54 protein-coding genes and 1 pseudogene (1 of these 55 only partly in view) are annotated in these 57671 nt (G+C 48.5%); 8 read left to right on the top strand and 47 right to left on the bottom strand.

What is annotated here, in order from left to right:
- Positions 1-136: 136 nt before the first annotated feature.
- The 6 genes from AC3RCL_RS13620 to AC3RCL_RS13595 form a co-directional block, all read right to left on the bottom strand.
- Complete coding sequence (locus AC3RCL_RS13620) at positions 137-1012, bottom strand: NAD-dependent epimerase/dehydratase family protein (protein WP_492535767.1); 876 nt, start codon at positions 1010-1012, stop codon at positions 137-139.
- 24 nt (positions 1013-1036) lie between these two features.
- Positions 1037-2251, bottom strand: coding sequence for an enolase C-terminal domain-like protein (locus AC3RCL_RS13615; protein ID WP_492535765.1), 1215 nt, complete (start codon positions 2249-2251; stop codon positions 1037-1039).
- A gap of 38 nt (positions 2252-2289) precedes the next feature.
- Entirely contained in the window at positions 2290-5049 is a 2760-nt protein-coding gene (locus AC3RCL_RS13610; RefSeq protein ID WP_492535763.1) for an alpha-mannosidase, read from the bottom strand.
- A 71-nt stretch (positions 5050-5120) separates the two neighbouring features.
- The gene (locus AC3RCL_RS13605) at positions 5121-5939 is read right to left on the bottom strand and encodes a carbohydrate ABC transporter permease (protein WP_492535761.1); all 819 of its coding nucleotides are present in this window, start codon (positions 5937-5939) and stop codon (positions 5121-5123) included.
- An 11-nt stretch (positions 5940-5950) separates the two neighbouring features.
- On the bottom strand, positions 5951-6844 hold the full coding sequence (locus AC3RCL_RS13600; protein WP_492535759.1) for a carbohydrate ABC transporter permease: 894 nt from the start codon (positions 6842-6844) through the stop codon (positions 5951-5953).
- Between the two features lie 77 nt (positions 6845-6921).
- A complete protein-coding gene (locus tag AC3RCL_RS13595; protein ID WP_096775453.1) occupies positions 6922-8301 on the bottom strand; it encodes an ABC transporter substrate-binding protein in 1380 nt (459 codons plus the stop codon).
- A 415-nt stretch (positions 8302-8716) separates the two neighbouring features.
- Between AC3RCL_RS13595 and AC3RCL_RS13590 the strand changes: the two genes are divergently transcribed.
- Together AC3RCL_RS13590 and AC3RCL_RS13585 are read left to right on the top strand one after the other, a co-directional pair.
- Positions 8717-9847: a GntR family transcriptional regulator gene (locus AC3RCL_RS13590; RefSeq protein WP_492535757.1), complete on the top strand. Its 1131-nt coding sequence runs from the start codon at positions 8717-8719 to the stop codon at positions 9845-9847.
- Positions 9848-10332: 485 nt separating this feature from the next.
- The gene (locus AC3RCL_RS13585; RefSeq protein ID WP_096775451.1) at positions 10333-11202 is read left to right on the top strand and encodes a cation diffusion facilitator family transporter; all 870 of its coding nucleotides are present in this window, start codon (positions 10333-10335) and stop codon (positions 11200-11202) included.
- Between the two features lie 178 nt (positions 11203-11380).
- Here the strand turns inward: AC3RCL_RS13585 and AC3RCL_RS13580 are convergent, their stop codons facing one another.
- The 10 genes and pseudogenes from AC3RCL_RS13580 to AC3RCL_RS13535 form a co-directional block, all read right to left on the bottom strand.
- Complete coding sequence (locus AC3RCL_RS13580) at positions 11381-11929, bottom strand: hypothetical protein (protein WP_492535756.1); 549 nt, start codon at positions 11927-11929, stop codon at positions 11381-11383.
- A gap of 165 nt (positions 11930-12094) precedes the next feature.
- Positions 12095-13132 carry a phosphotransferase gene (locus AC3RCL_RS13575; protein ID WP_249732794.1) on the bottom strand — a complete coding sequence of 346 codons (1038 nt, stop codon included), beginning with the start codon at positions 13130-13132 and terminating at the stop codon, positions 12095-12097.
- A 241-nt stretch (positions 13133-13373) separates the two neighbouring features.
- Entirely contained in the window at positions 13374-13799 is a 426-nt protein-coding gene (locus AC3RCL_RS13570; protein WP_492535754.1) for an NUDIX hydrolase, read from the bottom strand.
- A 50-nt stretch (positions 13800-13849) separates the two neighbouring features.
- A pseudogene (locus AC3RCL_RS13565) lies at positions 13850-14167 on the bottom strand (VOC family protein); the annotation flags it as partial.
- Positions 14168-14436: 269 nt separating this feature from the next.
- Positions 14437-15003 carry a histidine phosphatase family protein gene (locus AC3RCL_RS13560; RefSeq protein ID WP_277748688.1) on the bottom strand — a complete coding sequence of 189 codons (567 nt, stop codon included), beginning with the start codon at positions 15001-15003 and terminating at the stop codon, positions 14437-14439.
- A gap of 193 nt (positions 15004-15196) precedes the next feature.
- A complete protein-coding gene (locus AC3RCL_RS13555) occupies positions 15197-15916 on the bottom strand; it encodes a metallophosphoesterase family protein (protein WP_492535751.1) in 720 nt (239 codons plus the stop codon).
- 160 nt (positions 15917-16076) lie between these two features.
- Complete coding sequence (locus AC3RCL_RS13550) at positions 16077-17189, bottom strand: protein kinase domain-containing protein (protein ID WP_492535749.1); 1113 nt, start codon at positions 17187-17189, stop codon at positions 16077-16079.
- Positions 17190-17492: 303 nt separating this feature from the next.
- Entirely contained in the window at positions 17493-17939 is a 447-nt protein-coding gene (locus AC3RCL_RS13545; protein WP_486045295.1) for a GNAT family N-acetyltransferase, read from the bottom strand.
- A 203-nt stretch (positions 17940-18142) separates the two neighbouring features.
- The gene (locus AC3RCL_RS13540; RefSeq protein ID WP_096775444.1) at positions 18143-18736 is read right to left on the bottom strand and encodes a GNAT family N-acetyltransferase; all 594 of its coding nucleotides are present in this window, start codon (positions 18734-18736) and stop codon (positions 18143-18145) included.
- A gap of 257 nt (positions 18737-18993) precedes the next feature.
- Positions 18994-19425 (bottom strand): GNAT family N-acetyltransferase, encoded by a 432-nt coding sequence (locus AC3RCL_RS13535; protein ID WP_096775443.1) that lies wholly within the window; start codon positions 19423-19425, stop codon positions 18994-18996.
- Between the two features lie 363 nt (positions 19426-19788).
- Between AC3RCL_RS13535 and AC3RCL_RS13530 the strand changes: the two genes are divergently transcribed.
- Positions 19789-19872, top strand: a complete 84-nt coding sequence (locus AC3RCL_RS13530; RefSeq protein WP_220687457.1) for a putative holin-like toxin — start codon at positions 19789-19791, stop codon at positions 19870-19872.
- A 293-nt stretch (positions 19873-20165) separates the two neighbouring features.
- Here the strand turns inward: AC3RCL_RS13530 and AC3RCL_RS13525 are convergent, their stop codons facing one another.
- On the bottom strand, positions 20166-21308 hold the full coding sequence (locus AC3RCL_RS13525) for a transposase (RefSeq protein WP_492535746.1): 1143 nt from the start codon (positions 21306-21308) through the stop codon (positions 20166-20168).
- On the opposite strand from AC3RCL_RS13525, the gene AC3RCL_RS13520 reads away from it, so the two are divergent.
- A complete protein-coding gene (locus tag AC3RCL_RS13520) occupies positions 21230-22003 on the top strand; it encodes an aminoglycoside phosphotransferase family protein (RefSeq protein ID WP_492535744.1) in 774 nt (257 codons plus the stop codon). The two genes, AC3RCL_RS13525 and AC3RCL_RS13520, sit on opposite strands and share 79 nt — an antisense overlap.
- On the opposite strand, the gene AC3RCL_RS13515 is transcribed toward AC3RCL_RS13520, so the two are convergent.
- From AC3RCL_RS13515 to AC3RCL_RS13475, 9 genes are all read right to left on the bottom strand, one after another.
- Positions 21998-22879, bottom strand: a complete 882-nt coding sequence (locus AC3RCL_RS13515; RefSeq protein ID WP_492535742.1) for an ADP-ribosylglycohydrolase family protein — start codon at positions 22877-22879, stop codon at positions 21998-22000. The genes AC3RCL_RS13520 and AC3RCL_RS13515 overlap by 6 nt on opposite strands.
- A 170-nt stretch (positions 22880-23049) precedes the next feature.
- Entirely contained in the window at positions 23050-23466 is a 417-nt protein-coding gene (locus AC3RCL_RS13510; protein ID WP_492535740.1) for a VOC family protein, read from the bottom strand.
- 165 nt (positions 23467-23631) lie between these two features.
- Positions 23632-24141 carry a GNAT family N-acetyltransferase gene (locus tag AC3RCL_RS13505; RefSeq protein ID WP_492535738.1) on the bottom strand — a complete coding sequence of 170 codons (510 nt, stop codon included), beginning with the start codon at positions 24139-24141 and terminating at the stop codon, positions 23632-23634.
- A 129-nt stretch (positions 24142-24270) separates the two neighbouring features.
- A complete protein-coding gene (locus AC3RCL_RS13500) occupies positions 24271-25164 on the bottom strand; it encodes a class I SAM-dependent methyltransferase (RefSeq protein ID WP_375120039.1) in 894 nt (297 codons plus the stop codon).
- Between the two features lie 436 nt (positions 25165-25600).
- Positions 25601-27322 (bottom strand): thiol reductant ABC exporter subunit CydC, encoded by a 1722-nt coding sequence (cydC, locus tag AC3RCL_RS13495; protein ID WP_492535736.1) that lies wholly within the window; start codon positions 27320-27322, stop codon positions 25601-25603.
- The gene (gene cydD / locus AC3RCL_RS13490) at positions 27319-29139 is read right to left on the bottom strand and encodes a thiol reductant ABC exporter subunit CydD (RefSeq protein ID WP_492535734.1); all 1821 of its coding nucleotides are present in this window, start codon (positions 29137-29139) and stop codon (positions 27319-27321) included. The genes cydC and cydD overlap by 4 nt, the downstream gene beginning before the upstream one ends.
- Before the next feature lie 54 nt (positions 29140-29193).
- Positions 29194-30210, bottom strand: a complete 1017-nt coding sequence (locus AC3RCL_RS13485; protein WP_492535733.1) for a cytochrome d ubiquinol oxidase subunit II — start codon at positions 30208-30210, stop codon at positions 29194-29196.
- Positions 30211-30216: 6 nt separating this feature from the next.
- On the bottom strand, positions 30217-31572 hold the full coding sequence (locus tag AC3RCL_RS13480; protein ID WP_492535731.1) for a cytochrome ubiquinol oxidase subunit I: 1356 nt from the start codon (positions 31570-31572) through the stop codon (positions 30217-30219).
- Positions 31573-31915: 343 nt separating this feature from the next.
- Positions 31916-32344 carry a disulfide oxidoreductase gene (locus AC3RCL_RS13475; protein WP_213578879.1) on the bottom strand — a complete coding sequence of 143 codons (429 nt, stop codon included), beginning with the start codon at positions 32342-32344 and terminating at the stop codon, positions 31916-31918.
- Positions 32345-32708: 364 nt separating this feature from the next.
- Between AC3RCL_RS13475 and AC3RCL_RS13470 the strand changes: the two genes are divergently transcribed.
- Positions 32709-33116: a FixH family protein gene (locus AC3RCL_RS13470; RefSeq protein ID WP_213578880.1), complete on the top strand. Its 408-nt coding sequence runs from the start codon at positions 32709-32711 to the stop codon at positions 33114-33116.
- Between the two features lie 7 nt (positions 33117-33123).
- Here AC3RCL_RS13470 and AC3RCL_RS13465 read toward each other — a convergent pair whose 3' ends face one another.
- From AC3RCL_RS13465 to AC3RCL_RS13410, 12 genes are all read right to left on the bottom strand, one after another.
- Complete coding sequence (locus AC3RCL_RS13465) at positions 33124-33810, bottom strand: sulfite exporter TauE/SafE family protein (RefSeq protein WP_096774041.1); 687 nt, start codon at positions 33808-33810, stop codon at positions 33124-33126.
- Entirely contained in the window at positions 33801-36011 is a 2211-nt protein-coding gene (locus tag AC3RCL_RS13460) for a heavy metal translocating P-type ATPase (RefSeq protein WP_492535729.1), read from the bottom strand. Before AC3RCL_RS13460 ends, AC3RCL_RS13465 begins: the two co-directional genes overlap by 10 nt.
- Positions 36012-36282: 271 nt before the next feature.
- On the bottom strand, positions 36283-37185 hold the full coding sequence (locus AC3RCL_RS13455) for an AraC family transcriptional regulator (protein WP_492535727.1): 903 nt from the start codon (positions 37183-37185) through the stop codon (positions 36283-36285).
- Positions 37186-37293: 108 nt separating this feature from the next.
- Positions 37294-37662, bottom strand: a complete 369-nt coding sequence (locus tag AC3RCL_RS13450; RefSeq protein ID WP_096774043.1) for an iron chaperone — start codon at positions 37660-37662, stop codon at positions 37294-37296.
- A gap of 116 nt (positions 37663-37778) precedes the next feature.
- Positions 37779-38483, bottom strand: coding sequence for an FAD-dependent oxidoreductase (locus tag AC3RCL_RS13445; protein WP_492535725.1), 705 nt, complete (start codon positions 38481-38483; stop codon positions 37779-37781).
- A gap of 14 nt (positions 38484-38497) precedes the next feature.
- Positions 38498-40753: an ATP-binding cassette domain-containing protein gene (locus AC3RCL_RS13440; protein WP_492535723.1), complete on the bottom strand. Its 2256-nt coding sequence runs from the start codon at positions 40751-40753 to the stop codon at positions 38498-38500.
- Between the two features lie 171 nt (positions 40754-40924).
- Positions 40925-41323 carry an SRPBCC family protein gene (locus AC3RCL_RS13435; protein WP_096774046.1) on the bottom strand — a complete coding sequence of 133 codons (399 nt, stop codon included), beginning with the start codon at positions 41321-41323 and terminating at the stop codon, positions 40925-40927.
- Complete coding sequence (locus AC3RCL_RS13430) at positions 41320-41649, bottom strand: ArsR/SmtB family transcription factor (protein ID WP_009592507.1); 330 nt, start codon at positions 41647-41649, stop codon at positions 41320-41322. The genes AC3RCL_RS13435 and AC3RCL_RS13430 overlap by 4 nt, the downstream gene beginning before the upstream one ends.
- Positions 41650-42044: 395 nt before the next feature.
- On the bottom strand, positions 42045-42821 hold the full coding sequence (locus AC3RCL_RS13425) for a TerC family protein (RefSeq protein ID WP_096774047.1): 777 nt from the start codon (positions 42819-42821) through the stop codon (positions 42045-42047).
- A gap of 452 nt (positions 42822-43273) precedes the next feature.
- The gene (locus AC3RCL_RS13420) at positions 43274-43705 is read right to left on the bottom strand and encodes a hypothetical protein (protein WP_492535720.1); all 432 of its coding nucleotides are present in this window, start codon (positions 43703-43705) and stop codon (positions 43274-43276) included.
- Entirely contained in the window at positions 43695-44168 is a 474-nt protein-coding gene (locus tag AC3RCL_RS13415; protein WP_492535719.1) for a MerR family transcriptional regulator, read from the bottom strand. The genes AC3RCL_RS13420 and AC3RCL_RS13415 overlap by 11 nt, the downstream gene beginning before the upstream one ends.
- Positions 44169-44379: 211 nt before the next feature.
- Positions 44380-44484: a DUF6254 family protein gene (locus AC3RCL_RS13410; RefSeq protein WP_015735743.1), complete on the bottom strand. Its 105-nt coding sequence runs from the start codon at positions 44482-44484 to the stop codon at positions 44380-44382.
- A 291-nt stretch (positions 44485-44775) separates the two neighbouring features.
- Between AC3RCL_RS13410 and AC3RCL_RS13405 the strand changes: the two genes are divergently transcribed.
- Positions 44776-45648, top strand: coding sequence for a hypothetical protein (locus AC3RCL_RS13405; protein WP_192571626.1), 873 nt, complete (start codon positions 44776-44778; stop codon positions 45646-45648).
- A gap of 106 nt (positions 45649-45754) precedes the next feature.
- On the opposite strand, the gene AC3RCL_RS13400 is transcribed toward AC3RCL_RS13405, so the two are convergent.
- Positions 45755-46675 (bottom strand): arginase family protein, encoded by a 921-nt coding sequence (locus tag AC3RCL_RS13400; RefSeq protein ID WP_492535716.1) that lies wholly within the window; start codon positions 46673-46675, stop codon positions 45755-45757.
- 105 nt (positions 46676-46780) lie between these two features.
- Between AC3RCL_RS13400 and AC3RCL_RS13395 the strand changes: the two genes are divergently transcribed.
- Entirely contained in the window at positions 46781-47122 is a 342-nt protein-coding gene (locus AC3RCL_RS13395; protein WP_096774052.1) for a winged helix-turn-helix transcriptional regulator, read from the top strand.
- A gap of 23 nt (positions 47123-47145) precedes the next feature.
- Here the strand turns inward: AC3RCL_RS13395 and AC3RCL_RS13390 are convergent, their stop codons facing one another.
- The 3 genes from AC3RCL_RS13390 to AC3RCL_RS13380 all read right to left on the bottom strand — a co-directional run bounded on the left by AC3RCL_RS13390 (position 47146) and on the right by AC3RCL_RS13380 (position 49803).
- A complete protein-coding gene (locus AC3RCL_RS13390) occupies positions 47146-47985 on the bottom strand; it encodes a formylglycine-generating enzyme family protein (RefSeq protein ID WP_492535715.1) in 840 nt (279 codons plus the stop codon).
- Between the two features lie 166 nt (positions 47986-48151).
- Positions 48152-48787: a glycoside hydrolase family 11 protein gene (locus AC3RCL_RS13385; protein WP_492535713.1), complete on the bottom strand. Its 636-nt coding sequence runs from the start codon at positions 48785-48787 to the stop codon at positions 48152-48154.
- Positions 48788-49095: 308 nt separating this feature from the next.
- Positions 49096-49803 carry a DNA alkylation repair protein gene (locus AC3RCL_RS13380; protein WP_492535711.1) on the bottom strand — a complete coding sequence of 236 codons (708 nt, stop codon included), beginning with the start codon at positions 49801-49803 and terminating at the stop codon, positions 49096-49098.
- A gap of 703 nt (positions 49804-50506) precedes the next feature.
- Between AC3RCL_RS13380 and AC3RCL_RS13375 the strand changes: the two genes are divergently transcribed.
- A complete protein-coding gene (locus tag AC3RCL_RS13375) occupies positions 50507-51970 on the top strand; it encodes an Msr family ABC-F type ribosomal protection protein (RefSeq protein WP_492535710.1) in 1464 nt (487 codons plus the stop codon).
- Positions 51971-52092: 122 nt separating this feature from the next.
- Here the strand turns inward: AC3RCL_RS13375 and AC3RCL_RS13370 are convergent, their stop codons facing one another.
- The 5 genes from AC3RCL_RS13370 to AC3RCL_RS13350 all read right to left on the bottom strand — a co-directional run.
- Positions 52093-52314 carry a helix-turn-helix domain-containing protein gene (locus AC3RCL_RS13370; RefSeq protein WP_015735752.1) on the bottom strand — a complete coding sequence of 74 codons (222 nt, stop codon included), beginning with the start codon at positions 52312-52314 and terminating at the stop codon, positions 52093-52095.
- A gap of 11 nt (positions 52315-52325) precedes the next feature.
- The gene (locus AC3RCL_RS13365; protein WP_096774057.1) at positions 52326-52808 is read right to left on the bottom strand and encodes a DUF2975 domain-containing protein; all 483 of its coding nucleotides are present in this window, start codon (positions 52806-52808) and stop codon (positions 52326-52328) included.
- A gap of 174 nt (positions 52809-52982) precedes the next feature.
- Positions 52983-53435: a hypothetical protein gene (locus AC3RCL_RS13360; RefSeq protein WP_213578889.1), complete on the bottom strand. Its 453-nt coding sequence runs from the start codon at positions 53433-53435 to the stop codon at positions 52983-52985.
- A gap of 342 nt (positions 53436-53777) precedes the next feature.
- Positions 53778-56396 (bottom strand): family 16 glycosylhydrolase, encoded by a 2619-nt coding sequence (locus AC3RCL_RS13355; RefSeq protein WP_492535707.1) that lies wholly within the window; start codon positions 56394-56396, stop codon positions 53778-53780.
- A 431-nt stretch (positions 56397-56827) separates the two neighbouring features.
- Positions 56828-57671: the 3' portion of an MFS transporter gene (locus AC3RCL_RS13350; protein ID WP_249732731.1), read on the bottom strand. It continues 368 nt past the right edge of the window; only the last 844 of its 1212 coding nucleotides appear in the window; its start codon lies off the right edge, out of view; it ends in the stop codon at positions 56828-56830.

Below are 57671 nucleotides of genomic sequence, written 5' to 3'. Positions count from 1 at the left end.
TTCCGGTAGAAAATAACCGTCCGTCCCCTGCAGCATCCGTACATGCACCAAGATACTGCAGGTCTGCTACAATAACGGACCAGACGACACGATTCCAAGAGTTTCAATAATCAATGGATCGGGTTTGGGTTATTCCTTATTGCATGTCTTGCTGTCCTAGAATTTCCCTCCATGAATGCACCGGCTTCCAGTTCAGCCGCTCTCGTGCGCGCCGATTGGATACGAAAGCGGTCAACTCCTGTATAGACGCCCCTGGCAAAGGCACCTGCGGATAATATCGACGTGCCAGCTCTTCCAGACCAACATCGCTGAGAATATCGCTGGACGTCACATCCAGTCGGCAGGCCTCCTGCGATTCGTTAGGCCTTGTTTCTAGCGCTAGGCGGCAAGCGGTGGCTGCATCTCTCGCATCGACGTAGCTCCATAAAATACGATGGTGCCTGGCGGTGTCGGAGAAAGCAGCGATCTCGCGGCTATACTCTTCCGGCGTCAGAACTAATGAAAACCTCATCGCGAAGACTTGCATGTTCACCCGTCTGGCAAACATGTCGCCGATATGCTCGTTGGTCTGTTTGGATAGTCCATAGCTCTCCTGCGGCAGCAGCGGATGGTCTTCGTCCACGGGCAGATAGTGAGGCGTAAACGGATGCTTCGCCCAGCAAAAGCCGTAAGCCGACTCGCTGGATCCGAATACGACACGCTGGATACCCAGCTTCGATGCGGCCTCCATAACGTTATAGGTGGACATGACATTGTTAGCGAATATCCGCTCAGGCGAATAACTGACCGGATTCGGTATAGCCGCCAAATGAATCACGGCATCCGCCTCGGCTAATAATCCATATACCTCTCCAAGTTGATTCAAATCCCCTTGCACATAGCGGGCATACCGGTTCCTTCCGCTGGACGGGCGAGTATCTGTCCCAATGACCTTGTAACCCGCCCGGTTCAGCTCTTCCACCACGTAATGTCCGAGTTTGCCTTCCGAGCCTGTGACGATGATTCTGTTCATGATGATGCCTCCTTGTCATTAGCTTTACGGCCGAAGTAGCGTTCCGTCCGGCTTGCGGTCCAGCTTGTATGGGTGGTGATAGGATGTCAGGTGCTTCGGATCGCGCAGCAAGGCGGCCGCTTTAGCTTCATCGATATCGATCCCGAGCCCCGGCTTGTCGTTAAGCTGCAGATGCCCGCCTTCCAGCACGGCATGGCCGGGAAAGGCTTCCTGTTCCTCTGCGCGGAAATGGTTGCTCTCCTGCACGCCGAAACTCATGATGGCCATGTCCAAATGGGCGGCGGCCGCTTGATTCACCGGATCATTCTCCCCGCCTTCCTGCCATGCGGTACGGACGCCGAATGCTTCGCAGACGACGGCGATTTTGCGGCATGGCGTAATCCCTCCGGCCTTGGAGACACGCATCCTTACGAAGTCAATCAAGCGCTCTTTGACCAATGGCAGCCATTCCCGAGGATGCACGAACAGCTCGCCCACGGCTTGCGGGGTCGTGCTGTTCAGCCTCACGCTGCGATACCAGTCCGTATGCTCCGCCGGAAGCAGATCCTCCAAGAAGAACAAGCGGTATGGATCAAGCTCCTTGGATAGGGCAACCGCTCCCGAGGGCGTCAAATGCTCGTGCACGTCATGCGTGAAAGACAGATTCATGCCGAATCGAACGCGAAGCTTTTCAAACATAGCCGGAATGGCCGTAATGTAACTGGCTTCATCAAATCGATTCGCAGGCGGAAAAATCGTTGACGGCAGCCGAGAGGATACAAAACCGCCGCCGCCGTATCCGCCAAGCTGGCAGCGGATGACGCCATAGCCTTGCTCTTGATAAGCCATCACCTCTTCTTCCAGCTGCTCATAGGTGGAACCGTTGGCATGCGCATAACAAGGCACGGCAGAACGGACGGCGCCGCCGAGCAGCTGATACACCGGAAGCCCCGCCTCCTTGCCCTTAATGTCCCATAATGCCATATCTATGCCGCCCATCGCCGTATGAAGCGTCGAACCGTTGCGCCAATACCCGCTGGTATACATCGTTTGCCAGATGTCCTCGATCTGGCTCGCGTCCCGTCCGATCAGAAGCGGCTTCAGCAATTCTTCGATGACGCTGACAATCGCTCCGGGCTGGTATATATCGCTGGCAGAGCCGATCCCGTACAGGCCGTCCTGGTCCGTCAGCACTTTGACAATGACCCAGCTTCCGTCATGCCGGGTACGAATACATTGAATGCCTGAAATGTTAGCCATGTCCTTCCCCTCCTTCTATTCAAAGAGATCTGCGTGGATCATCGAGCCGGCGTTTGCATGCCAAGGGTCTGAATTGTTGCCGGGCCGACCTTCAACGCATAACGTTCATCCTCGTCCGGACTCAAGGTTTCTCCCACTTCTTCAATAATCGTGCTTTCATAAACTTGTTCAACCTGAAACGAAGGTTTCACCTTCATCGTTGCAGCTTCCGAAGACACATTGAAAACCCGGAACATCAGATCATGCTTCTCTTCGCCCTGTTTCAGCGCACTGAAGGCAAGACCTTCGCCCTCCCATTGCAAAAACTCCTGAGAAGCAGGCAGCGTTCCTCCATGCACGCCGGTCTGCTGCACCGTCCATGGAACCGGGAATTGATACGCCTGCATATAAGCACGGGAACGGATAACGTCCAGATCATGCGCGATCAGTTCCATCTCCAGGGTGTGCTGCCCCAGGCACTGCGCTTCAGGCGTCGCGAATACGCCCCAATCCCCCAGCTCCCGAACTCCGCGCAGCAAGGTAACCGCAAGTGTATTCCCTTCGGCAAGCACTTCATACTCGTTCAGGCCTTTATTTGCTATCGTAAGTCCCTCACGGCCATTGCTAATGCTAACAAAGGCATTCTGATGCTGGGCATTGCTCGGATTGCTCCATTCCGCCTCCGGTTGAATCGGACGCTGCGCCAGCTCATAGATGGAGTCAACCGTAACATGGTCCGCCTCAAGACCGGTTCTGAACAGCATTCGGATGCGATGATCCCGCACCGTATTGTCGATGTAACTCTTGATGCCGACCCTACGGCTGTCCTTCTCAAGGGTCAGCTCGGTTACAATCCGAACCTCCGCCATCTCGCTCACCCGCCGGGATTGACGGTACCGGAACGGCACCATGGACCGAATCTCTTCATCCAGCAGGTCATCCGCACGGGTCGGAAGCTTCCAGGCGTGCTCGATTCGGTATACCGCTCTCAGCCTTGTATGATGCACAAGCTTAATGTCCGCAGGGAGCCCTTGAGTAGTCAGTGCTACTTCATCATCCGGCTGTCTGTACATGTATTCATTCCCGATATCGCCGGTATCCTCGTAAAGACCCAAGCCATCATATAAGCGGCCGTTTACTTTATCCAATAACGCAAACGATCCGTCTCTGGCAATCTCGACGCGAAGGAACCGGTTTTCCATGACATGATCGCCTGCAACCAACTCGGAGGATACGGATGCTTCCCACGACTTCACACTTAGGATTTCCTTGGGGACCAAGGCGAACGTGCGGTAGCCGATCCCTGGAATGTCTTGAACGTAAAGCTCCACTTCCACTTGATAAGCCCAGTAGGGCTGACGGAACCGGTCATCCGGGAGATCATAACCAAAGACCGGTCCGATCGGCGTAATCACGGCTTCCACCTGATGGCCATCACTGTCGGTTACAACCCATTCTTTCGGATTAAATGCCTCCCATTGTTGTTTGAACTCCTGATACTTCAAATGCGGCGCCTGGTGATCAAAATATCGACGCTCCACATCCACTGTCGCCCTAGCAATTCCTGATCGGCCGTGCCCCGAGCTGTTGAACACGACGAATGGGCGGGCGGCTTCCGGATCGAAGCCGGAGGTATTTACCGATTCCGCTACCCAGGCGGCACTCTGCGTCGCAACCGATTCGGCAACCTGCTGCGATTTGGCAAACCGCGTCAACATCTCCCGGTGCACTTCGTCGATGCTGCAGCCGCAGATGCTGTCATGCGGATGATTCTGAAGCAGCGTCTTCCAGGCATACAGCAGCTCATGCCGCGGATACGCCGCACCGGCCAGCGATGCCATAACCCCCAGCGGTTCGGCCACTTTCTCCAGCAGCGTTTGGGTTTTCGCATTTTGCTGCTTGATATATACACGGCTGGACGCCGTATTCACCAGCGTCATCCAACCGTCGGTCCATTGGCTTCGAAGCTCGCCGCGGATGACGTCCAGCGACTCCGGGCTTGCACTGCGCAAAGCCGCGACATATTCCGGAAAGCTGGAGTGGCGGAACGTCACGTCGGGCACTATGCTGCCGGCCGTTTGCAAAGCCACCGTCAGATCCTTCTGCAGCGGCTGATGGTCGCAGCCGTTCATGAATAGCAGCTCCGGGCTTGAAGCGAATTCTTCGGCTTCGGCAAGCTTCCGAGACCAGTATGCTTTTGCCTCATCAGGCTCCACTGGAATCTCCATCCCGTTGTTGTACCAATTGGCGAACAGGATCGCCAGCACCCTGGAACCGTCGGGCGATTCCCATAACATCTCCGAGTATTGGGAGGTATGCCCGTGTCCGCTGCCTGACTGTATTTCGTTATTAAATCCAACGGGCTTCACGCCGCGCCCATACACGGCTGCTTCGATGCCCGCCTGACGGATCAGCTGCGGCGCCTGCCCCATGTTGCCGAAGGAATCCGGGAAATAACCGATCTTCGGGTAACCGCCAATTTTCCTTGACGCGTTGATGCCGATCAACAGGTTGCGCGCGTTGGCTTCGCTGCTGACCAGGAATTCATCCTGAAGGATGTACCAAGGGCCCACGATCAGCTTGCCCTGTTCGACCAACGATCGGACCTGGTCCGCCCTGTGCGGCATGATTTCCAAGTAATCCTCCAGCACGATATATTGGCCATCCAGGTGAAAGCTTGTGAATGCCGGGTCCTTTTCAAACGTCTCGATGACATCCTCCATCAGCCGAACCAGTCTCAGCCGGTGCTTCTCATATGGCAGATACCACTCTCTATCCCAATGCGAATGCGCGATAACGTGCGCTGTTTTTGTAGTCATCCAGTTCATCCCAATCTTGTAAGGTTTAGTTCAGGTTGATTCGTTATCGATGATAACGAGTTCAAGCGGGATTACATTTTGACCGAGCCGACCGTCATCCCCTTGACGTACATCTTCTGCATGAACGGGAACGCGACCAGAATCGGAATGACCGTAATCAACGCGCCTGCCATCAATTCATTCCATTTCTTGAAGGAGGAAGAATCCAGGTACATCAGTCCCATAGGCAAGGTGAACATATCCCGGCTGTCCACGATGATCATCGGCCACAGGATATTGTTCCAGCTTCCGATGAAATTCAGGATGGCAATCGTCCCGATCGCAGGCAGTGCAAGCTGTAGGTAGATCCTGTAGTAGATTTTGAAATTGTCGCAGCCGTCCAGCACGGCACTTTCGTAGAGCTCATGCGAAATCGTGCGGAAATAGCTGGTGAACAAGAAAATGGCGAACGGCGCGGCGCCGTTGATCATGGGCAGGATCATGCCAACGTACGTATTTTGCAGCCCCAGATTTGTCATGTTGATATAGAGCGGAATAAGCGTTGTAACGCCCGGAACAAGCAAGAGTGCGATAAACATGTAATAGATGAATTTTTTGCCTCTATAAATAAACTTCGCAAATGAAAATGCCATCATGGTGTAGATAAGGATGACGCCCACAATGACGACTGCACTTACGATCACGCTGTTGACAAAAAATTGATAGAAATTCAGCTTGTTCCATACCTCTCCGAACGTGGACCAAGCCGGTGCGGCCTGTGGAAACGGGCTTTGCGGATTGGCTAGCGCATCCTGCGATGTTTTCAGCGATGTGCCGATCATCCATACAAAAGGATACAGGCAGGTCAATCCGTACAGGACGAGAACGACGTGTTTAATAAGTTTGACCATGTGATCCTCCTTTAGATGTCCGCCTGGAATGAACGGATGCTGAAAATGGCGATAACGCCGGTAATCAGAAAAGATATCCATCCAATCGCGCTGGCCAGACCGTAGTCATTGTTCAGGAAGGCTGTTCGATATACCAGGGTGCCGATAACCTCCGAGCTGCCCGCCGGTCCGCCGCCCGTCATGATGAACACATTCTCGAAGGCCTGGAAGGCACCGTTCACCATCTGGATGACGGCGATGAGCGTGATGGGCTTCAGCAGCGGCCATGTGATTTTCATGATCATCGTGGATTTTTTGGCGCCGTCTACGCTTGCGGCTTCGTAAAGAGTGGGATCGATGGACGTCAGGCCCGCGTAATACAGAATGAGCGTTCCCGGCAGGCCGCCCCATATGGATGTTAGAATAATGCCAAGCAAGGAGGTCGATGAACTTCCGAGCATCCCCCCGGGCACCGCCAGGAAATCCAGCCCCAGCCACAGGAACAGCGAATTAAATGCTCCGGTTGGCTCAAATAATCCTTTCCATACATAAAAAATCGCTACGCCGGATGCTATCATCGGCAGGAAGTAGATTGTACGGTACCAGGACGCCGCCTTTGTGTTCTGCAGCACAAAGGCCAGTACAAGCGCGATCGGTACGACGACCACGACCTGGGAAACGGCAATCACCAGATTATGGAGTACCGCGTTATAGAAATTTCGGGTTACGATCGGATCATCGCCAAGCAGGAACTGACGGAAATTCGCGAGCCCTTCGAACCGCGCCGTTGAAAAATCAATTCCTGACCAGTTATAAAAACTGAGCATGATCGAGAATCCGACCGAGTATATGCCGATGGAAAGAAACAGAAGTACGCCAGGCAGTAAAAAAAGATAAGGCACCCACTTATTTCGACTCTTTATCATGATCCATCACCTTTGGCTTCTCAATTTAGCGATCGGCTGAACCCGGGGCGGGTCCGGCCGATCGCTCGGTATGCGGCTTAGTTGCCGCTGGCTTTCAGACTTTCCATCGTGTCGTCGAATGTTTTGGCCACTTCTTCGGCCGTCATTTTCTTCTCGATCATGGATTGCATCGATTGGGCGTACACTTCCCACTCTTTATGCTTGCCGCGATACGTATTGATCGCTGGGGACGCTTGGCTGTACGGGCCAGGCTCCGCTGCGAACGCTTCCGATATCGACTTCAGGTTCGGGTCCAGGTCCTGCGCACGGTCACCCAGGTTCAGTGCCGGTACGGTATACGCCGCATTAGCAAACGCAACGGCCGCATCCGGATCGGCGGTCAAGAATTTAATGAAGTCGAGCGCTTGATCCTTGTTCTTGGAATCCTTGTTCACGGACAGCATCGTCAAAGTAAACGGATCCGTCGTCCAGCTCGTAATCTTCGATCCTTCCAGCGGCGGCACCGGGAACGTAATGATATCCTCCGGATTCATTCCCATGGCCAGCAGCGTCGACATCGTGAAGGAACCCCCCAGATCAAAAGCAGCTTTGCCTGCAGCAAATGCCTGATCGGCACCATCGATATCCGTCGAAAGAATGCCCGGCATTAACAGATCTTTATTGGCTAACGTTTCCATCGCTTTCACCACCGGCAGATTCGCCGGATCGCTCAATTTGGACTTCCGTTCGAGCAGGTCGATATAACCTTGCGGTTCATTCAGCATGATGGACAAAGCCGATCCGGCCCAGTTCTCCCACAAATCAGGAAGCTTGGCTCCAAACACCAATCCGGGCGTTCCCGTCTTCTCTTTGATCGTCTCCATCATCGAGACGAATTCCTCCCAGGTTTTTGGCGCTTCCGCGGTCAGACCCGCTTCTTCGATCAGCTTTTTGTTCCCGTAGAAGGTAAAGAATCCGCCGATATCCAAGGGGAGCCCGTAGAACTGGCCGGCCTTCAGCGACTTTTGAATCGTTGTGGCGTTCTTGTCTGCCTGCCAGGAATCAACCTGACTCTGCGTGACGATAATCGGATCCATGGCTGCACTGTAGTAAGTGCTCAAGATATCGTCGCCAACCTCTCCCGAGAGCTCCATCACGGAGTTCTCGATTGAATCGCCGGCAGTTGCCCACCAATTCACGATATCCGGCAGATTCTTGGAGTTAGCGGCAGCCTGAAATTTCTGGCGGTACGTATCGTCCGGCGTGAAGGTCTCCACTTTGACTTTGACGCCCGTTTTCTCCTCGTACAGCTTCGCGGCTGCCTCGATTCCCGGCGTATAAGCCACCTTCCAGGTCCACATCGTCAGTTCCTTATTGGCGTCAGATTCAGTTCCGCCAGATTGCCCTCCTCCGCAAGCGCTTACAATTAGTGAAAAAACAGTCAACAGCGTCATCATCATTCCTGCTCTGGTTTTCATTTTCCGCAACCACCCTTATCTTCGATTTTGAATGTTCTTCCGTTACGATTCCATTATGACTTGCCATATGGGGATAAAAGCTGCTGCACCTCCTTTTGATCTCAAGGAACTTACACCATCCTGCGGTTCATATGAGATGAATACGTCGTATTGGAAACGCTTCATCCAATAACTTTAATAACAATATAAACAACATATTTTTTGATGTAAATGTTTATTTTTTGATACAACTAAAGATCGAAACGAACCCGACATTTTCTTTTAAAATAAGACAATATGGGTTTATCAGCCATAAATAAGAATTGATCATTTTTCTTGTACTCATAATAACTTGATATAAATAAACAACACTTGTATATGTTGTATTTATATAATATATTTAAAACGGATCTATTAGCGATTGGAGATAAATGCCATGGTAAAAAAATTCACGCCCATGTACAAGAAAATCGAAACGTTTATCATTGAACAAATTCGGAACGAAAATTGGAAGCCGCGGAGCCGCATACCTTCCGAGAATGAGTTGGCGGAACAATTCGGCGTCAGTCGAATTACGGTGAAGAATGCGCTGACGACACTGGTGGATAAAGGAGTAGTCTACAGACTGCAGGGTAAGGGCACCTTTGTGTCCGACCACCGTCCGGAGGATATATCCAATATCTCAACAGAGGAAAAAGCAGCTCACACGGTGCCCGCTATCGGTTTTCTCCTGCCCCGTCTGGACAACCGGTTCACCGCTAATCTGCTGAGCGGAATTGAAGATAGCCTGTCCGGGAACGGATATCAGCTCTTATTCGCGAAAACCAACGACTCCCAGGAACATGAAATTCTGAGGATCCAGGAAATGAAGCAGGCCGGAGTCAAAGGACTCATCATTTATCCCGTGGAAGGTGAGCACTACAACAACGAAATCCTGTCGCTTACGCTGAACCGCTTCCCCCTTGTCCTGCTTGACCGCGAGCTAAAGGGAGTGGACACCAATTCGATCAGCTCGGATAACTATGCGGCGGCCATGCAAGCCGTCAACCATCTGCATGAGCTCGGTCATAGCCAAATCGGGTTTATCTCCACGCTTGCCGAAGGAACATCAAGCATTGAGGACCGATTGCACGGCTACGAAAAAGCACTTGAGGACCGCCACATTCTCATTGATCGCGGCATGCAGATGACCAAGCTGACGATGACCAGCAGTGACGATGAGGTGATCGCCATGATCCAGCAGTTTTTGAAGGCAAATCCGCAGATGACGGCTCTCTTGTCCTCTAATTTCAGCCCGCATGTCATTCAAGCGGCTCTGCAGCTCGGCATCTCCGTGCCGGAGGATCTGTCGGTCGTCTTCTTCGACGATGTGGAGTATCCGGATTTCTGCATCGTTCCTCCTACGGCCGTCGTCCAGCAGGAGCTCGAGCTCGGCCGTGAAGCCGGCAGGCTGATTATGGAGCAAATAGAGAATCGAAGCAGCGAATACCAGCAGATCAAGCTGCCCACGGTTCTGGTTCCCCGTCAATCAACGGCAAAAGCGAGGAAAACGAACCGAACGCCGTAGCATATGGATTATGTTCGCCATAGCGGAATGCGTAACTCTTTCTCTCGATTCTGCGGCCTGCCCTGCATAACAACCCAAGCACGAAGCTTTCATCGTGAATAATATGGATGCATAACCGATGTTCCATCATGAACCTTCAGGAGGCAAGAGGCCTATGCATGCCATAATCGGGATTCTTTCCATCATGCTCACAATAAGCATCCTCCGCCGCAAATCTCGGAGAAACAATCGATAGCCTACGATAGGCGGATATTCGATTGTGGCTGCCTATCTACGGTTGATATATACAACAAATAACGGCCGGCGCATCGCCGGCATTTTTTGCGTTTTACCGGAATCTATCTTTCTTAGTCCGGCGCAACATTTTTAGCCCCTTGTCACATATTAAGCGACAGGAAAAAACGTTGCTCTAGACCCACCCATGCGTGGATTGGTATTATAGTCAGGTACTATTTTTAAGGGTGTGCGGAAGGAGTCGGCCAGACGTGGAAGAACAACGTTACAAGGATTTAAAATTGGGTGAAAAAGGTGCGATCATCAGCATCATTGCTTATATTTGTCTATCTGCAATCAAGCTATTGATAGGTTACTCGGCGAACTCCGAAGCTCTGCGTGCCGACGGATTAAATAATGCTACCGACATCGTGGCATCCATTGCCGTATTGATCGGACTACGATTATCGCAAAAACCTGCGGACCGGGATCATCCTTACGGACACTGGAAAGCGGAGACGGTAGCATCCTTGATCGCCTCTTTCATCATGATGGCCGTCGGGATCCAGGTATTGTTCGGGGCCGCATCTTCCATGTTTGAAGGTACCCACGAATCGCCTGATCTCATATCCGCCTGGACCGGGATCGGCTGTGCAATTGTCATGTACTGTGTTTACCGCTATAACAAGCGTCTTGCCAGCCAAATCAACAGCCAAGCCGTAATGGCGGCCGCGAAGGATAACCTCTCGGACGCTTGGGTCAGCATCGGCACGGTTGTCGGCATCATAGGCGCCCAATTTCAACTTCCCTGGCTCGACCCGCTGACGGCCATAGTGGTAGGTTTTCTGATATGCAAAACCGCCTGGGATATATTCCGCGATGCCTCTCATCATTTAACCGACGGATTCGATGAGAACATTATCAAAGGCTACAAAGAAACCGTGAAACAAGTGGTTGGCGTCAAAGGAGTCAAAGACATTCGGGCAAGAAATTACGGCAGCAACACGGTTGTCGACATCGTCATTCTGGTCAGATCCAATCTGGACATTCGGGTTGCCCATGATATTTCCGACCAGGTGGAGCATGAATTAAAAGAAACGCATGGCGTTTATGACGTCCATGTTCATATTGAACCGAGTTAAGCCTCCAGATTCCAAAGTGTCAAAACAACGACGAAGGTCCGGCCACATTCTTAATGGCCGGACCTTTCATCAATTCTGTGCTTCGATCGATTTTAAAAGACTGCGCTTCAATTCCTCAGTCGCTTCATCACGGTTCATGTCAACGCCTATGATGTGGGATGGGCTTCCTGGATCACCTTCAAGATTTATTTACCTTGTCTTCTCCAAAATAAAACCCTTTAAGTTGTTGATCAAAGAAATCCCTTAAGTTTTCTTGATCGATTGTATAAATCAATTGCCTAGTCCATATATCTGTTCTTGTTATATAAATCTTTTCAAGATCATATTGGATTCTTATTTCTTTTCCGGTCTTTAATTTAAAAACAATCCCTGCACTAATGCTGGTGTTTGCTGGTATTTGTTTCAACGCAATACGATCTGAATCAGGTACAGAATTAATCCAATTTACAATATTATTAATTTCATCCTGATTTAATTCAACGTCTATCCAATCGATATATGCACCTGATCCTTTTCTGGTGTATCGTGCTTTGGACATCTCCGTGCTGGAGATTTGTTTTACCTGAATTTCTTTATTTAAGTTTGACTTACTCATGAAACCATTCATATCACCTAGAACAAAATATACAGCCCCTATAACGAGTATGATGACAATAAGTGTTCTTCTATTCTTTAGATTGGTTATAATCGCATTCTCCCCCATGGCTAATAAAGTTGGTGTGTTCACGAACTCCACCACCATAAGGCCCGAAAGGCCGCGCAGTGATGCGGTTAGGTGGTGCGAATTTAGCCGGCAATTACTTCTCCGACTTCCCGCCTGGACCGAGGGGCGTTTGCCCCGATGAGTGAACACATTGTTATTAAGATGTCAGCGCCTTCTTCGAATAAGTATTCAACTTATTATGTCTCTTCTAATATTTCTTATATTGGGTTCAATTTGATCAAATCGATTTAAACAGTGGTTTCGAATCATTTCTAAGTCATTGATACTTTGAGACTCATCTTTATTCCTAAATAGAATATTCATAACCCAGTTAGATAGATTACGAAGATGTGCACGATAAGAGTAAAAGCGAATCAAGTCCAGATTAATCTGAATTTTTCGATCCAACTGTTTACTATAGGAAGATATAAAGATGTCGAAACTCGAACCAATATAGCCAAACAAATTATACTCAGGTGGTGCTATGATCACCGATTCCCAGTCTAAAAAGAACAACTGATTATTGTGATATATGATATTTCCACCCCACATATCACCGTGACACAAAACAAGTTGGCTAGCATTGATATGAACTGAATTCCGAATTTCTCTAACTAAGTTCATGAAAAAGAGAATTTGTTCTTTCTTTAATAAAACAAGCTTTCGTAGTGATTGATTTAAGTCATTGTTTAGATTTGATTTCTCAAGGATCGAAATACATCTCAAAAGATCAGATTCGAAAGTGATATCAAATGATTCCTTTGGTAATAAATTCTGATTCACGTGCGGAGTAATCTGTTCTAATGTAGCCACGGACTTTGCAATTCCTACAAGAATCTCATCTGAGAAAGGATATGCCTCAGTCAAGGTCTCTCCAACTATAAAATTAAATAAAACTATAGTGATGTCTTGTAATTTAGTAAATAAACTCCCAAAGCAATTCTTTATTGGATGAGTCATGTTTATAAACAACCCTTGATGATAAAGATCCCAAGTCAAAGGTAGGTAATAATGTAGTCGTCGTATTCCCTCTCTTTGTCTATCATTATGATGATCAAATAACTTCAAGTAATATTGTTGTTCGTCAATACAATTTACTTTATAGGAATACGCTGAATCCCCGACCGGAATAAATTCAATATCCTTAATAAGAATTCCGTAGTTTTTTTGTATGAATAAAATAAGCTGTTCATCTTCGATTTTGAACTTACTTATCAAAAGTCTCACCACCATATGATTGAGGAATTGTGGTTTGCGCTGATTTCCGATAACTTCTTTATATTCACGAACCCTCACTGGCTTAAGGGGCGAATACCCCGGGTCCGACGGACTTAGCCAGTGCAGGGTTGTCAGGTTGATCCCGCTCCCCTGAAATCCCTCATACCAGACCGAGAAACGAACGGTTCAATGCGTAAATATGGTGTTTTATTTGAAGGACTTGTCCTCCTCAACTTACTTTACAATTCCTTCAAACTTTTCCTTCATTAAAATACTTGATTTCAATCTCGTTTTTTACAATATTTTTTAATCCTTCTTGATAATAAGGCATAAATTCATCTGCTCTATCAATATCTACCCATTCAACATGACTAATTTCGGATGGTCTAGTTATCTCTTGTTGCCCGCCTATTATTTCAGCTCTAAAAGTAATAAACACTACGTGTTCATCATGTTTTGTTAATATTGCCTCATTGATAGCCACTACACCGTGGACTTTAATATCAAATCCCGTTTCTTCCTTTGCTTCGCGGATTGCAGCCGCATCTAAGGTCTCGCTTTCATCAACGCCTCCACCTGGTAATGACCAAGTACCGTTTTTATGATTCTTCACCATGAGGATTTTTGTTTTGTCTTTATCTGTAATCAAAGAATACGCAACGTCTATTCGTTTCATATGATCTTCCTTTTTTATGTTTTTTAAGTTTCACATGTCTTTCAGATAACGGTTAAAGTTTTAATAAGACCATCATTCGTTTCAATTAGATAACCGAGGGCGTTTACAGGAGAAGTCCGGTGATCTGATATAGTAGGTGGGGTGAGAAATCGGGAAAGCTCAATTCGGCTGTGGCCGTCTGGGGTAACCATCATAGCAATCTCTACGCACTGTGAACCCAGTCCGGTTACGCGACCAGCCCATTCACCTTCGACCGTGGCTCGCCCTTCGAGCTTCAAGCCAATCTCCTCGAAGAAAGAAATTGCGTCATCAAGGGATTCTACAACGATGCCGACATTGTCCATTCTTAGTAAATTGTTTTTTTCCATTGCTATATCTCCTTATGTGTACAAATTTATTTATAGGAAAAAGTGAAATTTGGTTTTCGGGTATGTCATATAACGTTAATGTATCTATGAACCCGAGTGGCTTATGGGGAACAACGACCGGTTCAACGAACATAGCCTCGCAGGGTTATCTGCCTGACTTAACTTCTCCGAAATGCCTTCGGGCAGATTAAGGAGCCGCAAGGGTGCACCACCGTGAATACGGTGTTACGTGATGCCCAAAGTTCTATTCGATCGATCCACAAATTAATCTATTCTTTCCAAAGTCTTGTTACTTCTTCTAATACCAGGTCTTTAAATTTTAATTTATAGATGTCTGGTTTCTTTGTTTGATTCATGAAATCCAATCCGTAATTCGGATTAAAATGATTCATCATCAATGTCATTACATTCCCGTGTGTTCCAATAGCAATTTTCTTTCCCTTGTGTTCTTCTAAGATATTTTTCAACACTACAACTGATCGATTCTGGCAAACAGTATTAGACTCTCCTCCTGGCAATGCATAGGAAGGGTCATCAAACATCTTCTTCATTGCGGGCATAAATTCTTCATTAGTAATAACATAGTCTGAAAAGTGCCTTTCCCTAAGATCCTCAAATATCTGAATATCTAATTCTAACTCTTTGGCCAACCCCTCCAATGTTAGAATTGCTCGAGCATAAGGACTTGATGTAATAATGTTTATTCCTTCATCCTTTAATATTTCTGTTATTTTTTCTGCGTTCATCTTTCCCTCTAGGGTAAGCCCCCTGGTTCTTTCATTTCCTTCAGTATATGGTGACTCGGCATGCCTAACCATATAAATAATGGTCTTCATATAACCCTCCCTGAACGTTCCCTTATCCACGTTGTCCAACCGACCAACGGGAGCGGCCGCGATGCGGTTAGTCGGTGCGGATGTGTCCGCTGAATTTACTTCCCTGCCAATCGCTTCTCGCGGACCGAGGAGCTGTCAGGCTTGATGCGTGGATATGATGTTAGGTGATGTCCCCCGCTTCCTGGATTAACATTCAAAAGTTCTTTATCTGTTCCGTTTTATACGATCCTTCTTGAAAAATTAAACAATTCAACTGCAATCCATATGCACATCCGCCATCAATTCCTATCTTGTCTTTACTAAACCAAATATCTGATGTGCCATGAATATCAATAGTTCTTGTATGTCCAAAAATAACTCTTTTGTTTAGATCCTCAAAAGCGTGTTGAATGAATTCATCCTTAATATACATAAAATCATATTCTGGCTGGTTCTTCCAATCTATAAAATTGGGATTCAATCCCGCATGAACATATATGTGATCATGATCTTCTTGAAATAAAGGTAATTCACTTAAAAAGTCTATGTGGTGACCAAAAAAAGTCTTAATTGTATCCTTCGCCTGGTTCAATATCTCATCAGAGATTTCGTTATTCATGTTATTAATATCACAATAACTTTGGAGGGTTTGTATTCCCCCATGTTCAATAAATTTAGATCGAATCAATGCGCTATCATTATTTATCAAATCAACCAATCGTTGGTCATGATTGCCTCGTAAAGCAATGGCATTATGCATACTTACTAATTCGATTACTTTATCAACTACTGCTTTACTATTAGGCCCTCTATCTACATAATCACCAAGCAAAATCAACTGATCATCAATCGAATTAAATTTGATACTATGCAACATCTGATTTAAATGATCGATACATCCATGAATATCGCTAATCATAATTGTTCGCTTCATAGAATCTCCTAACTATAAATGTTTTAAGCTCTTGGCGGATTTCACCTACGTTCCTGTATTACGACGACGTCCATCTCCCTTAGATAGCTCTTTTTCTAGGGAAGGCAACATCAAAAATTCAGCTCCAATCATGATATAACATTTGGAAATCTAAAGTAGACTAGACCAGCCTGGGATTCGAGAAGGGCAGCTGGAACCCAGTTTTCATACAGACCCGTTCAATCTCCTCAACGGGAAACGATGTATTTCTGTTATTCGAAACGAGATTGGTGTAAAAATCATTGATCACTACAGCTATAGGAGCGTACCGCATTATAATCTCCGCTGCCGAATCCATCACTTCTAGGAATTCCTTACCCTCAGCACAACGACGTATGAATTCGATTCGTTCAGAACGGTTCATCCTACCCGTCAATGCTGCTACAAGCCAGTTCACTATTTGTGTTGCCACATAACATCCATCATGAGTCTTGTTCAATTCAAAAAACTCCAATTCGGAATCTGACAGTTCAAATCGAGAAGACGTCGCAAGTCCGAAGTCCGAAATATACACACGGTGTCCGTCGGTTAAAACATTGTTAAAGTGAACGTCGAAATGTAGTAATCCGTTCGCATTCATAAAGGAGACCGTTGACAGCAAGTTTGAGTCCAACAAGGCAAACGCTGAATTGGCTGCATTCTCACCCATAGCGACCTGTTCGGTAAGCCAGTTATGCAGGTTGTAAGGTACGTACTCACAGAACAGTACAACATTGTAGTTGGATTGCTCAAGGGCCTCAATACGATCCCGTATTTTTGAAGTACCCCAAAACTCAACCATTTTGGAAACATCGCTCAGTTCCTCCGAGATTGGATTACGCCGTTCTGGGCTTTTTAACACCCGCCAGTGATACATTAGGGGAAAGTTCTCACACTGTCTCGCCAGAACCCAGTTGGTGGTCATGGTATGGGCAGCGACCTCACGCCACACTCCAGCACCTGGTGAACCTATCCCATAGTGGCAATACGGAGGAAGATTGAACGCGTTTCTGGTAGACATATAATTTTCGGAGTGGCTTTCAAGTTCCGTAAGCGGAACCATTTTCACGAATACGGGTGTATCATCAATTTGTAAGAAAGCCGTTGTACCGCCAATACCAGTATATAGAACCGTAGCTTTTTCCACTCGCTTGCTAAGCTGTTCATCACTTACCAGACATAAGGCAGTGGACACGGCGGCATAGCGGGCAAGTCGAATGTCGTGAGTCGAATGCTCGTTCGTTGATAATTTCATAAGGGATAGCGTCCTTTCGCTCTGTTGTTCTGGTTAATGCATTTTTTACTATTAATCTAACTATTATCATTATCATCTCTCTGTTCTGTCGTATAACGTTCTTGTATTCACGACGTCGAGAGGCTTAAAGTGCGCATCTGGAGAGGCGTAGCCTCCAACCAAACCGGCTGAGCGGAGCGCAGTTAGCCTCGCAGATGGGTCCGCCGAATTCTCTCCCCTGCCAATCTCATCTCGCAGACCGAGGAGCCGTCAGGCTCCGAAGCGTGGATATGATATATGATGCCGGCGCATCTTTTTACCTCATTACATCTTAATTATAAATCCTGTCTTATCCCCTTTAGTGAATCCGCAGCTCTCATAAAAGCTATGGGTTCCTTCCATTCTAGAACTCGTCATTAACATCACTTTGTAACAATCATTCTCCCTAGCGGTTTCGACTGCTTTTTGAAGTACTAATTTCCCGTAACCGTTCTTTCTATAATCAGAATGTGTAACAACATTCTCAATCAAGCCATATGGTCTTGCGCCCCTAGTTAAATTCCTAATAAGAACTAAAACGCATGAAGAGACAAGCTTCCCCTCATGCTCTACAACAATAATCTTCATCAGCTTGTCATTCATTATCTCTCGCCAATGATCTTGTATTTCGTATATATTCAGTTCTGGATCATCTGCATTTAAATGCTTATATAGCAAAAGTAGTTGATCTAATTCATTCCTATGAATGTATCTGACAGACACATTGGGCATGATGATTCCCTCACTCTTTGGTTTTTATCAGGTTTCGGCGGTTCATATAACGTTCTTGCGTTCACAACAACCAGAACCTTAAGGCCCGTAGCGCTGGGTAGCATGCCACTCAGGTTCGCAGAAGTGGCATGCTGATTTCTGCTTCCTTGCTCACCTCTTCGGGCGGACCAAGGGGGCTTTAGCCGCATTGCCGGAATGCGTTGTTATCTGATGGACGGGCCTTCTTCGAGTTCACTTGCAAAATCGTCTTTAATTATTGAATACAATTTTACATCCTGAAATGCACCCTTTGCCCAGATATGCCTTCTCAATACCCCCTCAAATCGCATTCCAGTCTTCTCCATTACTCTGGCGGATCCGATATTATCCAGATGGCATCTTGCTTCAATTCGAACTAACCCTAATTCATTGAATCCAAACTCTAAAATTCTTCTAATTACCTCGGACATGTATCCTTGATTCCAATATTCATTTGATAATACATAACCAAGCTCTGCCCTTTTATTTCGATTATCCCAACTCACAAAACTACAACTACCAATTAGTTTCTTTGCTTGTTTGTGCTCAATTCCCCAAGGTCCTACTTTCTGTGTGTCATAACGGTTTAACACAAATTCAATAAATGCTTTTGTATCATCAAGTGACTGATGAGTGTCCCAAACGGTATATCTCGATACCATAGGAAATCTACAATAACTATACATATCATCCTGATCCGAGTAACTTATCTTTCTTAATCTTGTTCGTTCAGTTTCAAGAACAGGGAACTCTTGAAAATGTTCTTCAATTTGCGTCATTGCAGTCACCACCAGATAAAATATTAGTGCCTAGCTTTCAGATAGCGTTTCTGTATTCCCGAACCCGTGAACCTTAAGGCTGAAGGACCGGCTACGGCGCGGTTAGGTTTGCAGGGTTGTCCGTCAACGCTTCCCTGTATCTCTGAATTCGCTCCGCAGTGAAATCCCTTCGCTCTTCGCGGACCAAGGGGCGAACGCCCGCTGCGGGAATATGGTGTTATGTGATGTCTGCCTCATCTTCGAATAACTTTCAAAAATTATAAGTACTTCTTAAAGGCTTTACTCGAATCACCGTCATAACCTAACTTTGTATAGAACTCGTGTGCTTGCTTCCTCGAAGCTCCGCTGGTTAAAAAGACCTTAACACAACCCCTTGAAATACACAGCTCTTCAATATGCTTCATAATGAGCGATCCATAACCTTGACCTTGTCTGTTTCCAGATACAATTACACGTTCTACAACCCCAAAAGGTTGTGACTCTATCAACGCATCTAAACATAGATGCAGATGTGCAGTTGCAACGATCTCTTGGTCTACTTCGCAAATGAACAAGAAACTATTAGGATCTTGTTTAATTTCTTCTATTCTATCTTCCAACACTTTTATTTTTGTGTTGTTTGGAAGCAACTCTTTATATAGTCCTTCAATAGCTTCGGCGTCATTGGATTCAGCTTCACGAATTATCATTCACATTCTCCTCTGTATTTAGGATGATTTCACATAACGTTCCCGCATCTGTGACGCGACCCAGCCTTAGATAGCTCTTATCTTAGGTTGGTCGTGTGTTGTCTGAATTTTCGCCTATGAGCGTGCTTGCTTATGAAAAAACCAAGGGGCGGAGCTTAGATGCATGGTTTAGTGATGTTACTGCCTTATCTGTAATTACATTCTCATAAATGTTTTACAGATATATATTGTTTCTTATGTATTCATTCTAGTTATTTATAGTATTTTAATGGTATTTCATCATATCTTATATGTTATAATTTTCTAGTACAATATACGGCTTTAAGGGCGGTCGGCTAATCTCCCAGAAGGGAGGTGATGCCCATGGAGGTCAAAGATGCACTTTCCTTAATGTTCATGTTCGGCATGTTCATTCTGGCATTGCTTACCTACATGAAAAAGAAATAGACCGCCCTCGCTAAGGTAACGGTCTATTTCTCGACCTAACTCCTGTGGCCGACTGCTCTTTATGCAGTTATTGTGCTTTGGAGTCGTGTTCCCGCACGGCTCCTTACTTATTCTTACCTCAGTATAACTCATTTTATAACGCTTTTATATGTTTTGTTGATTATTTTTTATTTGAGCATTTTGCATAATTCCGAATTTGGATAAATCATAGGAAGAACAGACATTGTCTCGTCTCTAAATCACGCGTTTTCTGAAAAAGGACAGACCTCCAGAATTTTTGAAGTTTGAACTTTTTAAGCGGCGGCTTGCTTTCTTCTCGAAGCAGTTGAGAGCGCAGATACGAGTAGGACGATGGCGTTCAAATACTGCTGCGTAGTGACTTTTTGAACGCCCCAGACATGCAGGCTATCCGCGGACAAATACGTTTTCATTCGAGAATTGCACCGTTCCACGCTGGTTCGTTCATTGTAAAGCTCTTTCCAGCGCTTGGTATCGCGATGCGGATTACTATATCGCCTTAGATCGTCCTTCGTATCGACTTTGACGACCATGCCATAGTTGGACGCTGAGCAAGTGGCCATGCCTAACGGGCAATCTACTTTGCCTGTGGCATGCGGACAACGAAACTTCAAGTAATCGCCGTCGGCGCCCCAGTAAGTCATCGCGAACCCCATCGTACAGCAGGGTGTTCCGTTTGTCGTCATGCCAGCGGGCGGTTCTTTTTCTCCCCGAGGATTGAGAGGAATAATGGCTTGAGCGTTCACCTTTCGAGCCGCTTCGTACACTTTCATTTGGTCATAGCCCGCATCAAGCATGAAGAATCTCGTGCGTTTATCGACAGCAACCTTCTCAATCAGGCTCGGCGCCATTTCTCCATCATTCACATGCGCTGGCGTGACTTCGAGCGCAAGTGGAAGTTCGCTTTTCGTATCCACCGCCAAGTGGAGCTTATAGCCGAACCAAGTCACTTTATTACCGAAGGAGTCGAACTTCGCTCCCCAGTTCGCATTGCCCGTTTGCTCGCTTTTTCGCTTAGGCTGCTTCTTTTCGTAAGCGTGAATCGAGGCACTGTCGATCGCAACATGATTTCCGTCGATGATGCCGTCTTGCTTGCAGCGATTGACCAAGTCTTCGAACAACTGTTTGGCCAGCTCTTTCTTCGTCAGCTCGGCAAAGACTCTGCTTAATGTAGCGATGGATGGAGCCTCGCGGTCGAGTGGAAGTCCGCATTGATAGCGAAACCTAAGATCGGTACTCAGTCGATGATGTAAACCAGTAAATGTCTGGATACGTTCTAGAGGAGCAGCAAGAAGGGCGCGCAAAATGCCTTCTCTGCAATGCCCGTCGGCTCCTCGGGGTGAACGACTTCTCAGTTCTTTCGCGTAAGGACGGAGGTCCAGCACACTACGCTTCGGCTGTCGAGAAAGAGCTGACATGGCTCCCGGTCTTCAAACCCCATTTGTCCTTGCCCATTCCGGCTCCGGTTGCAAAAGGAGAGCCAACGGAAGAGTATCCTCTTCCATGGTCGATCAATCGATGGATTGAAGGCGAAACCGTAACGGATGCCAACATTCGGGATGTTAACGAATTTGCCGAAGACCTCGCTGCATTTTTGAAGGAGCTGGAGGCGATCGACGCAAGCGGCGGCGTGCCGGCGGGCACCCAAAATTTTCATCGCGGAGGAAACCTTGCCGTCTACGACAATGAGACCAGATCCATCATCGAAACGCTTTCCGACGAATACGATCAAGCGCTTTTAACGGAAATTTGGGAACTCTCCCTTACGACAAAATATCAATCCGCACCGATGTGGCTGCACGGCGATGTGGCGGTAGGCAATCTGCTCGTAAAGGATGGCCGGCTGTGCGGCGTTATCGACTTCGGGACGATGGGTGTCGGCGATCCTTCAAGCGACCTCGTGATGGCATGGAACTTTTTTGACGACGACAGTCGCCGGATTTTCCTAAACCGCATGAATTTTGATGATAACACCGTTCATCGTGCACGAGGATGGGCCTTGTGGAAAGCACTCATCACCTTCGCTTGGAACGAGCATGGCTCGGAAGCCTCGGTTTGGGGGAAGCACGTGATGGATGTCATAATCCGAGACTATAAAAACCACGGTTTATGATGATGCTTTCAACGCATACAGCTGCGAAACCGTCCTGTCGAGCCGCTCTTTGATGAGGATCGCTTCCGCATATCGGGCTGGTATGCCTTCATACCCGTAGCAAATACCCGCCAGCCCGCCGGCGATGGCGCCGATCGTATCGGAATCATTCCCTAGATTGGCCGCCTTCTGTACGACTCCTTCAAAATCTGGCGTGTTGAGCAAAATATGCAGTACCCAGCGGAAGGTATGCACCACAAAACCGCTTGCAGGACAATCGGGCTCGGCTTCAATCAAGTGTTCGTATTCGCTTCCCGCCACCTCGGCCATGACGGCAGCCCTTAAGTTATCACCCTGCAAAAGGCGCCACGCGATTCGGTTGTACATGAGGCAGGCATCGGCGCACCTTGGATCGTAATGCGTCATCCTCGACTGCAGAATCGTCACTCGTTCCATGTCCGCCGGATCCTTATAGGCCAGAGCCGCCGGCAGGCAGCGCATGAGGGATCCATTCCCGCCGCTTTGCCCCATATCCATATGCGCAACAAAAGCCGCTTCGAGCCAATCCCCTTCGTAGGTTTGAAAAACATGACGGATGATATTCCCGATGTCTTTGGGACGCGATCGATACCATTCCATAAAGAAACGCCCGATCGCTTCCATCGGCTCTGCAGGATTCTCGATAATACCTGCCGCGACGCAAAGCGTCATCATCGTATCGTCGGTCACTTCTCCCGGTTCCAGATTCCAGACCCCGCCGCCGATGATTTCCGTCAAATAACCGTACTGTGCTTCGATCTCCCGCGTACTCATAAACTCCGTCGTCCCGCCCAAAGCGTCGCCCACGGCCACCCCGTATAGTCCGCCCTTGATGCGGTCGAAATATTTGTTGTCCATGCAAACACCTCACATTCATTCCGTGTAAAACCACTCGCAGCATTATATCAAAGTTATAGAGGCGGATGTCTTCCCCACTCAAGCGATACTCTGTAAAAAGCAGTAAACCCAGCCTTGGTAACGGACTAGGTTTAGTACTTAAAGTCAGTTTCGCAGTTCATGAAAAGGCATTAATCCTCAGTATAAATCTGGAAGGTCACGCCGAATTTATCGGTTACATCGCCAAAGCCTGGGCTAAAAGGCGCTTCCTCGAACGGCATATTCACTTGACCCTCTTGCTCCAAGGCTTCAAAAAATCGTTTGGATGTCTCCACGCTGTTCGTTGAAATGCAGATGGTGACCTGTTTGCCTTTCGGAATCGAGGTGCCGGTCGGTGCATCCGAGAACATGAGTTCAGCTTCGCCAATCCGCAGCTTCGCATGTGCGACAAGCTGATTTAATGCATCCGTGTATGTGTTCGGCATTTCCGGCATGTCTCCGTAAGTAATGATGGAAAGGACTTCGGCATCTAAAGCTTGTAAATAGAAGCGGATAGCTTCCCTTGCATTCCCTTCCATATTTAAATAAGGGGTAAGTTTGACTGTCATCCTCAATCAACTCCTTTTTTTCAATCATAGCAAAACAACCGAGAATGGGTTTCTTATGGATTGCTATCTTGAAAATCAGGCTAGCCATCCCCTTTATAAAAGCAACCCAAGCGAATGGGCTTGGGTTGCATCGTTTTTTTCAGCATGGATATTAAGCCATGCACTTTATGAAACCGAAATTTCCTTTTCCATTATATAATCGTCCATCACGAATCCATTCCCGATATCCGCGATTTGTTCCCTCACGGTCCGATAGCCTTTTTTCTCATATACGGCGATGCTGGATTCATTATGTCGATTGACCGTCAGCCAAATATGGCTCAAGCTTCGGTCTTTACACAGCTCTTCCAGGAACACCATCGCTTGACTGGCATAGCCGCGTCCGCGTTGCTCCTTGCTAATGTAAAACTTGCTCAGGAAGAGCTTGTCCTCTTCTTGTCTGACCGACATATAACCGAAGGTGGAGGAGTCAGCCGAATGGATCAAGTAATATTCGTAGTCCTGATGCCGGATCTGATCCGTAATCGCCGGGACAGCTTGATATTTGCCGATCATATATTCGATCTGCTCCATAGAAATGATGGATACGTAATATTCGCGCCAAATTTCTGCCGCCAGTCTGGCAACCTCTGCGATTTCTTCCACCGTTTTCACTTGTGTAAAATTCATTTTCATGACATCTTCCCGCCTCTCCCGGATCGTTGGTTCACGCACTACTACCATATCATCCGATCCCCGGCAGGTTCAAGAACGGTTGGTTGAGCCGGGAAAGATTGTTATCGTAATACTCATCAGGATGATACCTTAAGTCCGTTCTCCCGAGTACATGCTTTCATCCTGCAATCGAACCAATACCTTGCCGTAACGCCCACTCTGCCGGATCGTGACGTTGCCGGACGGATAAGCTTGCTCTAAATAATCCGTTATCAATTTACGCTTCTGATCATCTGGGGCTTGACCATGACCGCGAAGCCAGTTCATGATTTCCTGCAGCGCAGCTTCGCTTGAGACTTCCGTCGTTTTCGTTTCCCGCGTTACAAGGGACTCGTAGGAATATCCTTTGAGGTATAGCAGGTGAAGCAAATACCCAAATTCCATATGTTTCGATCGGTAAGGCTGATCGGTGATGAGCGGCCAGATTTCATTCATCAGGCTGATCTCGGTGGAACCTGCGGGCATACTGATATAACAAAACTCCCGGGCGCATTGCAGTACCTTCTCTACGCTCTGCCAATCCACGATGACCGGGCACATCGAGAGAAAAACGAGATCGAACGCCTGGCTCCACCCTTTGGCCTGTACGTCAATATCTTCAAAACGTTCGGGAACGATCTTCACCTGATCCTGTGGAAAATTTGTTATATTCTCTTTCAGCAGATCGATCAAGGGCTGCGAAGACTCCACGGCCGTTACATCAGCCCCGCGCTCCGCAAACGGAACCGAAAACACGCCCGAAGCGGCCCCGATATCCAGAACGGAGGCATTATCGAATCGAACGCCTTGCCCTTCAAGCCAGTTCATGATGCGCGAAGTCCTTTTTCTCCCTTCTTCATTAAATGATTGCTCATTGAAAGTCCGGGCCTTATGATCAAATGCTCGGGCAGGTTCGATTCCGGCTTTTTTCATTTTGTTGATGACGCTGTCGCCATGTTCCTTCCAAGCTTGTTCCCATATGGCTTCATTAAAAAAATCGTTCAAGACATCCCTCTCGCTTTCCGTTATGGTTTATGGTGCATGGTATTCAATTATGGATATTACATATCCATAATTGTCGCGCACGAAAAGTATATTACTTCCCGTTTCAGCATACTGACAAAAAGTTAATTACGGATCTACGTTATCCATAATATATGATTCATTCCCCATTTGCAATGCCCTTTTTTGATTAATCTGCGGTTGGCACACTGCCGCTGGCAACATAGCTTAAAACATAGCCGCTCATAAAAAACGGTCGCCTATTCCACCAATCGTCTGATATCAATATCTCCGTTATGGTTATACAGCCGATCTTCCTCCGGAGGAAAATCGGCTGTGCTTCTGAAATTTACTTAGGGATCTTGCGTTGTTGTACTTTGCTAGCCTTACATGTCGGTGACGCGAAGGTAGAAATTCACCCGGCTCATCAATGGCAAGATCAGGCTTCGCCTATCATTTGCCGCTCAATTTGTTTCATTTCATAGAAGTAGCCCTTTTGCTCCATCAGCTGCGAATACGTGCCTGCTTCAATGATTCTGCCTTGATCCATGACCATGATCCGGTCCATTTCTTCCAAGCCGGTCAGCCGATGGCATATAAGAATAAACGTATCATCCTGCGCTTGCGCCAGCAATTGTCTGAAAACGCGCTGCTCGGTGATGTTATCCAGTGAAGACGTCGGTTCGTCCAAAAGCCACAAACGCCCTTTCCGGAGCATGGCCCGCGCCAAGGCCAGCCGTTGCTTTTCTCCGTCGGACAAGTTCTCGCCCTTCTCATATACCGCAGCGTCCAGAGATTGATTCGGCAGTTGGACTTTATCCAGTATAGCGGACAACTTATGGTCGTCGTGATGTTCGGCATCCTGCAGCAGGTTGTCTCGAATGGTTCCCCGGAAGAAATGACTGTTCTGAAGCACTACATTCGACGCTTGCCAAATGCTCGCTTCATCCAATTCCTGAATCGAAACATCATGCAAACGAATCTCGCCGCTTGTCGGGGTACGCAGCTTGAGCAGCAATTCGACGATCGTTGATTTCCCTGACCCGCTCGGCCCGACAATGGCCGTTTTGGAACCAGCGGGAAAATGGAGGGATACGTTTTGGAGTGCAGGACGCCATTCATCTTCATATTGGAACGTAACCCTGCGCAGCTCCACCGAAACGGCTTGATTGACGGATAGCATGCCGCTCGGCTGCGGCGACATCACATCGGCAGCATGAACGATTTCCGCGAGCCGCTTGGCCGCGTGCTCGCTGTCCTGCTTATAAGCCGGCAGCGTGGCCATTGGCGCCGCCTCTTCGAACACCGTAAGCGAAGCCATGACCAGCATGGCGAGAAACACGCCGGCAAGGGAGCCGTCCATGATCAGATAAGCTCCGAGAATGAGCACGCCCCAAGAAATGAGATACGTCACAAAAGTATGCAGCGATTGCCCTCGCAGCAGGTGCACGGCAGATGCCTGCTGCTCCGCTGATAAAACTGCCGAGGCATGCTGCAGCAGCTCCTCTCGCTGCTTCAACTGCCCATATACTTTTAAATCACGGAAACCGTAGAGCAGTTCGGTCACTTCCGTGGAAAATGCCGCCCGCTGCCGGCGAACGCGACCATGAATTCTTCTCTGTCCAAGCAATACCAGCGCTGGAACCACAAAAGCCGTTGCCAGCATCCCAACCACAAACAAACAGGCAATCCAGATCGAGAAAGCGGAAGTAAACAACACCGTCGCCAAAAACACCATGACCACGATGATAGGGGGATAAGCAACGCGCAAAAAATAATGCTGCAAGCTTTCTACATCCCCGACGATCCGCGCGAGCAGCTCACCGCTCCGCTTCTTGCCCAGTATCCCTGGCGTTAACGGAACAAGCTTGGCAAATAAAGACGTGCGCAAACGGCTGAGCAGAGAAAACGTCGCCCGATGGGAATACAAGCGTTCTGCATAGCGGCTGCCCGCCCGCAGCAGACCCAGGATTTTCACCAGAGACGTCAGCACGATCAAGGTATAGAGCGGCGGGGCAAAAACCGTCTGCGAAATGAGGTATCCGCTAAGTGAAAAGAGACATACACCTGCGATGCCGGCTAAGAATCCGCCGATGATGGCCATGGCAATATCCTTGCGTTCCTCAATCATCGCTTTTGTTAGAATAGCCAGCTCATTCATGCGAACCTCCCTTTCCGATGGGCATCCACCATTTCGGCGTATTGCGGCAGCCGAACAAGAAGCTCTTCATGGCGCCCGCATCCAAGCAGGGCTCCGTTGTCCATAAACAGGATCTTGTCGGCATCTTTTATCGTATACAAGCGGTGCGCAACGGTAATCATGGTCGCTTGGCTTGCAAGCTCGGCAATGGACAGCTGCAGCACGCGTTCGGTGTGGAGATCCAATCCCACCGTGGGCTCATCAAACAAAATGACGGCAGGCCGCTTCAAAAAAGCGCGCGCCAGCGCAAGCCGCTGCTTCTCGCCGCCTGACAACCCCCTGCCCCCTTCGCCGACGAAGGTGTCATAGCCATGCTCGAGCTGTGCCGCAACCGCGGCAAGTCCGGCAGCTTCCGCCGCCTGCTCGACGTCAGTCCTAGAGACGTCCCTGCCCGCGCCAATCGCAATATTCTCGGCAAACGTGCCGGCAAAGATATATGGATGCTGGGTAATGTAGCTGACATGATCAAACCATGAAGCCTCATCGTCTGAATTAAGCGCCCTTCCGTTCACCAGCACTTCACCTGATACCGGCTTCAGCAGCCCGGCTACGAGATGCAGCAAGGTTGTTTTGCCGGACCCGCTTTTACCGACAATCGCAATATGCTCTCCTGGTTCAAACGATATGGAACCCACCGCAAGCTCGAAGGAATCCGGCGCATACTGAAACCGGACATCCCTCAGCTCGATGGACGGGGGCATTTGAATGAACCCCCCACCGGCTGTCCCTGGCTTGTCCAACGCAATCGTCCAATCTAACTCGCCTGTTCCATCCCTATGATCAGCACCCTCACGTCGAGTGCTTAACGCTTCTTCATCTTGCGTTTCCTCAAGCATCTCTTCCACCTTACGGATCGCCCCCATACTGGTGCGGCCCCCGTGAAAGGCGGTTCCCGTGTTTTTTAACAAACTGTAAAACTCGGGTACCAGCAGCAGGATCAAAAAGGCGGTGTGGAAGGAAAGCGATTTGAAGACCAGGAGCTGAAGCGCCAGCTCAAGCGCAACGATGCCAATGCCCAGCATGACGATGGATTCCAGCATGAAGGTATTGGTGAACGCAATTCGCAAAATGTCCATCGTCGCATCCCGGTACCCCAGGCTGCTGCGTTCGATGTCCTGCTGATGATGGCGGGCACGGCCGAAGAGCTTCAATGAAACGAGTCCTTGCAGAGAGTCGAGAAACGTGCCGGAAAATTCAGCCAACTGCGCGAATTTCTCCTCCGATTTGTTCTTCGTTTTGAGCCCCACCAAAACCATGAATATCGGAATAAAGGGAGCGGTAACCAGCATAATGAACCCGGAATTCATATGCTGCGTAAATACTACGGCCAAGATCAGAATAGGAATGATGGCAGCTTCCATCATTCGCGGCACATACTGGCTGAAATAACTGTCCGCCTCATCCACGGCATCCAGCGCCACGCTCACCTTTCCGCCTGTTTGCCCGCGAAGCGCCATCGGCATGGAAGCCTTGGTCAGCTTTCGCAGCACGGCCGCTCGCATATCCGTTTTGGCCCGGGCAGCCATCTGCAAACCGATTCGTCCATTGCCATACGACAGCAGCGTACGCGCAGCCATGACGCCCAGCAGAATAACAAGAATGACGGCAACCGACGATAACGAAGCACGCTGCACAAATATCTTCTCCACCGATTCTGCGAGCAGCACGGCCTGGCCCACGATGGCGGCACCGAGCGCAAGCGACACGCCACCCATGAGAACAAGGGGTCTTCTTTGCGCGGACATTTGCTGGGAGATCAGTCCCGTTTTTTTCTTCATGATGACGTCCCTCCTTCATGCCGACCTCTGTATGTGATTTCACAACGCATCGGTTTATTTTTTGCTTTTTACATAATCCGCATCAAACAAGAATAGCCTGAAGACCAGGATAAGGGACGGAATCAGCAGACACAGTCCGCCGATAAAGGCGATCACCAGCGCAACGCCCATCGACTCGTGCGTGGCACCGCTTTGAATGGTAATATACGGATCCAGAATATACGGATATTGTCCGATGCCGTAAGCAAAAAAGGCACAGAAAAACTGAAGCATCACGCAAATAAAGGCTAGTCCGTAGCGCCGCCCGCTGTACAGAAGCCATACGGATATCATGAAAAAACCAACGGAAAGCGCCAGCAGCCACCATAAGTCCATCATGTTTTGAAAATGCCGCTCATTATGCCGAGAGAGATAAATGAATGCCGTTAGCGCGGCAATGATGGTTGGCATGCTCCAGAACAGGGCATAAGTCCGCATCAGCTTGAGCGCAGGCTGGTCGTCCGCCCGGGAAGCGTAATAAGACAAGAACGAACCACTGATAAACAGCACCGATACAATGGCCAATGCGACGATGCTCCACGACAACGGGCTTGTCATCAGCGACAAGTACTCTAAAGAAACGGCCCCGCCTTCCTCCACGATAAAGCCGCCCTCGGAAAGGGTCAGTGCCACCGACAACGATGCAGGGATCAGCAATCCCGTGGCCCCGTATAAAAACAGATACACGATGTTTTCTTTGGAGCCATAGTTCTCAAATGCGTAAAAGGACCCTCGAATGGCCAGCAAAATGACGGCGATGCTTCCCGGCACAAGCAGCGCAGAACCATAATAATAGGCCGTATCGGGAAAGAACCCGACGATGCCAACGAAGAAAAAGACAAAGAACACGTTCGTGATCTCCCAGACCGGCGACAAATAACGAGAGATCAAACGATTGAGCAGATGGTCCTGCTTCGTCAAGCGGGCATAGAAGGCAAAAAATCCGGCGCCGTAATCGATGGAGGCCACGATCAAATAGCCGTACAAAAACAGCCAAAGCACGGAAATGCCTATCAACTCGTAACTGATCATAACGGCTCACCCTTTTTCCATGGAATGAATTTGCTTCTCTTTGGACAGTTCTTCAAGCTCGGCTTCTGCCGGCTTGTTACGGAATAAGCGCCGCAGCACAAAAATACACATGACGCCCAGCACGATATACAGAAGGAGGAAAAGGAAAAAGAGAACCCTCACATTCGGCGAGGAGGTGGCAGCTTCCTCCACCCGCATGTATCCGCGGATAATCCATGGCTGTCTACCGACTTCGGCATAGAACCAGCCCAGCTCTACCCCTAAGAACGCCAGCGGCGCGCTAAGAACGATGGCCCGAAGCAGCCACTTGTTGAGCTCGTTCCGTTTCTTCCACATCACGAACAAGAAATACAAGAACGCAACGCCGAGCATCTCAAAGCCGATGCCGGCCATCATATCAAACAAATAATGCACGAGCAGCGGAGGGCGCTCATCGAGCGGAAACTCCTCCAGCCCCTTCACCTCGGCATTAAAGTCGCCAAAGGCCAGGAAGCTGAGCGCCTTCGGAATGTGAAGAGCCCCCATGACCTTCTGCTCGGCGTTCAGCCAGCCCAACAGGATCAAATCTGCGCCGCGTTCCGTTTCAAAATGCCACTCTGCGGCCGCCAGCTTCTCCGGTTGATGCTCCGCCAAAAACTTTGCGGACATATCGCCGGCAATAGTGGTCAGCATACTGAAGACCAGCACCGCGCCCATCATCAGCTTCAACGCTTTTTTGTAATACGCCGACGCTCCTTTTCTAAGGATAATATAAGCCGCAATGCCCGCCAGCAGGGCTGCCCCCGTCAAGTAGGCCGAGGATAATACATGGAACACCTTGGAGGGCGTTGCCGCATTAAACATCGCCTGCAGCGGATTAACCGCCGTAAAGTGACCGGCTTCCATAACAAAGCCTTCAGGCTGATTCATAAAACCGTTCACCGACGTGATAAAAAAAGCGGACATGCTTGCGCCAGCTACAATGGGTAACGTTAGCAGCCAGTGAACATACGGATTGCGGAAGCGATCCCACGTGTACAAATAAATGCCGAGGAAAATGGCTTCAAAAAAGAAAGCAAAAACCTCCATGAATAATGGAAGAGCGATCACGTTTCCTGCCAACTGCATAAAGTTCGGCCATACCAATGCCAGCTGCAGGGCAATCGCCGTTCCGGTTACAACGCCGACGGCCACGGAAATGACAAATCCTCTCGTCCATCTCTTGGCCATCAGAATGTAGTGCGCATCCTTCTTTCGTATGCCGACGAATTCGGCAATTGCAATCATTAATGGAACACCGACGCCGACCGTGGCGAATATGACATGAAATGCCAAGGTTAACCCTGTTAACCATCTGCTCCACAGCACCGTATCTACGACCATGCCAGAATGTCTCCTTTCAAACGCAATTCAATCGAATCGGGTTAGACCCTAACCTATACTTACCCGATATTCAAAGGCTATTATAACGAAGCATGATCACAAATGAATCACGACTGCGCTCCGTTCATGAAAGGATCGAATCTTTCTGACATCTCGGTGAAAAACAAGAAAACCACTCGTTCGAGCCATTGCATTGTCAGACGATACATGGTATTCGCGGCAGTGGTAAATTACCGAAAAAGAACCCCATTTCTAGCCCATGAGCGGGTCAAGAAACGGGGTTCTTACAACAACTTTCTATTATGAGATGACGGATAACCATCCACCTGTTGATGTTACAAATTCACGCTTGAGCGGCTTCTTGTTTCTGCGAACGCTTAGCCTGCAACAGTGCAAAGGTTATGAGTATAAATGCTGCGAGTGCCAGCATCGGGATGGTCAACCAACCGAACCAATTCAAGTAGTCGTCCATACAGGACACCGGCCCGCATGCCGCCGCGCTCAGATCGTGCGGAAGTTTTTGGATGACGATATGGTAAGTCGATATCCCTCCCCCAATGAGGATCAGTGGCAGCACGTACGGCACGATATCTGTCTTTTGCCGGTAAGCTGCGATTCCCAGCACAATGACTAACGGATACATGAAAATCCTTTGGTACCAGCATAAGACGCACGGCGTAAAATGCCAAACTTCACTTAGAAACAAACTTCCGCTAGTAGCCACTGTGGCGACCGTCCATGCAAAAAACAACCAGACTCCGGTTTTGTTCATGGTTTCAAACTTCGTCCCTTCTATTGTTGTTTCGACATCATATCGAAATGGATGTATCTTATGGTCAGCGACTCGGTCCCACACTTCCTTCGAGCTGATGACATTTCTCATTTTCGCTTAATTATAAATATAATAAAATGGCTCCTTTGGGCTATAAGCTGCTCTGGCCAGCTTGTTCTGCGAATGGACACATCATGTTAACGTATCAAGTAAACCAGCGAATAAAAAAAGATTTTGCCGCTGATAGGGACAAAATCTTTTTAGGTTTGTACACCCCATTGATGAATACCCACTTTGCATGTTCTGAGCTTTTGTTACATACCTATGAGGGAAACCTATGCTTTCAGGTGAAGGGAGGGATAGAATGAAGACCAGATGGGGGATTGCTCTGCTGCTGATCTGCACGATCGCGGCCATCCTGATGTTTCGACAGGTTCAGGATCGTACTCCAACGGAGGATCTTTATACCGATGGACAGCTGCGTATGGAAATACAAACCGTTTCGTCTGCTGCTGAACCCATGCAGGAAACCGTTTTTGAGCTCTTCGTGACCGAGCTTCCCGAGAAGCCGATTACCGATGCTGACATTGAACTTCACATCGCGATGCCGGATATGTTTTGCGGCGTGTTCCCCGCAGAGGTCGTCGAATCCAAGCCAGGCGTTTACAGCGCGACGGCAATCCCTGTGATGCAAGGCCTCTGGGAAGCCGAAGCCGTTCTGCGTTGGGAAGATCGCCATGTCGAAGTAAGGACGTTGTTCAAAGTTCGCTGAGCCCCTGTTACCATAGCCACGGGTGAATGCCCGGTATCCATCCATTGGCGCTTAGTCCTTTTAAAATAGACAGGATTCCCATCAGAAAAGCTAGAAATCCGCCGAATTTCCGCATGCCCCTGCGCCATTTTTTCGTCAGGCTGCCGGCAGACATCGCCACCACGAACAGGATCGGAAATGTTGCAAGTCCAAACACCAGCATAATCATAATACCTTCCAGGCCGGAACCGGATGCCGCTGCATTCATCTGCATCGCATAGGTTAAGCCGCATGGAAGAAAACCAAGCAGAATGCCGGTTAAAAAAGTCGCAAGCATCTCATAACGCTGACCAAGCCGTGCCAGTTTCGCTTGAAAAAATGGATGTCTCGGCAGATGAGCGTTATATATGGGCAATGTGTAGCGGCGAATGGTCCAGAGCAGAATGAGCATTCCTCCAATGATGCTGGCTGCTCCTTGGAAACCGACAAAGCTGCCGGCCACATCCAGGAAGGAGCCCACCACTCCCATAAAACCGCCAATGGCCGTATAGGTGATAACTCTGCCCGCATTGTAGGCCAATACGGATTTCAGCGGAGAGCCTTGGTTTCCAAGTGCCAGAGAAGAAACGATTCCCCCGCACATGACCAGACAATGCGGCGCACCCATTAATCCCGCCAATGCCACTAACGGTAATCCGCTTCCGGTCAAGGCCATGCTCTCGCCCCCCGTTTTCCCCACAGCTGGAGCCGCAGCGAGTTGCCGACAACCAGCAGCGAGCTTGCCGCCATTCCAATACATGCAATGCGCGGGTCCAAATAACCGAATGCAGCCAAAGGTACGGTCAGGACGTTATATAATAGTGCAAAGAGTAGATTCTGATGAACATTCCGCATCGTATAACGACTCCAGGTGTAGGCTTCCGGAATTCGGGATAGCCTGCTTCCGATCAGGACGACGTCTCCTGCCTGTTTGGCTGCATCCGTTCCACCGCCCATGGCGATGCCGACATCGGCGGCGGCCAGCGCAGCCGCATCATTAATGCCGTCGCCGACCATGGCCACGGAACGACCTTGCTGCTGAAGCTCGCGTATGAACGCAAGCTTCTGTTCAGGAAGCATGCCGGCGCGTACCAGCTCAATGCCTGTCGCGGCAGCCACGGTCAGCGCCGTTCGCTCCTCATCGCCAGTTACCATCCACACTTCGGCTTTTTGCTTCAGCTCTTGTACGACGCCTCGCGCATCCCGCCTGAGTTTGTCAGCCATATCAAACGTACCGATACACGTCCCGTTCACGGCTATATAAAGTCTTATATGACCGGAGGCCGCTTCCTGATGAAATCCAAACCTTTTATCCTCCGAAAAGCGTATGCCCATCTCCTCCAGCCATTTCTGGTTCCCCACGCATACGTTGTTTCCTTCCACATCGCCTTCCATTCCCTTTCCCGGCCGTTCGTGGAACGAGGCTGCTTCCGGAATGGGGACCTGTTGGTCTTTCGCCGCTTTCACAATGGCTTGCGCCAGTGGATGCATGGACAGAGAAGCTAGAGCCGAGGTCAGGCGTAGTACGTCTGCGTCACGTTGTCCAGCCGCTTGGATGGCAACAAGCTGCGGCAAGCCTTCGGTCAGCGTTCCCGTCTTATCCAGCAATACGACATCGATTTGCCGCAGCCTTTCCAGGGAGCGCGCCTCTTTGAACAAAATGCCCTTTTGGGCAGATGATCCGGTTGCAATCAGGATGGAAATCGGGGTTGCCAGTCCAAGCGCACAGGGGCAAGCGACCAGTAAAACAGATAACGCGTGACGCATTGCGGTTTCAGAGAGATCAGGGCCATGGGAAAACAATAGCCATCCTGCAAATGTTATCGCCGCACAGCCCAGCATAACCGGTACAAAAACCGCCGCAATGCGGTCAACCGTTCTTTGAATGGCCGGTTTGCTCTGCTGCGCGGCTTCGATCAGTGCAATCATCTGGGAAAGTCGGGTTTCCTTATGCTTCTTATCGACCATGATATGCAGACTCCCGACCAAACAACGGGTTCCGGCATATACGCGGTCTCCGCTGCATTTGGTCACCGCTGTGCTTTCGCCTGTCATCATCGATTCATCCGCATCCGCCGTTCCCGAATGAACCACACCGTCAACGGATATCCATTCTCCGCTCTTCACCACAATGCGGTCCCCTGTTTGTGCCTGATCTGCCGTAATCCATTCTTCGCCATGCTGTCGCAACACCCGAACCAGCTTCACCTGAAGCGAATATAAGGCACTCAGTTGTTTCAGCGCTTTTCCCTTGGCAATGGTCTCCAGCCACTTGCCTAACAAAACCACGGTCATAATCATGGCAATCGTATCGAAATACAAGGTGGGGTGAGAGGTATCGTGTGCGGCATGAAACATCGCGTAGTGGCTGTAGAAGTAGGCAACGGACGTGCTGATGGCAACCAAGGTATCCATGTTTGCGCTGCGATGGATGAAGGCTTGATAAGCGCCGTAATAAAATGGATAGCCCACGCCAAACTGAAGAAACGTCGCAATCAGGAATTGAACCATGGGCTCCATGAATAAATTCGGCGTCCATGGTTGAAACCACACGAACATATGGGCCAGCATCGCCCACAAAAGCGGAATGGACAAATACGCAGCGATCGCGAACCGGGTGCGATAGGCGCGAGTTTCGGCTTCTATTCCTGCTTGGGGATGCGAGAGCTTGCCCGTTGCCTTATAGCCGAGCTTAGCAATTTTGGCGGTGATCGCCTGCATTCCAATTTCCCTCGGTTCGTAGTGAACGGTAGCCCGAGACAAAGCCAAACTGACATGAACAGCTTGAACCCCCTTCTCCTTGCGAAGCGCTTTTTCGATTCGGGTTGCGCAAGCCGCGCATGTCATACCACTTACTTGTAGTTGCTCCAGTTTCATATTCGCTCACCTCCGGCGCTCGTTCATGGGATCGCTCGTCCATAAATTGTATGAAGGTGTTCGAATATTAAGAATAGCTATAAAGAGCCATGCAAATTACACCTGTCCTATCAACATGGCAAAGGCGATCAATCACAAAGACTGGCCGCCATGAAATGATAGCTTTATTGTTCTTGAATCGAAAAAGCCGCGTATTACGTTACGCGACTTTTTTGAGTCATAATATGTTGTCTCTTCTCGATCCATTATTTCCTTAATGACAGCTTAGAAATTAAATTAAAGCTATCTTCCTTACGGCGAACCATAGTTCAACGTAATTAAGACCGTCTCTACCGCCGTAGATTTCAAATTCCATTCCATCGACTTGTTCATATCCCGCCGTAGGAAGCCACTCAGAGAAGAATCGTCGATATAACGTCTCGATGATCTCATCAAAGCTGTCCCATGTGAATGGATCCGACGAAAAAACAGCCCAAGTATGCGCGGGTATCGTTATGTTCGTGTATCCGTTTGTATTACTGGAGTCACTTTTAAAAGCGCACAACATGTACGGAAAAGAGTCATTTTCCGTTTTTCTGTAACTGCAAACCGCATGTACTTTATATAAATCCTTGTTTAAAAAAGAAGGCAAATCGCCTGCATGGACAGCAAGTCTTTCAACCTCGCCATTAGCATGGCTTTCCTTCCAGAATTCTGCGGGCGAAGCCACCGATTCGCCATCTCCGTTTATTGGAAACACTCTTTCGATTCCAAAGATCTGTAAGGCTTCCTTCGTTTCAATACGATAATTCATAGCCTCTGCCCCTTTGATTGAAATGAGGAAGGAAATCCGAGGATAGGCCTTTAGAGCGGTCCCTTCTTGACGAGCTATTGCTGGATTGACACCATGCAGCATTTGAAAAGCCCGCGCAAAAGAAACCGGTGATTCATAACCGTATTTCAGGGCAATATCAATGACTTTGGCGTCGCTATTCTGCAATTCAAAAGCCGCAAGGGTGAGACGTCTTCGCCGAATATATTCCGCAAGTGTCACATTCGTTATGAACGAGAACATTCTCTGAAACTGATGTGACGAACAGCAAGCTTTACGAGCCACTTCAACCAACTCAATTTCATCGGATAAATTCATCTCGATGTAATCTAATGCCCGATTCATCCTCATAAGCCAATCCATGTGGTTCCCTCCTCTCAACCAAAGTATAGTTTTGCTATGGCATTGCAGCGCAACTATTTGTGCGCAGTAAAGTTTCGTCTTCTGTTTCTACGGCCTAGAGCTTTTTTCTCATCGCCAAAACGTCGTACAGTTTGCCTTATCCAGCATATTAAACTCGATCATTCTCTCCAGCAATGAGAAATCAACCGGACGATCCCACCGAATGCGGACTAGCTCCTTGGTGTGATCATAGCCGGCCTTGACGATTTCATCCGAAAACTGATGTATCCCTGCCTTTTCAGGGGCAACCGCCAAGTGAGGTTTGGCTACGCTAAAGCCAATGATAAATGTGCCGTGGTCGGTGAACATTGGCTGATTCCACGCCATTTTCGGCATCAGATTCGGAAATTTTTCGGCGACCCACCCCAAAACCTCTTCGGTTCTCGCCCGATGCTGCGGGTTTTCGATTTTCGCTAAAAAATCTGCAAAAACCTCCATGTTGTTTCCTCCTTCTAAGACGCCAGCTAATGCGGCGTTCATGCTTAAGCTATTCTCTATCCACGATTTCTTTGCTATGCATGGATTCCGCTCTCTACGATTAGTACATTCAATTGCTAATATCCAAAAAAAGCATCCTTTTTGATATTCCGCTTGGACACACCCTTACTTTGCAAGTACGCAGTAACCGACTCCACCATGGATTTCGGCCCAGCGACTAAATACTTGCCATGATCCTTATGCCGGGCGATGAACTTATCGATTTCCTGATCTAAATCATTTCTTGAATCAAGATAAGATACCTGGATCGAAGGATGGCTGGCTATTGCATCAAGTTCATCTTTATATAGATAGGACTTCTTGCTATCCATATAGAGAAGTTGTATGGGTTTCAACTCATTTCCGGCTGCCGTTATTTGTTTTAAAATTGACCGAAAAGGCGTCATTCCGATTCCGGCCGCGATCAGGAGCGAGGGACTTTGAGGATCCAAATGAAAGGACCCTACAGGACCGCTCATTTTCATATGCATGCCTGGTTTTAATTCCAGCAGCGCCCTTTTGAATTCGCTTGGGTTATCCCCGATGCGCGTTGTTATGTTAACGACGTTCTCTGAGGAAACAGAACTGATGCTGAATGGCTTTGTAGCATTCTTCATGGTTTTATGCGTAATGCTGAACAAACCGTATTGCCCTGCTTTCCATGTTAAATCTGGTCCTTTTTCGAACGAAAAAGTGTACACGTCTTCCGATTCTTTGCTGCTCTCTATAAATATCATTTCCCGCTTTTGGATTATGGATAGAAAATCTTTAATAAAACCCATGATCTCCCCCCTCGTTACATCAAATATCTTCCCGTAATCGACAGCTCCGCCTGAGTGATCTGCGCCGGCGTGCCCTCGAACACCACTTGCCCGCCCTTGCTGCCTCCGTCCGGTCCCATGTCGATGATCCAGTCCGCTTGGCTGATCACCTCGAGGTTATGCTCGATGACAATTACCGTATTGCCTGCGTCCACAAGACGGTTCATGATCTCCAGCAGGTGGCCGATATCCGACATATGCAGACCGGTGGTCGGCTCGTCCATCACGTAAATGCTGCCTTTCTTATGCAGCTCGCTTGCCAGCTTGATGCGCTGGCACTCCCCGCCCGAGAGCGTGCTGAGCGGCTGGCCGAGCGTAATATAGTTCAATCCCACATCGCTCATGGCCTGAAGCTTGCGAACAACCTCTTTGAGTTCAAAAAAGTCCAGTGCCTGCTCCACCGTCATCTCCAGCACTTCGGCAATCGACTTGCCGTTCAGTTTGTACTCGAGTACCTCATCCTTGAAGCGTCTCCCCCCGCACACATCGCATGGCAGCTTTACGCTGTCGAGGAAGGAAAGGTCCGTATACAATACGCCAAGCCCTTGGCAGTTCTCGCAGGCTCCCTTCGAGTTGAAGCTGAACAAACCCTGGTTCACCTTGTTCGCCGAAGCAAATGCTTTACGAACATCATCCATTATGCCCGTGTAAGTGGCTGGATTCGAGCGCGTGGATACGCCTACCGCCGATTGATCGATGACGATTGCATCCGGATGCTGGCTGAGAAATACCTCGTTGATCAGGGTGCTTTTGCCCGAGCCGGCGACACCCGTAACAACGGTCAGCACTCCGGTCGGAATATCGACGCTCACGTTCATTAGATTGTGCAGCGTGGCCTCCTTGATGGACAGCATGCCGGATGGCTGCCTGCAGTCGTGCTTCAGCTGGAGCGGCCGCTTCATATGGGTCCCTGTTAAAGTAGCGGACTCCAGAAGTCCGGAGTAGCTTCCCTCATATACGATGGTACCACCGCGGCTGCCGGCGTACGGCCCAACGTCGACGATATGGTCCGCCACCTTGATCACATCGGGATCATGCTCAACGACAATAACGGTGTTGCCCTTGTCGCGCAGCTTCTGAAGCAGTTCATTTAACCTGTGTACATCGCGAGGATGCAAGCCAACGCTGGGCTCATCGAAGATGTAAGTGACATCCACGAGGCTGCCGCTCAGATGCTTGACCATTTTGACGCGCTGCGACTCGCCGCCCGACAAGGTATCCGTCTCGCGGTCCAGCGTCAAGTAATCCAAGCCGATATCCACCAGATGCTGCAGACGCTCCGTTAACGATTTGATGATCGGTGCCGCGATCGGATCATCGATCTCGCGCATAACGCGGATCAGCTGGCCCACTTCCATGGCGGACATCTCCGCAATGTGGAGTCCATTGATTTTGCAGCTCAGCGTCGCTTGGCTGAGTCTTGCGCCGCGGCAGCTGGGGCACGGACCCTCCGTGATAAATGGCATCACGGCTTTCTGCGTGCGTTCGGACTTCGTTTTCACATCCTGCTTGATGTATTTGTTGGTGAACTTCTCAATGACGCCTTCCACCGTAATGTTCGTTGCCTTACCGGCGAAATCCATCTTTACTTTTCTTGCCTTGGCATACAGGAGATGCTCCAATTCCTCATCGGAATAATCGCTCAGCTTTTTGTCCGGATCAAAATCGCCCGATTGCAGTATCATGTTCCACTCCCAGCCGTTTACCGAATAGTCCGGCAGCATCAGAGCGCCTTCATTCAGCGACTTGGTCATGTCCACCGCCTTGCTCATGTCGACGCCAAGCTTGCGACCGATTCCGTTGCACTCCGGGCACATGCCTTGCGGATCGTTGAAGGAGAATAAATGCGCGGGTCCGATATGGGGCTGACCCACTCGGGAGAATAAAACTCGGAGAATGGGAGAAATATCGGTAATGGTGCCCATCGTGGAATGGGAACCGCCGCCAAGCCGCTTCTGATCCACGATAACGGCCATGCTCAGATTCTCGATTGCGTCCGTATCCGGCTGGGGAACGCGGGGCAGGAACGTACGAACGAACATGCTGAAGTTCTCATTCAGCAGTCGCGTGGATTCTGCGGCGATCGTATCGAAAACAATCGACGATTTGCCGGATCCGGATACACCGGTGAAGATCGTGATCTTCCGCTTGGGAATGCGCAGGGATACGTTCTTAAGATTGTTTTCCCTCGCACCCGAGAGCACGATATACTCCTGATTTGTTTCGCTCATGCATAACATCCTTCCGATATGGGTGATTTAAGCAATTTTTCAAATGAATCGTCCAAGACTTAAACCGGCTGCAAGCAGCATGCAGCCGGTTATATCGATGCGGGCCGGCAGGTTCAATCAACATCCTCTATTCATTTAGCGCTTGGGTGCGTAACGTTAATATGGATGAGGTTAATCTGCCAATGCCTTTTCAAGCTTGGCGACCCATGCACTCCATCCATGCTTAGCCCCCTCGAGCCCATGAACGTTGGAAAATCCGATTTGTTCGAGATGGAGGTTAACCTTTCCGCCTCCTAAATCCTGCAGCGTCAAGGTAACCGTATGTCTTTCCTCACCGGTGGCCCAGGTATAGGATAGAAGATTAGGCTCGTCCACGATAAGCACTTCGCCTTCAACAATCCCATCCCACCATTCTGATGGCTCATGGCGAAACTGAAATCGGTGCCCTACGACGGGTTTAAAATCATTTTCCGTAATCCACTTGGCAAGCTGGTTTGAATCGGTGATGGCTAACCACAGCTTCTCGATCGATGTCTTGAACGGAAAATCCATAGACAATGATAAGCTCATTCATCTTCCTCCTCTAATAGCTGGCTTAAACGCAGCATGTTGGCATTCCAGTACTTGTTGTAAAAAGCCACCCAATCTTGAACTTCTCGGAGTGGCGAAGCGTTAAGCCTGAAACGCGTTTCTCTGCCGACTTTTCGGTCATGTACCAGATCGGCTTCCTTAAGAATCGTTAAATGCTTGGACACCGCAGTACGGCCCATGGGAAACTGTGCCGTTAACTCATGCAGCGGCAGCTCATCGGCTTCCGCCAACAGATGGATCAGTTGGCGCCTGGTCGGGTCTGCAATGGCGTTAAACACATCGCGAGACTGATAGTTCTCGTTCACAACACCCTCTCCTCCATATTACTGCCGAGGGACAGCCGTTCATTTTCCATCCCTATAGAGTGCGGCCCTGCGGACGAGCGTTCGCGGGGCATGTCCTTGCGAATCGAAGCAGCAAATAAACGGCAAATTTAAAGCCCCGTATCCTGCCACGCGTCCATGAAATGGAGTTGTGTCCGTCTGATCAAAGTGTAACCCTATCATTGATAAGCTGCTCCTCGGTGCTGAATTTCTACATATTCGATATTTTTGATAATCGGACACCATTTAGTGACATTTCGATTATAGGTCACCATTTGGTGTCATGTCAATCCATCGGGCTCGGGATTTTTATGAACGAAAAAGTATAAAACGAGGCAGTGGAATTCGATTCCACTGCCTCGTTTACTTAGGTCAACCTAAAGCGGATCAGGTTGAGTGTGCCTTTTATTCGAGGGGGCAAACCAACCGAGAAGGGCGATGGCGACCAAGACCCCGTAGAAAACGATGGTCCAACCTGTGCTGTGCGGGAAATGATGAGCCAATACGCCAATATCTTCATGGGCCAGGGTGATCACAGCGAGCTTGACGCCGACCCATGCCACGATGGCATATGCCGTGGTCTCCAGTGCCGGCCGTTGAGCAAGCAGCTTCACAAACCATGTGGCCGCGAATTTGATCAGGACAAGCCCTGCGATCCCGCCAAGCACGACAACCAGGAATTGTCCTCCGTCCATCCCGCCGAAATCCGGTAGCGGCGAATCCGGGAGGCCCAGTGCCAGAGCCACAGCAGCAAGAATGGAATCAATCGCAAACGCGAGATCCGCAACCGCAATCTTTCCAACGGTCGGCCAAAAGCCTTTTCCCGCAGCATCTTTCTTTATGTCCTCGCGAATATTTTTGTTTTCCTTGCCAAAACGGGCTTTGATGATGTGCTTTAATCCGAGGTATAGGAGATAAGCCGCTCCAATCGCCTGTATTTGCCAGACGTTCGCGATAAACGATATCGCAAACAGGGCGGCGAAGCGAAATACAAAGGCCATGATGATTCCGTAATTGATGGCTTTCTTCTTTTGTTCCTCCGGTAAGTGCTTCGCGATAACCGCCAGCACAAGGGCGTTATCCGCCGATAATAAACCTTCCAAACCGATAAGAATCAGTAATGCCCAGGCATACTCCAACCAAAGTGATTCCAACGGTACTTCCCCTCTCTTATGTTAGAATGTTCAGGACCCATTTGTTGCTTCAAGCTCCACGTTTCAGCTCTTGAATTTGATTGCACCGCTGCTCCCTGTCGTTATTACGTTGTCAAGTAATGTCTCGTTTCATTCATTAGGCATCATAATGAAAAAAAATTTTATAGGTTATGCTATTTTGAAACAAAACGCTTCGCATTATTCGGCGGGCCAAAACATCAAACCACATTTTGGGCTGATGGTAACATCACTTGATCGAACATGGATCGATATGCTCGGGGGTCAAATCAGGACCGGGATCTGCTTCAGTATTATAACTACACCCAATGGCTAATAACTACAGCCGGCCTTTGGGCCGGCTGCTGTGCAATGATTGATTTTATGAAAGAATACTGGAATCATGTTCAACAAAATCCAATGACCTCTCTCAATATGGTTATCTTTCGCTAGCGCTAATTTGATAGTAGCTTCGAATCCTTGAGCCCTTTTGGTTTCATTCTAATGCCCAATAGGATGAAGATGACATAAATTACGATGGCAACCGAATCGACTACCGTGTCCGTTAATGCCGAAACATTTTGAACTGCCGTTATGCCTAGAATGACCATCAGTCGTACGATCAGCAGCGATACGATCATCCATGCAACGGCCTGGATTTTCGATCGTTCGCGTTGGAATGCCATGCAAATGAACGCGATACCGAAGACCAGATTCTCCGCCGTGATGATATGCCAGACATACGTGAATATGATCTCGGAATCCAAGGCGATCTCGCTCGCGTGAAGTGTCGGCATTACAGCGGATTGCCCGTTCCAAGCATGCGTAATGGCAAATAGTACGGCAAGGATACCGGCAATTAAATAATATGGATTCTTAATCTTCATGTCCAAAACATCCCTCCTCGGATATTCCATTCTCCTTCCTGCGAATCGTTTGGTATATCTCGCGAACGAACGCTGCCAGCCGCTGGTCGCTTTCATGATTAAGGTCCCTTAGCGTTTCGGCTGCTAGCTGAAGCAATTGACTGACCTTTTCCAGATGAGCAATCTTCTCGCGCGTTTCCGCATTCTTGGCATCAAGGAACGAAGCTACCTTCAGGCATTCTGCTGGGTCAACCTCCTCCATTCTGTGGAATCCAAACTTCCCCTTGATTTCGTTAAGCGACAAGTCAGCAAACTGCAGGATTTGAATATTCATTAAATCCATGAGGTCACTCCTCGAATACCTGCGGTACCGATTGTCTTCCCGGGCCGGCGATACGATTCCAATTCGGTCATAGTAGCGAAGTGTATCCTTGGGAATTCCAAGGATCTGCGAAACTTCTTGTATTGAATATAATGGTTTCATGCATTCAAAATAACATTGGAGTAAACTCCAGTGTCAAGTCACTTTTTTACGAGATCACCATTGCCTTATGTCATATCTCATTTAGACCTACTAGTGCCACCATGATTAGAAGAACAAACAAACGTCGCGGAAAGGAGTGTTGAGGATAAAAAAGACTGCCGGTACCTTTCACCGGGCAGTCTTTTGATTTCCAAGTAGTATGCTCTCCAACCTATTCGCTGGACAGTTCCTTGAGCGATTTGATTTTACCATGGGGATGCTGTTCTTGCTTACGCGACTTCCAGGCAGCTTCTTTCCTTCTCTTCTGGTGAGCCATGACAGATATCCTCCTTTGGAAACAGAGATGTATACTACCATCTTATATTGTCATTCCCCGGCTTGGTTCATTCATGAAAATAGGATGCACAACACCACGCGTTATACTCGCGTGAAGCCCAGGACCTTCAAGGCATTATGAAGCTCATTGGATCGCTCATCTCTCGCTCAATTCCTGCTTGGTCCTTTAAGCGCATGTCCTACGCTGCTTGTTCCGTTTATAATGGAATAATGACAACCCGTCGTTACCGGAAGAACGGATGCAACCCGCGTCGAATGAAAGGAGCAATCCATGGACAACAAACAAATGCGCATGTTGAAAAAGCTGTATCACCATACCAATTACAACTATGACCGGGAGCGTGAGGTAAGCGTATATAATACAGAAACGCTTACTGCGGCAGAGCAGGAGCTGCTGGAGGCCAGCGGATGGGTCGTAAACGATCTGCAGTATATTCGGCATGACGAAATCATAGGCCGACTGATCGAGCTGCGTTCGAACGTTCGCTTGACCTGGTCCAGCATAGGCAAGGCCTTTGTTGCTGGGGTGGGTGGAAGCTGGCCCCGAGGCATATCCACGCTGGCCAGTTATCACGCCATGATTCATGCACGCCCCCACGCTTACGAGGAACCCGAATGGCTTCGGGCTTGCAAGGTCTGTGGCTTCAGCCACAGCCATGAAGGCTGGGACAATCTGTCTTACATACGTTACGCGATGCATTTGGGCAACAATTACAGCGGATCAAGCTTCGGCGCATACGTGGATATGGCCGAGTTGGTCGAACTGCTGGAGCAAGAGCCCGTTGAGGCAACGGACAATGACAAGCACGCCTTCAGACAGCTGCTGCAGAGCTTGGACCGGGCCGAGGCTGGCGAAACGCCAGGGCAGTATGAAAAGCGGTTAACCGGCGAAAAAATCTTGAAGGGTCATGCGGGCATTCGCCGTGGCATGCTCCAGGCGCTAGCCAGGGTCGGCGTGCTACCCAACCGCATCCTGGAGCTCTCTCCGGACCGCTGGACGGACACGGCAACCATCATACATGCCGAGTTTGAACTGGACAACACCAAGGGCCGTTCCGACATGGAGATGCCTTGGGCTGGCTGGCAAGGCAGCTTGGGCGTCGATTGGAACAAAGCCCGCACGATTTTCGGCGATTGGGTTTGAATGTCGGTTCAGGAGGTTTCCTATTAAGTTTCGCAGGAAGCCTCCTTTTTGATCATGGCGACTTCTGTCCCGTATGATCCATCTATGATAAAACGGTTTGTGGCTTTTAGTTATTTAAAATAGGCATCTCGCCCAGCAGTTTCTTCAAATAGATAGAATCCCATGGCATATGCTCCGTGATCCCTAAACCCACGACATCGGTCTCTTCAGACAGTTCCTTCAGCAGATGAAGCAGTTGGGGCAATTGCATGGTTCCCTGGGGAGATAAATTAAAGGGTTCTTCAGGGTTCGCGAACAGCAAAGACCGGAATGCCTTGGGATCAAGCACGTCCAGATCGAGGTGAATCGCCAGGTGCTTAATGCCGCGTTCTTTAATCCACGCTTTAATAGACGAAGTACTGTTCTTCAACTCCTCGGTGCCAGCAGTACGAATGCCCAGCCTCTGAATCATGTCCGTGTCCTGCTCCGCAAAACCGATGCCTAGCTTTTGGAATCCTTCCGAGATCACCTTGGCTTCTTGTTCGGTAGGCGTTGCTAATCCTGCAATAAAGACGTTTTCGGGTTTTAGAGGGATGTTCACATGTTTGGCAAACTCCTCATCCCCTTCTCCCAACAGATTCCCAAGCGGTACCGTATGCCCGTTGTCATAGCCTACATACCTCACCAAATCACTGTGAGCATCGATCCAGATTAAACCTAACTCCCCGTCGTATCGTTCGTTCAAATAGGCAAAAGGAGCTTGTTCGACCAAGCAGTCGCCGCCAAACATGACAATGCGATCCGGCTTATGTGCATGGATAAGATGATGAGCCGCCTTTAACTGTTCGAGCAGCTGTGTTCTGCCATTCATACCGTTCTCGTTTTCAAGAGGCGTTCCATCATAGGTTTGGACGGGAACATGGATAAGGGGTTGATCATTATCCGGAGCCAGCCAAGCAAGCAGTTCGGCTCCAAAAGAGTAGTTGGGGTTGTTCCCCCCTTGCCATTGCGGCATTAACAGGCGTATCGTTTTCGTTTTTTTAGTCATGCTGTCGTCTCCTTTACTTCAAAGTAAGGTTAGTATAGACTGAGCACAAATAAAAAAGTAGTACGCACTTATTTGAAAGGTACTACCCGAAAGGATAGTGTAAATATGAGCATGGCTGAATTTAAAGGTAAAGTTAAGAATATTCAAGATACGCCTTTTGGTTATACGGTGTCCGTGATCGGCGGCAAATGGAAAATGGTCATTATCTACCTTCTTGCAGAAAACCAAACGGTCCGCTTCAATGATCTGAAAAGACAGATCGGCGCCATTACTTACAAAACATTGAGTTCGCAGCTTAAGGAATTGGAGGCGGACGGACTCGTGAAACGGAAAGAATACCCTCAAGTCCCCCCTAAAGTCGAGTATAGCCTCACGGATAAAGCGGTAACGCTATTACCCGTTTTGGAAGGGTTATGCGAATGGGGAGTAAAGAATCAATACGAATAAAATCGGAACGGCTGGCTCCTTGACTACGCTCCGCGAACGACCCGAAACCCTTGATCCGGGCCAAAGCCATTGGCATCGAATTTGCCTCGGAACGAGATCTCGTTGTTGCTGACGTCGCCGATCCAGCCGCCGCCCTTCACCACCCGAAAGATGCCGCTCTGGCTGTTCGAGTCGCCGTACCAGTCCCAGCACCACTCCCTAACGTTGCCTGACATATCGTATATGCCTAACTCGTTGGGCTTCTGGGTGCCGATCGGTTTGGTTTGATTATGGTTGTTCTCGATGACGGGCCAGTTCCAATCTCCGGTTAAGTATTGATCTCCGGCGTTTCTCCAATACCATGCAACCTCGTCGGCATTATGGCTTCCGCTGTATGCGTAACCCTTGCTCGCCTGGCCACCGCTTGCAGCATATTCCCACTCCGCTTCAGTAGGCAGCCGGTAGCCGTCAGCTCCCTCAATGATCGTGACGGTCCATTTGATACGATCATTATCATTCTTATTATTTGCGTCTTTTTCATCCTTGTGGATGTTGTAATACGGTTCGAATCCTTCCTGTATGCTTCTTCGATTGCAGTACTCCACAACGTCATACCAACTCACCATTTCAACCGGCAATTGATCCCCTACGAATTCCGAGGGATTGCTCCCCATGACTTCTTCCCACTCTTTTTGAGTGACCTCATATTTGCCGATATAAAAGCTCGATAACGACACGCTTTGTCCAGCGTAGTTGGACTTGTCGTTCTTAATAGGCCCGCCTTCTACGAACACAAGATCTTCCTTCTTATCAGATTTATCCTGCGAACAGGCGCCGATCACAAGCATTGCTGCTATGAAAAGAAACATGAATAGCTTTCTCATGGATAGATCTCCTTTAAGCTGATAGAAGAACTGATAAGTCATGCCCCGGTCTGCAACTCGCCTCCGGCAACGTCGAGGCCGCTGCTCAGACAGAGAACGGCCTGCAACGCATCCGGATAACGGTTTGGTTAGGATGACGGCTTACTTATGATTGATGGTCAGGAAGTTACCACACCGTTACGTTGGAGCTCCCGCTGCTTTGATAGCCCTCTGTCGCTAACACCTGGTAAGACCAGCTGCTTCCCAAATTCATTCCTTTGCTTGCCCATGCGTTCACGTGGTTGCTGAACGTGATGCTGGAGTTTACGCCTGTAGCTCTCTTCGATTGCCGAACGCTCCAATACTGGGCAAATGTTTGTGTGCCGTCAATCGAGGGCGCGTTGTATCGCATCGTTGTATAGATGTCATAGGTGCCCCCATCGCTGGCTACGGTGCCTTTATGCGTTCCGGTAGGCCGGTAAGTCCCCCAGCTGTCAACGACGTAATATTCGATGAGTGAGTTTCTCGTCCAGCCGTAGAGCGTCAAATACCCGTTGCCGGACGGCGCCCAGACGCCGGCATTGTAGTTAATCGTCCGGTTCGGCGATCCGGTATTCCAGCCTTTGCCGACAACGAAATTCCCGGTATTTTGCCACGTTACGCTGTAATTGCCTCCGGAGCCGTTAACGGCATTGACCGTGCCGCCGCCATCGGTCCAATTCTGCCAGTAGTCCGTCGCTGCGTTTGAGGTTGTTGCAAACAAACCAAAACTCATGGAAGCTGCCAGCACCAGCGTCATTACCTTTTTACTAAACTTAATCATAATCTACCTCCTCTTTTGTGTTTGCTCTGTACAACCGAATGTCGAATGATTCTCTTTTTTACTTTTACCTCCTTTCTAAACAAATTATAGGATGACAGCGGTTACATAAAAAATTAACAAATTAAATATTATGTCTAGATTATCTTGGTAATTATAGTAAGTAATGGGGCGATCAGGATTCGTTGATAACTTGCCGCTAACCTTGCCGATAACATAAACAAAAAAAAGCCGCGTTTACCGCGACTTATGCATGCTTATATTTTGTTCCTATTCGATTGAGCTCGATTCTTCCTCTATTGCAGACGTTCCTAACACCTTACATATTTGCGTTTAAATCCGATCTTCCCTCTCTCGATCTCTTTTTGAATATTGTCGGAAGCCAGCAGGATGCTGCTCTTCTTCTTGTCCCTTTTGATTTCGACTGGTCCGACGGCCTTCGCGATTTCTACCGCCTTATTATGGCTTGGCAAATAAGAAACCCCTACGGTGTATATAAAATTGTTCATAGCGGATTTCGTTCGTTCAGGGGAGTCGTGGATCGTGTTTTTCACCTGTTCGAGCATGCTCTCGATCTTGACGGTATCAAATGCAGCGTCCGCACGGTTACCCAAAAGCCAGCAGTAGCAGCTCCAGCCTGCCGACATTTTAAGCTCTTCACCGCTAGCGATCCACTTATCGGCAACAGCTTGCGCAATTTCCGTTTCGGCCAAAGTCACGGCAACCACATAATCTGACAACATATAAAAATAAGCGCCATCCATCCAACGATCGAAATCGGCTTCCGTCATGATCATGGGGTCTGCAATAATGCCGGCAAAATACATCGCATCATAATTGCCGGTGGCGTAAAGCTGCTCTGCTAAAGGTTGATTTTTCTTGATTTGCTTTGCTAATGGCTTCATTGCGCCAGTAGCAACCCCAAAAAGCGGCTCCTGCGCACCATTGCTCATATAGGTTTTTTTAATCCGTTCCTTGCCGAGTGCCTCTAGTTCCTGCATAACCACGTCGAATTCCAATATAATCCACTTCCTTTTTTGTACAGTATTCATTCACAAATCACGTAGATATCCGGGTAAGGATGGAAATATATTAATTACGAAGAATTATATCATAAGTCGGCTTGTGCAGCCTTACCACCAAAGTTAACCATGTTGCGTCTTTCTCTTTAAAAACACCCCGCTTCTCCTTATGGTGGACTGACCCATCTTCATTGACAGGTATAGCCGTCAATGTTAGAATTCAACGTATCATTGATGAGGAGGCTCGTGATCTATGTTACATTCCATGCGTATAAGATAAGCTGGCAATCAAAAAAGCGGATGTTCCAACCACAAATGTGGGCTTTTTTTGAGCTGCTTATTTCCTGCGTATGTAGACATAGATTGCGACACGGTTAGCTTTTTTGCTATGCCTTTGTGTCGCCATCTTCTCTCGTTATCCATGCAGATTTAAGCCCCGTTGTGGACTCGGATCTGCATTTTTTATTGCCAAAAAACGGCCGAACATCGGACATGGTACAATCCAACCTCATGGGAAACGACATCCCTGCGATTTGGGCTGGACAGGTGTTTTTTTCTCTATCAGGCGTATGGTCAATAAAAACGTAAAGGGGCAAATCTTATGAGATCCATGCATTGGTTCTTCTTTATTTAATCCTCTCTTCTTCAATCGCAGGCGATCCTGCGAACAGAAACTGCGATTTTTGAAGGAGGAATCCATATGGGATTTTTGATAAAAGCAAAAGATATGGTTGTGGAATATTCGGGGCGCGATGTACTGGACATTGATGGACTGGAGCTTTACGACTATGACCGAATCGGTCTCGTAGGCGCGAACGGAGCAGGTAAAAGCACACTGCTAAAAGCCTTGCTGGGGGAAATTCCTTTGTCCCAAGGTACTGTCATTCGGGAAGGCAACTTCCGTTATATTCCCCAATTGGATGATGTCATTGTACAGGAGATTCAAGATTACGCTTTAATCGGCAAGCTGGGAATTGAGAGCTGTGAAGCGGAATATATGAGCGGCGGTGAAGAAACACGTCTAAAAATAGCACAGGCCCTCTCCGGAGAGGTGCACGGAATTTTTGCCGATGAGCCGACATGTCACCTGGATCGGGATGGCATAGACTTTCTGATCCACCAGCTTAAATATTATTCCGGCGCCTTGCTCATCATCAGTCACGACCGTTATTTCCTTGACCAAGTCGTCGATAAGATCTGGGAGTTGAATGAGGGGAAAATCACGGAGTACTGGGGCGGATATTCCGATTTCCTGCGCCAAAAAGAAGAGGAGCGGCATAGTCAGGCTGAAAAATACAAGCAATTTACTGCGGAACGGGAGCGGCTGGAGAAAGCCATTACCGAAAAGCTTATCCAGGCTCGAAAAGTGGATCAAAAGGCCAAAGGCGCTTCACGAAAAAACAGCTCCGAAGGCGGCGGCCGCCTGGCTCATCAAAAATCGACGGGAAGCAAACAGAAAAAGCTCCATAATGCCGCTAAAAATATGGAGCATCGAATCGAAGCGCTTGGTGAGGTGAAACCTCCTGAAGCCATGCGATCCATCCGTTTTCGGCAAAGCAAAGCCTTGGAGCTTCATCATCCGTTTCCGATTACAGGGAAAGACAATTGCAAACAGTTTGAGGGCAAGGAAATTTTCGAGGAGGCCTCCTTCCAGTTTCCATTGGGCGCCAAGATCGCGGTCACCGGCGCGAATGGATCCGGGAAAACGACGCTTTTCAAGATGATACTCCATCGTGAGCATGGTATTTCCGTATCCCCTAAAGCGGAAATCGGCTATTTTGCCCAAACGGGTTACAAGTTTGACCGTGATCAAGGGGTTATGGAGTTCATGTTGGAAGACAGTGATTATGAAGTGTCGGACATCCGAGCCGTTCTGGCATCGATGGGATTTTCTCAACAGGACGTAAGAAAGTCTTTATCCGTGTTGAGCGGCGGAGAAATCATGAAATTGCAGCTTGCCAAAATGCTGTTAGGACGGTACAACATCCTGCTGATGGATGAACCCAGCAATTTTCTGGATCTTCCTGCGGTGGAAGCGCTTGAACAATTGATGAAGCACTATGCGGGAACGATCATATTCATATCGCACGATGTCCGTTTGATCGAGAATGTAGCCGATACCGTATATGTAATCGAGGACAAAAAAATCATTCAGAGGGCTTAATCACCGATCACTCTTCAAGCGGATGATAGGGTATGTTGTTTCGCTGTGTAAACCGTTTGGCTTAGGGCAGCCTTTTATGGCGGGTCCTAAGCCTTTTTGCGTTTAATTAGGATGCTCCATTTTTATTCCAGCTGGTCTTCGTCCATTCGATATTCTAAAATATCTCCGGGCTGACATTCCAAAGCCTTACAAATCGCCTCTAATGTCGATAATCGAATCGCTTTCGCCTTTCCGTTCTTCAATATGGAGAGATTGGCCATCGTTATTCCAACCTTCTCCGAAAGCTCCGTAACGCTCATTTTTCGTTTAGCCAGCATCACATCGATATTGATTATTATGGCCATGTCGTTTCACCTCAGATTATTAAGTCGTTTTCCGATTTGATATCAATCGCTTCTTGTAACAGCCTTTGAAGGACGGCAGCAAAAACGGCAATCACCATGGAGGCGAAAATCAAGACCAATCCGATCAAGATGATGCCCGGGGCATCGTCTTTCTCCGCGACAAGATAGAACAGCGGCAGGCCAACCACGAACAAGCTGCTGATTGTGATTGCACAGTATTTTATACGCTTTAAAGCTCGTACAGACCATTCCGAGAACGCCTTGTTCTTATCAATATAACTTAAAAGCTTAAAGGCTTGATACAGCGCATAGTAAAACGGGATCGCCGCGGCATAAAAATCGATGAATACGAGATATTTAATATAACTCATATCCGGATACAGCTCGGCAGCAAAATTCGCGATCTCCGGCACCAAAAAGATGCACAAAGCAAGAATCGGAATACCGATAAGAATAACAGCCACCTTTAAAAAGAGCGTTGAAACTTGTTTCATCAAGAGCACCTCACTTCGATATTTTCATTTTTGACTTTAACATATAATTTATCGATTTACAATAAATCATTATTGTTTTTAATTATATTATTACTGTTACTCGATTACACTTTGTATTCTGCAAAAGAAAAAAAGCATTCTTCAATACGAAGAATGCTTTCATCCAACAATTTGTCACCGGAACAGGGATTCAAGGATGCCTGGAGCAAAATCGCTCACGATTTTATACTCCTTGCCGTATCTTTTATGCTTGCTCGAATGGTTATAAATCAGTATATGGTCCGGACTATAAACGACTAGCGTGAAGGTCGGCCCGTTTTCGGTACTCAACAGGATCTCATATTCGTCGCCGCTGTGATCCCTTACGCTGTTCTTACGCAGTTTGAGATCCGAGAAGCCGTTCATGATGCGATCAATCTCCGCTTGATCCGTCATTTTCAGCTGCTGCTCGTTCGGGCGGTTCCGGTTTCTTACAATGTCCAGCTCACGGATCGAGCCGGACTCCTTCAGCTCATCAAGGACCAGCTCCTTGAACGAGGTGCGGTTTTGACTTGCCGAATATACCGTCGCGCTAAGTAGCATCAGGACGCAAGTTGCCAAAAAGACATACCAAAAGCGCTTGCTCATCCGCATCGCCTCCCTGGTGGCGGGTCATAAAATTACAAGATTGTTTTCGAGTGTTCGCGGCAGCTTCTTCCATAACTATATCAAAACTCAAGGCTTATCGTTTGGTAAAGCGACTAAAAAAAATGGTTCCTGTTAAGGAGTTGTTGAACCCATGCGTTTCTTCACGATGTTTCAAGCCGAGTTGCAATACCCGCGTGATGATCTATAGGAAAAACAAAATAACAGACGGAGGAAAGTCGTAAGACTTCGCCCCCGTCTGTTAGAGGATGTGAATTGTACTCCTGCAACCGAAATAAATAACCGTATCTCCAGTTAATAGCAATGATCTGCCGAAGTATCGATTTACTCCGGCGTTCCTTGGGTCACGCCATGGATATAGGTGAGCCAAGGGGTATCCAAGGCTCCTTGTCCCGGGTTATAGGTGAAAAAGTACTCGACGGTGTCCCCTTGCTTGAGATTGTTTACAGGGTAAGTATAGTTGCCGTTCCCCGTTGGGGTCATGGCTACGTTCAGCTGCCCGCCGTTATTGATCTTGTAATGCAGATCGGCAAAGGTTGCGCCGTTGATATAGAACAGCAGGTCATTGCCGATTTTTTTCAGTCCCCTCACCTCATCGCCGATGACAATCACGCTGGATGGCGCCGGTACCACCGTGATCGTGGAAGAAGCGGTTTTCTGGCCATCGACGCTTGTAGCCGTAACGGTTGCCGTACCCGGAGCGAGCCCCGTCACGACGCCTTCCTGACTCACAGAGGCAACACTCGCACCCGAAACGGACCAAGTGACCTGCTTATTCGTTGCATTGGAGGGCGCTATGCCGGCGTTTAACTGAAGACTCTGCCCCACTTCCACTTGTCCGGAGGTTGGATTCAGCGTGACGCCGGTAACCGGCACATTTCCGGGATTTCCGCTGCCGTTTTCTTTATAAACCCGCACATAATCGACCTGCATCGTAGCAGGAATATCGGACGGATTCGGAGAAATGCCGCCGTCAAAATTTCCGCCGAGCGCCAGATTCATGATGAGGTAGAAAGGCTGATCGAAAGGTGCGTTCGGATTGTTCGGTGCCGCCAAGGAATACCATTGTTCATTCGTCACCTTGAAGAAGAACTTGCCATCCACATACCATTTGATGTTGTCCTCTTCCCATACGACGGAATAGACATGATAGTCATTGTTGATGTTCTGCCCTTCCGGGAAATGATATTCGCCAGAAATATGTTGGTTCGCCGGCCATGTTCCACCGAAGTGCACGGCACCGCTCGTCGAGCCTGGCAATCTCCCTCTCGCTTCCATCACGTCGATTTCGCCGGATGCTGCCCATGTTCCGTAAGGGCTGTCTTGCGGCAGCATCCATAGTGCCGGCCATACGCCATTTCCTGTCGGCAGTTTGGCACGGAAGTCGACTCGTCCGTACTTCAGGGTAAAATGATTCTTCGTGTTAATCTTACCGGAGGAGTATTGGGCATACCGGTTTGGATCCTGCGGGAAAGACTTGGGATCGTTCAATGCGCGGATGTTCAGCTTCCCGTCCTGCACGAACACATTTTGCGCACTATCGGTATAATGCTGCAGCTCCGCGTTGCCCCACCCCCAGGTGTTTGGATCATCATTGAGATAATAACCTTGTTCATAGTTCCATTTGCTTGTATCCAATGTCGTGCCATTAAATTCATCCTGCCAAATGAGGTTCATGCCTTGAATGGCCGGGTCGCTTGGTGTCCCGATCGCAATATCCTCTTGGTCGCTTACATCCGGACGAGGAGCATCGGGATTGCCGATCAACGTGTAGTTGACGTAATTGCTGCCCACGCTGCCGCCTTTTTGCCCGTTCAGTGGATAGCCGATCCGGATCTGCATATCTTCCTGGATGGGCTGAAACCACAGGCCGTAAATATAATCGGCCCAATATCCCCACTGATTCGCATCGGACATGTTGTTGTAGCCATTGGCAGCGTATGTAAATCCGCTCTGGCCGGAATTCCCCAGCTCAACCCACTGCCCGTTGATGTTAATCTGGTATACGAAATTATCAAGCTCCTTGCCTATCGGCGCTCCCCCGTCAATCTTAGGCAGCGGAATGCCGATCGAACCGTTTGCATCTGCCGTAAAGGTCGTTCCCTCATAAGGCGTAATGACATATGAGTTTCGTACGGCTTCATTAAAAGTGATGGTATACACAACGTTAACCCCGGAGGCTTTCGATTCCAATTTGACGTGGATCGACTCCGTAACGTTAAACCAGTACCCGCCGCCTCCATCGGTGAATTGTCCGAAATTATGATCATAGATCCAGCCGCTTGCAGCGTTGTTGTCGATGTCGATCCAGGTGCTGCTGTTAACCGGTTTCACATACACCTTCAAATCATCAGCGACGGCTGCATAGGTCACGGCAGGATCGTTATTGAACGTAGGGTAGGTAAAACCGGCGCCACCCGTAAAGCTTGCAGTAATCTGCGGCCCCTGGGTCGGCGTCATGGCTGTGATCGTGGTTTTGTTAATGTTCTGAAACACCAGCCTGTAATCCAGGGTAACCCCATTCGCTTTCGAGTACAGCTGAATCTCTGTCGTTGCAGAAAGCGTGAACCAATAACCTGTAAATCCTCCGTCGCTCCAATGTCCCCAATTCTGATTGTAAATAAAGCTGCTCACACTATCGATATCGACCCAGTTGCCGCCCACTTTCACTTTGACGCCCACGTCTTGGGCTACATCATTCCAAGTAGCTGCGCCTCCGTTGAATATGGGCATGACAAAGCCATAGCTGGCCTGTCCGACTCCTGATTTGGAGATGACCGGTCCGTCAGCCGCCGAAAAGTAATCCATCGAGGTAACCGTGGAATCTGCTGCCTTGACCTTCGAAGCTGGCCATAATCCGACACTTGCCAGCATGACAACCGCGAAGAACAAACTCAATCCCTTTTGCAAGTACCGCCTTTCCGCCGCGTAAGATCTCTTCATGAATACCCTCCCTTGTTCATATTGTGTGCTCTCAGCATGAGCGCCTGTAGGAAAACGCTTACAGCTGACGACGTCTTCATTCTATCGAATTCCTAATCTGATGAATAGGTACCATATTTAGGGTGAGGTCTCAATATTTTGGATAACCCAAATACAAGACTTGGCTTTCCGTCAGAAATTAATGAATCATGGTGCGTAGAGTTATTTTCCATACGACAATGAACAGAAGGCTGCCTCTTCGGCAGCCTTCTGTCTTTTGGATCAGTTGACATAATATCAATTGGGTAAACTTTAAAGTTCATAATCGCCTGATATCGATTCCCTCATTTTTCTTGCCCTAATAGATAAAAGATCTGTAGACCTAATGCTCATTAGCTCCTTTTTCTTATAGCACCAACTTTGTGGTTATCATGTGGTGGACGCGCCAACAATTACGTCCCTTGGTTCGCTTGCTTGCTCAAAATTCGGTTCACTTTCTCGGCGCTTAGCCACATGAAGATGAGGAAGGCAAGCACAACGGAAGGGAACAATCCGATGCTTGTCTGCGAAGCGACCAATCCAAACATGGGGGGAAGCAGCGTGGTCCCCGTATAGGCGACGGCCATTTGATAACCCATCAGCTTGGCCGAATGTTCTTTTCCGAACCGAGACGGCGTTTCATGAAGAAGTCCAGGATAAATGGGCGCAAGGCCAAGTCCAATCAGCATGAATCCCGTCAGAGAAAAGGAAGCACTAAGAGGTAGCACAAGGATAATCCCTCCTAGAATGGTGATGAGCTGTCCATAGCGGATCAACAGACGATTGCCAACCTTCAGCGTGATAAAGCCGGTAATCAGTCTGCCTAGCGTAATACCTCCGTAATATAAAGAAATCCATATGGCAGCCGTATCGGCTGAAATATGTTTAGCACCGACAAGGTAACTAGCTCCCCACAACCCCACCGTGGTTTCGACTCCACAATAGAATAAAAATGCCGTAAGCGTTGGTTTAACGCCTCTGATTCGAAATATGCCTGCTTTTACGATCTGCTCCTGTTGGCGCTTTTCATTATCGACTACATTTTCGGTTTGCGGCCGGTCAATCTCCCGCATAGCTGCGACGCGTTTCCATAAAGGGAGCGTAATGAGCAAAATGATTACGAGCGAGAACTGGATTATGGATACAGCTGTATATCCGCTTCTCCAAGAATTATGATCTGCAATGTAAGAGGACATAATAATGGGCCCCATTGTTGCCCCGACACCCCAAAAGCAATGTAACCAGTTCATATGATGC

The organism is Paenibacillus sp. MT86 (assembly GCF_058792535.1).
Note: the sequence above shows the minus strand (reverse complement) of the source record. Positions and strands in the feature narration are given on the sequence as shown.

Coding starts and splice junctions, on each gene's coding strand:
- AC3RCL_RS13620 (WP_492535767.1), bottom strand. CDS start 1,012: ATGAACAGAATCATCGTCACAGGCTCGGAAGGCAAACTCGGACATTAC.
- AC3RCL_RS13615 (WP_492535765.1), bottom strand. CDS start 2,251: ATGGCTAACATTTCAGGCATTCAATGTATTCGTACCCGGCATGACGGA.
- AC3RCL_RS13610 (WP_492535763.1), bottom strand. CDS start 5,049: ATGACTACAAAAACAGCGCACGTTATCGCGCATTCGCATTGGGATAGA.
- AC3RCL_RS13605 (WP_492535761.1), bottom strand. CDS start 5,939: ATGGTCAAACTTATTAAACACGTCGTTCTCGTCCTGTACGGATTGACC.
- AC3RCL_RS13600 (WP_492535759.1), bottom strand. CDS start 6,844: ATGATAAAGAGTCGAAATAAGTGGGTGCCTTATCTTTTTTTACTGCCT.
- AC3RCL_RS13595 (WP_096775453.1), bottom strand. CDS start 8,301: ATGAAAACCAGAGCAGGAATGATGATGACGCTGTTGACTGTTTTTTCA.
- AC3RCL_RS13590 (WP_492535757.1), top strand. CDS start 8,717: ATGGTAAAAAAATTCACGCCCATGTACAAGAAAATCGAAACGTTTATC.
- AC3RCL_RS13570 (WP_492535754.1), bottom strand. CDS start 13,799: ATGAAACGAATAGACGTTGCGTATTCTTTGATTACAGATAAAGACAAA.
- AC3RCL_RS13560 (WP_277748688.1), bottom strand. CDS start 15,003: ATGAAGACCATTATTTATATGGTTAGGCATGCCGAGTCACCATATACT.
- AC3RCL_RS13555 (WP_492535751.1), bottom strand. CDS start 15,916: ATGAAGCGAACAATTATGATTAGCGATATTCATGGATGTATCGATCAT.
- AC3RCL_RS13550 (WP_492535749.1), bottom strand. CDS start 17,189: ATGAAATTATCAACGAACGAGCATTCGACTCACGACATTCGACTTGCC.
- AC3RCL_RS13545 (WP_486045295.1), bottom strand. CDS start 17,939: ATGCCCAATGTGTCTGTCAGATACATTCATAGGAATGAATTAGATCAA.
- AC3RCL_RS13540 (WP_096775444.1), bottom strand. CDS start 18,736: ATGACGCAAATTGAAGAACATTTTCAAGAGTTCCCTGTTCTTGAAACT.
- AC3RCL_RS13535 (WP_096775443.1), bottom strand. CDS start 19,425: ATGATAATTCGTGAAGCTGAATCCAATGACGCCGAAGCTATTGAAGGA.
- AC3RCL_RS13530 (WP_220687457.1), top strand. CDS start 19,789: ATGGAGGTCAAAGATGCACTTTCCTTAATGTTCATGTTCGGCATGTTC.
- AC3RCL_RS13525 (WP_492535746.1), bottom strand. CDS start 21,308: ATGTCAGCTCTTTCTCGACAGCCGAAGCGTAGTGTGCTGGACCTCCGT.
- AC3RCL_RS13515 (WP_492535742.1), bottom strand. CDS start 22,879: ATGGACAACAAATATTTCGACCGCATCAAGGGCGGACTATACGGGGTG.
- AC3RCL_RS13510 (WP_492535740.1), bottom strand. CDS start 23,466: ATGACAGTCAAACTTACCCCTTATTTAAATATGGAAGGGAATGCAAGG.
- AC3RCL_RS13505 (WP_492535738.1), bottom strand. CDS start 24,141: ATGAAAATGAATTTTACACAAGTGAAAACGGTGGAAGAAATCGCAGAG.
- cydC (WP_492535736.1), bottom strand. CDS start 27,322: ATGAATGAGCTGGCTATTCTAACAAAAGCGATGATTGAGGAACGCAAG.
- cydD (WP_492535734.1), bottom strand. CDS start 29,139: ATGAAGAAAAAAACGGGACTGATCTCCCAGCAAATGTCCGCGCAAAGA.
- AC3RCL_RS13485 (WP_492535733.1), bottom strand. CDS start 30,210: ATGATCAGTTACGAGTTGATAGGCATTTCCGTGCTTTGGCTGTTTTTG.
- AC3RCL_RS13480 (WP_492535731.1), bottom strand. CDS start 31,572: ATGGTCGTAGATACGGTGCTGTGGAGCAGATGGTTAACAGGGTTAACC.
- AC3RCL_RS13475 (WP_213578879.1), bottom strand. CDS start 32,344: ATGAACAAAACCGGAGTCTGGTTGTTTTTTGCATGGACGGTCGCCACA.
- AC3RCL_RS13470 (WP_213578880.1), top strand. CDS start 32,709: ATGAAGACCAGATGGGGGATTGCTCTGCTGCTGATCTGCACGATCGCG.
- AC3RCL_RS13465 (WP_096774041.1), bottom strand. CDS start 33,810: ATGGCCTTGACCGGAAGCGGATTACCGTTAGTGGCATTGGCGGGATTA.
- AC3RCL_RS13460 (WP_492535729.1), bottom strand. CDS start 36,011: ATGAAACTGGAGCAACTACAAGTAAGTGGTATGACATGCGCGGCTTGC.
- AC3RCL_RS13455 (WP_492535727.1), bottom strand. CDS start 37,185: ATGGATTGGCTTATGAGGATGAATCGGGCATTAGATTACATCGAGATG.
- AC3RCL_RS13450 (WP_096774043.1), bottom strand. CDS start 37,662: ATGGAGGTTTTTGCAGATTTTTTAGCGAAAATCGAAAACCCGCAGCAT.
- AC3RCL_RS13445 (WP_492535725.1), bottom strand. CDS start 38,483: ATGGGTTTTATTAAAGATTTTCTATCCATAATCCAAAAGCGGGAAATG.
- AC3RCL_RS13440 (WP_492535723.1), bottom strand. CDS start 40,753: ATGAGCGAAACAAATCAGGAGTATATCGTGCTCTCGGGTGCGAGGGAA.
- AC3RCL_RS13435 (WP_096774046.1), bottom strand. CDS start 41,323: ATGAGCTTATCATTGTCTATGGATTTTCCGTTCAAGACATCGATCGAG.
- AC3RCL_RS13420 (WP_492535720.1), bottom strand. CDS start 43,705: ATGAAGATTAAGAATCCATATTATTTAATTGCCGGTATCCTTGCCGTA.
- AC3RCL_RS13415 (WP_492535719.1), bottom strand. CDS start 44,168: ATGAAACCATTATATTCAATACAAGAAGTTTCGCAGATCCTTGGAATT.
- AC3RCL_RS13410 (WP_015735743.1), bottom strand. CDS start 44,484: ATGGCTCACCAGAAGAGAAGGAAAGAAGCTGCCTGGAAGTCGCGTAAG.
- AC3RCL_RS13405 (WP_192571626.1), top strand. CDS start 44,776: ATGGACAACAAACAAATGCGCATGTTGAAAAAGCTGTATCACCATACC.
- AC3RCL_RS13400 (WP_492535716.1), bottom strand. CDS start 46,675: ATGACTAAAAAAACGAAAACGATACGCCTGTTAATGCCGCAATGGCAA.
- AC3RCL_RS13395 (WP_096774052.1), top strand. CDS start 46,781: ATGAGCATGGCTGAATTTAAAGGTAAAGTTAAGAATATTCAAGATACG.
- AC3RCL_RS13390 (WP_492535715.1), bottom strand. CDS start 47,985: ATGAGAAAGCTATTCATGTTTCTTTTCATAGCAGCAATGCTTGTGATC.
- AC3RCL_RS13385 (WP_492535713.1), bottom strand. CDS start 48,787: ATGATTAAGTTTAGTAAAAAGGTAATGACGCTGGTGCTGGCAGCTTCC.
- AC3RCL_RS13375 (WP_492535710.1), top strand. CDS start 50,507: ATGGGATTTTTGATAAAAGCAAAAGATATGGTTGTGGAATATTCGGGG.
- AC3RCL_RS13370 (WP_015735752.1), bottom strand. CDS start 52,314: ATGGCCATAATAATCAATATCGATGTGATGCTGGCTAAACGAAAAATG.
- AC3RCL_RS13365 (WP_096774057.1), bottom strand. CDS start 52,808: ATGAAACAAGTTTCAACGCTCTTTTTAAAGGTGGCTGTTATTCTTATC.
- AC3RCL_RS13360 (WP_213578889.1), bottom strand. CDS start 53,435: ATGAGCAAGCGCTTTTGGTATGTCTTTTTGGCAACTTGCGTCCTGATG.
- AC3RCL_RS13355 (WP_492535707.1), bottom strand. CDS start 56,396: ATGAAGAGATCTTACGCGGCGGAAAGGCGGTACTTGCAAAAGGGATTG.